Annotated in this window: 60 protein-coding genes and 1 pseudogene (2 of these 61 only partly in view); 26 read left to right on the top strand and 35 right to left on the bottom strand. The window is 63.6% G+C overall.

Features of this window, described 5'->3' with window-relative positions; genetic code table 11:
- Positions 1-966, bottom strand: partial view of a site-2 protease family protein gene (locus CJZ82_RS03690; RefSeq protein WP_094554457.1) — the 5' portion only. It extends 261 nt beyond the left edge of the window; the window shows 966 of its 1,227 coding nt (coding positions 1-966); the start codon lies at positions 964-966; the stop codon falls past the left edge of the window.
- An 82-nt stretch (positions 967-1,048) separates the two neighbouring features.
- On the opposite strand from CJZ82_RS03690, the gene CJZ82_RS03695 reads away from it, so the two are divergent.
- The gene (locus tag CJZ82_RS03695) at positions 1,049-1,723 is read left to right on the top strand and encodes a phosphoribosylanthranilate isomerase (RefSeq protein WP_369820012.1); all 675 of its coding nucleotides are present in this window, start codon (positions 1,049-1,051) and stop codon (positions 1,721-1,723) included.
- Here CJZ82_RS03695 and folE read toward each other — a convergent pair.
- The 6 genes from folE to CJZ82_RS03725 form a co-directional block, all read right to left on the bottom strand.
- Complete coding sequence (folE, locus tag CJZ82_RS03700) at positions 1,713-2,456, bottom strand: GTP cyclohydrolase I (RefSeq protein ID WP_094554459.1); 744 nt, start codon at positions 2,454-2,456, stop codon at positions 1,713-1,715. The genes CJZ82_RS03695 and folE overlap by 11 nt on opposite strands.
- A gap of 7 nt (positions 2,457-2,463) precedes the next feature.
- On the bottom strand, positions 2,464-3,174 hold the full coding sequence (locus tag CJZ82_RS03705; protein WP_094554460.1) for an SDR family oxidoreductase: 711 nt from the start codon (positions 3,172-3,174) through the stop codon (positions 2,464-2,466).
- Between the two features lie 24 nt (positions 3,175-3,198).
- On the bottom strand, positions 3,199-4,188 hold the full coding sequence (locus CJZ82_RS03710) for an acetyl-CoA carboxylase carboxyltransferase subunit alpha (RefSeq protein WP_094554461.1): 990 nt from the start codon (positions 4,186-4,188) through the stop codon (positions 3,199-3,201).
- Positions 4,189-4,266: 78 nt separating this feature from the next.
- Positions 4,267-5,313, bottom strand: coding sequence for a long-chain acyl-[acyl-carrier-protein] reductase (locus CJZ82_RS03715; protein WP_094554462.1), 1,047 nt, complete (start codon positions 5,311-5,313; stop codon positions 4,267-4,269).
- 111 nt (positions 5,314-5,424) lie between these two features.
- A complete protein-coding gene (locus CJZ82_RS03720) occupies positions 5,425-6,186 on the bottom strand; it encodes an aldehyde oxygenase (deformylating) (RefSeq protein WP_094554463.1) in 762 nt (253 codons plus the stop codon).
- 58 nt (positions 6,187-6,244) lie between these two features.
- Positions 6,245-7,039, bottom strand: coding sequence for a creatininase family protein (locus tag CJZ82_RS03725; protein ID WP_094554595.1), 795 nt, complete (start codon positions 7,037-7,039; stop codon positions 6,245-6,247).
- Positions 7,040-7,091: 52 nt separating this feature from the next.
- On the opposite strand from CJZ82_RS03725, the gene CJZ82_RS03730 reads away from it, so the two are divergent.
- Genes CJZ82_RS03730 through pgeF form a run of 3 tightly spaced genes read left to right on the top strand, consistent with a single transcriptional unit; the run spans position 7,092 to position 10,105 of the window.
- Positions 7,092-8,384, top strand: a complete 1,293-nt coding sequence (locus CJZ82_RS03730; protein ID WP_233130022.1) for a S1 RNA-binding domain-containing protein — start codon at positions 7,092-7,094, stop codon at positions 8,382-8,384.
- Positions 8,381-9,280: a Tab2 family RNA-binding protein gene (locus tag CJZ82_RS03735; protein WP_094554464.1), complete on the top strand. Its 900-nt coding sequence runs from the start codon at positions 8,381-8,383 to the stop codon at positions 9,278-9,280. Before CJZ82_RS03730 ends, CJZ82_RS03735 begins: the two co-directional genes overlap by 4 nt.
- Positions 9,281-9,292: 12 nt before the next feature.
- On the top strand, positions 9,293-10,105 hold the full coding sequence (gene pgeF / locus CJZ82_RS03740) for a peptidoglycan editing factor PgeF (protein ID WP_094554465.1): 813 nt from the start codon (positions 9,293-9,295) through the stop codon (positions 10,103-10,105).
- Between the two features lie 17 nt (positions 10,106-10,122).
- Here the strand turns inward: pgeF and CJZ82_RS03745 are convergent, their stop codons facing one another.
- The gene (locus tag CJZ82_RS03745) at positions 10,123-11,787 is read right to left on the bottom strand and encodes an NAD(P)/FAD-dependent oxidoreductase (RefSeq protein WP_094554597.1); all 1,665 of its coding nucleotides are present in this window, start codon (positions 11,785-11,787) and stop codon (positions 10,123-10,125) included.
- A 121-nt stretch (positions 11,788-11,908) separates the two neighbouring features.
- On the opposite strand from CJZ82_RS03745, the gene CJZ82_RS19305 reads away from it, so the two are divergent.
- Both CJZ82_RS19305 and CJZ82_RS03750 read left to right on the top strand, forming a co-directional pair.
- Positions 11,909-12,043, top strand: coding sequence for a hypothetical protein (locus tag CJZ82_RS19305; protein ID WP_255380774.1), 135 nt, complete (start codon positions 11,909-11,911; stop codon positions 12,041-12,043).
- A 36-nt stretch (positions 12,044-12,079) separates the two neighbouring features.
- A complete protein-coding gene (locus tag CJZ82_RS03750) occupies positions 12,080-12,865 on the top strand; it encodes an MBL fold metallo-hydrolase (RefSeq protein WP_094554466.1) in 786 nt (261 codons plus the stop codon).
- On the opposite strand, the gene CJZ82_RS03755 is transcribed toward CJZ82_RS03750, so the two are convergent.
- Entirely contained in the window at positions 12,817-13,656 is an 840-nt protein-coding gene (locus tag CJZ82_RS03755) for an Npun_R2479 family HD domain-containing metalloprotein (RefSeq protein ID WP_198949646.1), read from the bottom strand. The two genes, CJZ82_RS03750 and CJZ82_RS03755, sit on opposite strands and share 49 nt — an antisense overlap.
- A 201-nt stretch (positions 13,657-13,857) precedes the next feature.
- On the opposite strand from CJZ82_RS03755, the gene gorA reads away from it, so the two are divergent.
- The 3 genes from gorA to CJZ82_RS03765 all read left to right on the top strand — a co-directional run bounded on the left by gorA (position 13,858) and on the right by CJZ82_RS03765 (position 16,191).
- Positions 13,858-15,234, top strand: a complete 1,377-nt coding sequence (gene gorA, locus CJZ82_RS03760) for a glutathione-disulfide reductase (protein WP_304442153.1) — start codon at positions 13,858-13,860, stop codon at positions 15,232-15,234.
- A 116-nt stretch (positions 15,235-15,350) separates the two neighbouring features.
- Positions 15,351-15,623, top strand: a complete 273-nt coding sequence (locus CJZ82_RS18820; protein WP_233130023.1) for a PleD family two-component system response regulator — start codon at positions 15,351-15,353, stop codon at positions 15,621-15,623.
- On the top strand, positions 15,595-16,191 hold the full coding sequence (locus CJZ82_RS03765) for a response regulator transcription factor (RefSeq protein ID WP_233130024.1): 597 nt from the start codon (positions 15,595-15,597) through the stop codon (positions 16,189-16,191). Before CJZ82_RS18820 ends, CJZ82_RS03765 begins: the two co-directional genes overlap by 29 nt.
- Before the next feature lie 343 nt (positions 16,192-16,534).
- Here the strand turns inward: CJZ82_RS03765 and CJZ82_RS03775 are convergent, their stop codons facing one another.
- Complete coding sequence (locus CJZ82_RS03775) at positions 16,535-17,194, bottom strand: ferritin (RefSeq protein WP_233130025.1); 660 nt, start codon at positions 17,192-17,194, stop codon at positions 16,535-16,537.
- A 177-nt stretch (positions 17,195-17,371) separates the two neighbouring features.
- Between CJZ82_RS03775 and CJZ82_RS18235 the strand changes: the two genes are divergently transcribed.
- Positions 17,372-17,545 (top strand): hypothetical protein, encoded by a 174-nt coding sequence (locus CJZ82_RS18235; RefSeq protein ID WP_158218482.1) that lies wholly within the window; start codon positions 17,372-17,374, stop codon positions 17,543-17,545.
- Between the two features lie 132 nt (positions 17,546-17,677).
- Positions 17,678-18,982: an FAD/NAD(P)-binding oxidoreductase gene (locus tag CJZ82_RS03780; RefSeq protein ID WP_094554469.1), complete on the top strand. Its 1,305-nt coding sequence runs from the start codon at positions 17,678-17,680 to the stop codon at positions 18,980-18,982.
- A 1-nt stretch (position 18,983) separates the two neighbouring features.
- On the opposite strand, the gene CJZ82_RS03785 is transcribed toward CJZ82_RS03780, so the two are convergent.
- From CJZ82_RS03785 to CJZ82_RS03795, 3 genes are all read right to left on the bottom strand, one after another.
- Positions 18,984-19,811: a lysophospholipid acyltransferase family protein gene (locus CJZ82_RS03785; RefSeq protein WP_094554470.1), complete on the bottom strand. Its 828-nt coding sequence runs from the start codon at positions 19,809-19,811 to the stop codon at positions 18,984-18,986.
- Positions 19,812-19,949: 138 nt separating this feature from the next.
- Entirely contained in the window at positions 19,950-20,936 is a 987-nt protein-coding gene (cysK, locus tag CJZ82_RS03790; protein WP_094554600.1) for a cysteine synthase A, read from the bottom strand.
- Between the two features lie 48 nt (positions 20,937-20,984).
- Positions 20,985-22,082, bottom strand: coding sequence for a calcium/sodium antiporter (locus tag CJZ82_RS03795; protein WP_233130026.1), 1,098 nt, complete (start codon positions 22,080-22,082; stop codon positions 20,985-20,987).
- Positions 22,083-22,313: 231 nt separating this feature from the next.
- On the opposite strand from CJZ82_RS03795, the pseudogene CJZ82_RS03800 reads away from it, so the two are divergent.
- Positions 22,314-24,000: pseudogene (locus tag CJZ82_RS03800) on the top strand (SulP family inorganic anion transporter).
- A 33-nt stretch (positions 24,001-24,033) separates the two neighbouring features.
- Here the strand turns inward: CJZ82_RS03800 and CJZ82_RS03805 are convergent.
- The 8 genes from CJZ82_RS03805 to CJZ82_RS03835 all read right to left on the bottom strand — a co-directional run bounded on the left by CJZ82_RS03805 (position 24,034) and on the right by CJZ82_RS03835 (position 32,647).
- On the bottom strand, positions 24,034-24,561 hold the full coding sequence (locus tag CJZ82_RS03805; protein WP_094554471.1) for a Crp/Fnr family transcriptional regulator: 528 nt from the start codon (positions 24,559-24,561) through the stop codon (positions 24,034-24,036).
- Positions 24,562-24,936: 375 nt separating this feature from the next.
- Positions 24,937-25,080: a hypothetical protein gene (locus CJZ82_RS18590; RefSeq protein ID WP_198949647.1), complete on the bottom strand. Its 144-nt coding sequence runs from the start codon at positions 25,078-25,080 to the stop codon at positions 24,937-24,939.
- 105 nt (positions 25,081-25,185) lie between these two features.
- Complete coding sequence (locus tag CJZ82_RS03810) at positions 25,186-26,157, bottom strand: extracellular solute-binding protein (RefSeq protein ID WP_094554602.1); 972 nt, start codon at positions 26,155-26,157, stop codon at positions 25,186-25,188.
- Between the two features lie 227 nt (positions 26,158-26,384).
- Positions 26,385-27,560 (bottom strand): GTP-binding protein, encoded by a 1,176-nt coding sequence (locus CJZ82_RS03815; RefSeq protein WP_094554472.1) that lies wholly within the window; start codon positions 27,558-27,560, stop codon positions 26,385-26,387.
- 289 nt (positions 27,561-27,849) lie between these two features.
- Complete coding sequence (locus tag CJZ82_RS03820; protein WP_094554473.1) at positions 27,850-29,457, bottom strand: iron uptake porin; 1,608 nt, start codon at positions 29,455-29,457, stop codon at positions 27,850-27,852.
- Positions 29,458-29,596: 139 nt separating this feature from the next.
- Positions 29,597-30,394: a hypothetical protein gene (locus CJZ82_RS03825; RefSeq protein WP_198949648.1), complete on the bottom strand. Its 798-nt coding sequence runs from the start codon at positions 30,392-30,394 to the stop codon at positions 29,597-29,599.
- Positions 30,395-30,481: 87 nt separating this feature from the next.
- Positions 30,482-31,495 carry a multicopper oxidase domain-containing protein gene (locus tag CJZ82_RS03830; RefSeq protein WP_094554474.1) on the bottom strand — a complete coding sequence of 338 codons (1,014 nt, stop codon included), beginning with the start codon at positions 31,493-31,495 and terminating at the stop codon, positions 30,482-30,484.
- Positions 31,496-31,570: 75 nt separating this feature from the next.
- A complete protein-coding gene (locus CJZ82_RS03835) occupies positions 31,571-32,647 on the bottom strand; it encodes a metal ABC transporter substrate-binding protein (RefSeq protein ID WP_094554475.1) in 1,077 nt (358 codons plus the stop codon).
- 137 nt (positions 32,648-32,784) lie between these two features.
- Between CJZ82_RS03835 and CJZ82_RS03840 the strand changes: the two genes are divergently transcribed.
- Positions 32,785-33,480: a metal ABC transporter ATP-binding protein gene (locus CJZ82_RS03840; protein ID WP_094554476.1), complete on the top strand. Its 696-nt coding sequence runs from the start codon at positions 32,785-32,787 to the stop codon at positions 33,478-33,480.
- 12 nt (positions 33,481-33,492) lie between these two features.
- Here CJZ82_RS03840 and CJZ82_RS03845 read toward each other — a convergent pair whose 3' ends face one another.
- Positions 33,493-33,906, bottom strand: coding sequence for a transcriptional repressor (locus CJZ82_RS03845; RefSeq protein WP_094554477.1), 414 nt, complete (start codon positions 33,904-33,906; stop codon positions 33,493-33,495).
- A gap of 71 nt (positions 33,907-33,977) precedes the next feature.
- On the opposite strand from CJZ82_RS03845, the gene CJZ82_RS03850 reads away from it, so the two are divergent.
- Entirely contained in the window at positions 33,978-34,772 is a 795-nt protein-coding gene (locus CJZ82_RS03850) for a metal ABC transporter permease (protein WP_094554478.1), read from the top strand.
- A gap of 16 nt (positions 34,773-34,788) precedes the next feature.
- Here the strand turns inward: CJZ82_RS03850 and CJZ82_RS03855 are convergent, their stop codons facing one another.
- The 5 genes from CJZ82_RS03855 to CJZ82_RS03875 all read right to left on the bottom strand — a co-directional run bounded on the left by CJZ82_RS03855 (position 34,789) and on the right by CJZ82_RS03875 (position 40,172).
- The gene (locus CJZ82_RS03855) at positions 34,789-36,171 is read right to left on the bottom strand and encodes a hypothetical protein (protein WP_094554479.1); all 1,383 of its coding nucleotides are present in this window, start codon (positions 36,169-36,171) and stop codon (positions 34,789-34,791) included.
- Positions 36,168-36,881, bottom strand: a complete 714-nt coding sequence (locus tag CJZ82_RS03860) for a TIGR03943 family protein (protein ID WP_233130027.1) — start codon at positions 36,879-36,881, stop codon at positions 36,168-36,170. Before CJZ82_RS03860 ends, CJZ82_RS03855 begins: the two co-directional genes overlap by 4 nt.
- Complete coding sequence (locus CJZ82_RS03865) at positions 36,878-37,843, bottom strand: permease (RefSeq protein ID WP_094554604.1); 966 nt, start codon at positions 37,841-37,843, stop codon at positions 36,878-36,880. The genes CJZ82_RS03860 and CJZ82_RS03865 overlap by 4 nt, the downstream gene beginning before the upstream one ends.
- A gap of 200 nt (positions 37,844-38,043) precedes the next feature.
- Positions 38,044-38,757: a TrkA family potassium uptake protein gene (locus CJZ82_RS03870; protein WP_094554481.1), complete on the bottom strand. Its 714-nt coding sequence runs from the start codon at positions 38,755-38,757 to the stop codon at positions 38,044-38,046.
- An 11-nt stretch (positions 38,758-38,768) separates the two neighbouring features.
- On the bottom strand, positions 38,769-40,172 hold the full coding sequence (locus CJZ82_RS03875) for a TrkH family potassium uptake protein (protein ID WP_094554482.1): 1,404 nt from the start codon (positions 40,170-40,172) through the stop codon (positions 38,769-38,771).
- A 144-nt stretch (positions 40,173-40,316) separates the two neighbouring features.
- On the opposite strand from CJZ82_RS03875, the gene CJZ82_RS03880 reads away from it, so the two are divergent.
- Entirely contained in the window at positions 40,317-43,079 is a 2,763-nt protein-coding gene (locus CJZ82_RS03880) for a cation-transporting P-type ATPase (RefSeq protein WP_233130028.1), read from the top strand.
- Positions 43,066-43,764 (top strand): DedA family protein, encoded by a 699-nt coding sequence (locus CJZ82_RS03885; protein WP_369820013.1) that lies wholly within the window; start codon positions 43,066-43,068, stop codon positions 43,762-43,764. The genes CJZ82_RS03880 and CJZ82_RS03885 overlap by 14 nt, the downstream gene beginning before the upstream one ends.
- Before the next feature lie 122 nt (positions 43,765-43,886).
- Here the strand turns inward: CJZ82_RS03885 and CJZ82_RS03890 are convergent, their stop codons facing one another.
- On the bottom strand, positions 43,887-45,182 hold the full coding sequence (locus tag CJZ82_RS03890) for a hemolysin family protein (RefSeq protein WP_094554484.1): 1,296 nt from the start codon (positions 45,180-45,182) through the stop codon (positions 43,887-43,889).
- 107 nt (positions 45,183-45,289) lie between these two features.
- The gene (locus tag CJZ82_RS03895) at positions 45,290-45,757 is read right to left on the bottom strand and encodes a 6-carboxytetrahydropterin synthase (RefSeq protein WP_094554485.1); all 468 of its coding nucleotides are present in this window, start codon (positions 45,755-45,757) and stop codon (positions 45,290-45,292) included.
- A gap of 72 nt (positions 45,758-45,829) precedes the next feature.
- On the opposite strand from CJZ82_RS03895, the gene hisIE reads away from it, so the two are divergent.
- The gene (gene hisIE / locus CJZ82_RS03900) at positions 45,830-46,510 is read left to right on the top strand and encodes a bifunctional phosphoribosyl-AMP cyclohydrolase/phosphoribosyl-ATP diphosphatase HisIE (RefSeq protein ID WP_094554606.1); all 681 of its coding nucleotides are present in this window, start codon (positions 45,830-45,832) and stop codon (positions 46,508-46,510) included.
- A 26-nt stretch (positions 46,511-46,536) separates the two neighbouring features.
- Positions 46,537-46,893 carry a hypothetical protein gene (locus CJZ82_RS03905; protein ID WP_369820014.1) on the top strand — a complete coding sequence of 119 codons (357 nt, stop codon included), beginning with the start codon at positions 46,537-46,539 and terminating at the stop codon, positions 46,891-46,893.
- Here the strand turns inward: CJZ82_RS03905 and CJZ82_RS03910 are convergent.
- Positions 46,890-47,600 carry a matrixin family metalloprotease gene (locus tag CJZ82_RS03910; RefSeq protein WP_233130029.1) on the bottom strand — a complete coding sequence of 237 codons (711 nt, stop codon included), beginning with the start codon at positions 47,598-47,600 and terminating at the stop codon, positions 46,890-46,892. The genes CJZ82_RS03905 and CJZ82_RS03910 overlap by 4 nt on opposite strands.
- Before the next feature lie 60 nt (positions 47,601-47,660).
- Positions 47,661-48,167 carry a DUF2214 family protein gene (locus tag CJZ82_RS03915; protein ID WP_094554486.1) on the bottom strand — a complete coding sequence of 169 codons (507 nt, stop codon included), beginning with the start codon at positions 48,165-48,167 and terminating at the stop codon, positions 47,661-47,663.
- A 211-nt stretch (positions 48,168-48,378) separates the two neighbouring features.
- Here CJZ82_RS03915 and CJZ82_RS03920 point away from each other — a divergent pair, with 211 nt between their 5' ends.
- From CJZ82_RS03920 to CJZ82_RS03940, 5 genes are all read left to right on the top strand, one after another.
- Complete coding sequence (locus CJZ82_RS03920) at positions 48,379-49,302, top strand: sigma-70 family RNA polymerase sigma factor (RefSeq protein ID WP_094554487.1); 924 nt, start codon at positions 48,379-48,381, stop codon at positions 49,300-49,302.
- Positions 49,303-49,397: 95 nt separating this feature from the next.
- Positions 49,398-49,820 (top strand): YkvA family protein, encoded by a 423-nt coding sequence (locus CJZ82_RS03925; RefSeq protein ID WP_094554488.1) that lies wholly within the window; start codon positions 49,398-49,400, stop codon positions 49,818-49,820.
- Positions 49,820-50,182 (top strand): hypothetical protein, encoded by a 363-nt coding sequence (locus CJZ82_RS03930; RefSeq protein WP_198949649.1) that lies wholly within the window; start codon positions 49,820-49,822, stop codon positions 50,180-50,182. Before CJZ82_RS03925 ends, CJZ82_RS03930 begins: the two co-directional genes overlap by 1 nt.
- A gap of 39 nt (positions 50,183-50,221) precedes the next feature.
- Positions 50,222-50,512: a hypothetical protein gene (locus CJZ82_RS03935; protein WP_233130030.1), complete on the top strand. Its 291-nt coding sequence runs from the start codon at positions 50,222-50,224 to the stop codon at positions 50,510-50,512.
- Complete coding sequence (locus CJZ82_RS03940) at positions 50,512-51,003, top strand: phosphate-starvation-inducible PsiE family protein (RefSeq protein WP_094554489.1); 492 nt, start codon at positions 50,512-50,514, stop codon at positions 51,001-51,003. Before CJZ82_RS03935 ends, CJZ82_RS03940 begins: the two co-directional genes overlap by 1 nt.
- On the opposite strand, the gene CJZ82_RS03945 is transcribed toward CJZ82_RS03940, so the two are convergent.
- Positions 50,894-51,478 (bottom strand): Nif11 domain/cupin domain-containing protein, encoded by a 585-nt coding sequence (locus CJZ82_RS03945; RefSeq protein ID WP_094554490.1) that lies wholly within the window; start codon positions 51,476-51,478, stop codon positions 50,894-50,896. The two genes, CJZ82_RS03940 and CJZ82_RS03945, sit on opposite strands and share 110 nt — an antisense overlap.
- A 10-nt stretch (positions 51,479-51,488) precedes the next feature.
- Entirely contained in the window at positions 51,489-51,968 is a 480-nt protein-coding gene (locus tag CJZ82_RS03950) for a GNAT family N-acetyltransferase (protein ID WP_094554491.1), read from the bottom strand.
- A 166-nt stretch (positions 51,969-52,134) separates the two neighbouring features.
- Here CJZ82_RS03950 and CJZ82_RS03955 point away from each other — a divergent pair, with 166 nt between their 5' ends.
- Together CJZ82_RS03955 and CJZ82_RS03960 are read left to right on the top strand one after the other, a co-directional pair.
- Positions 52,135-52,368 (top strand): DUF3136 domain-containing protein, encoded by a 234-nt coding sequence (locus CJZ82_RS03955; RefSeq protein WP_094554492.1) that lies wholly within the window; start codon positions 52,135-52,137, stop codon positions 52,366-52,368.
- 25 nt (positions 52,369-52,393) lie between these two features.
- Positions 52,394-52,834 carry a c-type cytochrome gene (locus tag CJZ82_RS03960; RefSeq protein ID WP_094554493.1) on the top strand — a complete coding sequence of 147 codons (441 nt, stop codon included), beginning with the start codon at positions 52,394-52,396 and terminating at the stop codon, positions 52,832-52,834.
- On the opposite strand, the gene CJZ82_RS03965 is transcribed toward CJZ82_RS03960, so the two are convergent.
- On the bottom strand, positions 52,831-53,100 hold the full coding sequence (locus tag CJZ82_RS03965; RefSeq protein ID WP_094554494.1) for a YciI family protein: 270 nt from the start codon (positions 53,098-53,100) through the stop codon (positions 52,831-52,833). The genes CJZ82_RS03960 and CJZ82_RS03965 overlap by 4 nt on opposite strands.
- Before the next feature lie 97 nt (positions 53,101-53,197).
- Positions 53,198-53,626: a hypothetical protein gene (locus tag CJZ82_RS03970; RefSeq protein WP_143593533.1), complete on the bottom strand. Its 429-nt coding sequence runs from the start codon at positions 53,624-53,626 to the stop codon at positions 53,198-53,200.
- A 254-nt stretch (positions 53,627-53,880) separates the two neighbouring features.
- Here CJZ82_RS03970 and CJZ82_RS03975 point away from each other — a divergent pair, with 254 nt between their 5' ends.
- Positions 53,881-54,025 carry the 5' portion of a hypothetical protein gene (locus tag CJZ82_RS03975; RefSeq protein WP_094554496.1) on the top strand. Its footprint extends 41 nt past the window's final position, so the window shows 145 of its 186 coding nt (coding positions 1-145); the start codon lies at positions 53,881-53,883; the stop codon falls past the right edge of the window.

Below are 54,025 nucleotides of genomic sequence, written 5' to 3' on the forward strand. Positions count from 1 at the left end.
TGGCAGGGTGTCCAAGGGCTGAATGTGGTCCAGCACCCGCTCCTGATCCCAGCGCTGAACAGGCAGATTCTGCAGGGGGTCATCGCCGATCACCCCTTTCCAGCGCCCTCGCTCGCAGACCAGCACCCAGTCGGGACTGCCATCGCCATCATCCCGCCGCATCCGAGAGAGCTCGCGCAGGGGCGCATCGCCCTCCAGGACCCGAAACCGCCGGCGGGAGGCCTCGCTGACCTTGAGGTCCTTGAGGGCTTTCTGTAGGGCCAGCAACTGGATCTGGTTTCTGGATGCGCCCAGTCCGAACCAGCCGAGCATGATCAGCCAGAAGGCTCCAAGTCCGCCTCCTCGCAGCAGCAGCAACGTGCCCATGCCAACGGCCATCAGCGAGAGGAATCGGCCCATGGCGGCAGCCACCTGCACGCCGCGCCGTTGACTGCCAGTCCACTGCCACACCAGCGCCTTGACGATCAGTCCGCCGTCAAGCGGCAAGCCGGGGAGCAGGTTGAACAGGGCCAGCACCAGGTTGAGGGTGCCGAGCTGGCTGACCATTTCACCCAGCAACGGTGAGACATGGACCACGGCATGGCTGCCACCAAGTAAGAGCCCGGCCAGCAGCAGGCTTACCAGGGGACCGGCGGCAGCCACCTGCAGGGCCGCCATCGCTGTGCTGCATTCCTTCTCGACACTTGCCACCCCGCCAAGCAGGAACAGAGTGATGCTGCGCACTTTCACCCCATGGGCGATGGCCACCAGGGAGTGGCCCAGCTCATGCAGCAGCACCGAAACAAACAGCAGCAGCGCTGTTCCCAGCGCCAGCAGCCACAGGCTGGTGCTGGAGGCCTGTCCCGCCAGCTGAATGCCGTATTGCTGCTCAAAACCCAGGGTGGCGAGCAGCAGGATCACGAACCAACTGGGGTGGATGCGGAGCGGGATGCCACCGATCTTGAGGAGCTGCCAACCTTCACCCACCTGGTTCTGTCCTGCTGATGCCCAGGCCGATCCTGGGCGGTGTTGATCCGATCCTAGAAAGAGTGGCCCCGACCCTCCTGTGGTGTCTCCCCCCCTGTTGAAGATCTGCGGCTTGCGCCAACCGGCCCAGGCCCAGGCGGTGGCCGGGCTGGGTGTTGACGCCGTGGGGGTGATTGCGGTGCCCTCTTCCCCGCGCTGGCTGGCGCCCGATCAGCGTCTGGTGCTGTTCCAGGCGATGGCCGCCGGCCGCCCAGACTGCCGAGGTGTGCTGGTGTTGGCGGATCCCGGTGACGAGCTGATCGGGCAGATGGATCCTGCCCATGGCCACCAGGTGCTGCAACTGCATGGGCAGGAATCCCCCGCTCGCTGCCGGGAACTGGCCGCAAGAACAGGTTGCAAGATCTGGAAAGCCCTGCGAATACGCGGGCCAGAAGATCTTGATCGGGTCCAGGAGTATGGAGACGCGGTGGAAGCGGTGCTGTTGGACGCCTGGGTTCCGGACCAGCTGGGAGGCAGCGGCCGACAGATCCCCACGGCCTGGCTGGAGGGCTTTCGGCCAGGCCTGCCCTGGTGGTTGGCCGGTGGCGTTGGGCCAGCCAACGCTGCTGATCTGATAGCGAGCTTTCACCCCTGCGGCCTGGATGTATCCAGTGCTGTCGAGCGAGCACCCGGCGATAAAGATCTCGATCTGGTGCGCGCTTTGGTGCAGGTGGTGAAAGGCGGAGTAGCCCTGGGAAAATCGGAACTCAGGTGCTGAGCAACCCTTGCTGTTGCTTCACCAGTTCGAAGAACTCCTGCTTGAGGCTTGGGTCGTGACGGAAATCACCCCGAACCACTGAATTGATCATGCTGGTCTGAGGTTCTTTGACCCCGCGCCACTTCATGCAGTAATGCTGCGCTTTGACAAGAATCGCCAGACCCTGGGGCTTGCACAGACGTTCGATTTCATCCGCGAGGATCATCACAGCTTCCTCCTGGATGTGTGGACGGGAGAATACCCAATCCGCCACCCTGGTGAACTTGGAGAGGCCGATGACCCGATCACCGGGCTTGATCCCGATCCAGCAGTTACCCAGGATCGGCACCAAGTGGTGAGAGCAGGCCGAGCGGATACTGATCGGCCCAACGGTATAGATTTCGTCAAGATGTTTGACGTTTGGAAAGCTTGCGATCTTCGGCTGTTTGTGATAACGACCCTTGAAGACTTCATGGAGGTACATCCTGGCGACGCGCTCGGCAGTTTCCTCAGTGTTGTGATCGTTGTCGATGTCGATAACGAGGCTTCGCAGCATCTGCCTGACCTTGCCCGCCACCTCGATCTCGAGCTGATCGAGTTCGCCCTCGAGCAGATGATCAGCAATGTTGTCGTTGGCGAAGTAGGGCACGCCAGCCTGGTTCAGGCGCTCGCGAATGCGGGCACTGACAGGCCCTGGGGCCACGTCGGGGGTGATCGACTTGGAGCGAGTGGTGGAGGGGATGGTGGATGTCATGAAAGACTCAGAAAGCGCCAGAGGCGGGCATGAGGGTCAAGTCCTCCACCACCTGGGACGGAGGCTGCTGAGCAAGGAACAGCAAGGCTTCCGCGGCTTGATCAACATCAAGCATGGCACGGCGATCGAAGGTGCTGTGGACGGTTTTCGTCACCCAGAGAGGGGTGTCGACCGCGCCGAGAGTGAGGGTGGAGACGCGAATGCCATGGCTGCGTTCCTCGGCGGCGAGGCAGCGACTGAAAGATTCCAGCGCCGCTTTGGTAGTGCAATAGGCCCCCCATTCGGGAAACGTATTCCTGGCGGCATGGCTGCTCACGTTGATGATCAGGCTGGATTCTTGCTGACGTAATCCAGGCAGGACCGCCTGACAGACCTGAAAGACACTGGTGAGGTTGAGTTGAAGCAACCATTGCCATGCGCCCAGATCCATCGTGGCCAGTTCACCGGTGTAAGCGGCTCCGGCATTGTTGATCACCACCGTGGGCAGCAGTCCGCGGCCCAGCAGATCACTTAGATAGCCTGGGAGGTTCTGGGAATCGGTGAGATCCGCCGTCACCCATTCCACTCGTCGGCCGATGGCACGAAGCGGGGCTGCGACGCTTTCGAGATCACCGCCGGAGCGTGCCAGGAGCAGAAGATCCCAGCCTGCAGCCGCGAAGCGGCTGGCAGCAGCTGCTCCGATGCCCCTGGAGGCACCAGTGATCAAAACGGAAGCCAAGCTGGTCGTGTGTCGAATCGAACCTTAAGGGGTTGCGCCGGATTCCGTGGCCTCTGGATCCAGGATCCGGCCCATGCGCCGGAACTTGGCATAACGCTGCTCCAGCAGGTCGGCTTCGCTGAGCTGACCCAATTCTTGCAGGCCCTGAACCAGGGCAACACGCAGGGTCTCGGCAGCCTGGAGCGGTGCCCAGTGGTTACCGCCGGAGGGTTCACTCAACACTGTGTCGACAACCCCCAACTGCAGCAGATCGTCAGCGGTGATGCGCAGGGCGGCGGCGGCGGCCGGGGCCTGGGCCGCATCCCGCCAGAGGATCGAGGCGCAGGCTTCAGGACTGGCCACGGTGTAGACGCTGTGCTCAAACATCAGCAGGCGGTCGGCCACACCGATGCCAAGGGCGCCGCCGGAGCCACCTTCACCGATCACTGTGGCGATCACCGGAACCCGGAGGCGGAACATCTCGCGCAGATTCACAGCGATCGCCTCGCCCTGCCCCTGCTCTTCGGCGAGCACGCCGGCGTAGGCGCCAGGGGTGTCAATGAAGCAGAGGATCGGCAAGCAGAAGCGATCGGCATGCTCCATCAGGCGCAGAGCCTTGCGGTACCCACCCGGGGAGGCCATGCCGAAGTTTCTGGCCACATTCTCCTTGGTGTCGCGGCCCTTTTGGTGGCCGATCAGGACAACCCCCTGCTCACCGATGCGGCCGATGCCGCCCACCAGGGCCTGGTCATCGGAGCCTCGGCGATCTCCGTGGAGCTCAAACCATTCATCGGTGATCACCTGGATGTAATCCAGGGTGCTCGGCCTCTGGGGGTGGCGAGCCACCTGGATCTTCTGAGCGGGTGTGAGGGACTGAAAAATCTCCACCCGGCGACGGGCCGCCAGGGTTTCCAGCTGCAGCAGTTGCTGACTGACATCCACTTCCGAATCCCTGGCCAGCTGGCGGATCTGATCAATCTGATTCTCCAGTTCCACCAATGGTTTTTCGAAGTCGAGCAGTGGGCGGCGGGCCATGGCGTGGGAAGGGGGACGGCTCTGGGGGAATCAGTGCTGGCTCATGGGGAGTATCGCCAGCTGATGTGTGATGACCGTTCAGACAGCCGCGAGCTGTGGGAGCTGAGCCTGATTCAGGCCGAGCGAACGGAAGCCATGACGAAGAGAGGCGGCCCCGATCAGCTCCATGTTCGCCAGGGTGATGTTGTTGCGGCCCCAGCTGAAATTGGTGTGAATACCCTCGAACTCCAGCAGCATGGCTTCTGCGAAACAGGCAAATAGCTGACGCCTGGGATTTTCCATCTCTGCCATCTCCATCATCTGCCAGCCGATGTCCTGCCAGAACTCAACGATGCCCCCCTTGATGACGTGCACGTTGGCGCCAGCCACCTTGCTGTCGAGATTCTTGGGATAGCCGCCATCAATCATCAGGCAGGGTGACTTGAGGCTGGCCGGATCGATGCTCAGGCTCTGCGGCAGGCTGGCCACCCACACCACCACATCGGCTTCTGGCAGGGCCTCTTCAAGGCTGAGGATGCGGCCGCCGCCAAGTTCGGTCTGCAGATCAAGCAAAGGCTGGGGCTGGCGTGCCACCAGCAGCAGCTCACCGACACCCGTTTTCTGACTGAGCCAGCGGCAGACGGCACTGCCAATGTCGCCTGTAGCCCCTACCACGGCCACCTTGGCGAGGCTCAGGTCGATGCCTAGAGCTGGTGCGTTCGTTTCCACCTGTTGGGCAATAACCCAGGCGGTATGGGTGTTGCCGGTGGTGAAGCGCTCCCACTCCAGAGCGGTGCTTCGGATCTGCTGGTTCTTGAGCAGGTTGAAGTTCTCGAAGATGATCGAGGTGAATCCCCCCAGGGCAGTGATGTCAATCCCACTCTTCTGGGCCAGTTCCATCGCGCTGAGCACTTTGCGCCGGGCTGTCTTGAACCGGCTGAGCATCTCAGGCACGAACACCGAATCGATGTAGGCACCCTCAATGGTTTTGCCAGTGAGGCTGGTGACGCTGAAAGTCTCCACGAGCTGAGGTGGAGCAACACACCACAGGTCGAGGTCACCGTCGGCGTATTCGGGAAAACCCAGCTCCAGGGCCTTGCTCCGAGCTTGCTCAAGGCTGGTTGAGTGGCCGATCAGACCGAACATGCAGCTGTTGAGGGGGGCGGATGGATGCGGCTGTGGCCGACAACACATCCTGCCATGGCTGAAGTAGCTGGAAGAGCTCACCCAGTGGCTGGAAGAGCGCCTCGAGAGGCTTCAGCCCAGCAGCGCGGCGGTGGCCATGCGGGCGATCTCCCTTGTGGTGAAGCCGATGTCGGTTAGAGCTTCCTGGTAAGAGGTCATGAAGTCGGCCATCAGATCCTCCTGGTCCATCTGCAGCACCGCGGCGTCGCCGGCCACCTGCTCCAGCATCTTGCGCACCAGTGGCAGGTTGACCCTGTTGGCCTGCTCGAGTTCTTCGCGGGAGGACTCGAGGTTGGCTTTCAGCCATTCCTGACCGTAGTTGAGATGAGTGTATTCATCCTTGACCACACCTTCGGTGATCTTGCGGGCGAAGGGATCTGCAACGGGGATGTAGATGTGGTAGGCCGAGATGGCAAATGCTTCGATCAGGATGGCCTGGATCAGCAGACAGGTGACCACCTTGCCTTCGGCCAGTGCCGTCTGGAAATTGCCATGCAGGGGTGAGAAGAACTCCTTGGCGAAGTCCATGTCGGCAATGACCGACAGATTGTTTGCGCAGGCCGTGAACCCCTTCTTGTGCTTGAGCTCCATGCGGGCCAGCCGAGCAAGCTCTTCAGCCTGGTCGGGGATCAGGCTGCCGAGCGAAATGTAGTTGTCGTGGGCTTCCTGCTCACCTTCGATCACAATTGCGTTGATTCGGCTGTAAGCGTCCTTGTAGATGCTGCTGCTGAAATCAGGCAATCCGAGAGCCTGCTCAGCGCTGGCGCCGAGAGCCGTGGCGGCGGTGGCTGTGGCTGGAGCGGTTGCAGCGATGGTGCTCTCGAGGCTGGACATGGCGTCGCCGGCAAGGGGATCAGTGTCAGCGACTGTAACCAGGCCTGCCGGAATCGGTTCAGGGGTGCGGTGGCCAGTCACTGGTGAGCAGATCCTTGAGCAGCGTGACCCAGCCCTCAACAAGGGCTCTGTACAGCGCTTCGCCTAGGGCTCCGTCGGCGCCACGGGCATCTCCCACTACCCCGCTGGCGGAGAGATCGGCTGTCAGCCAAGCGGTGGGGACAGCGCCCTCAAGACTCCAGCCCGCTGGCGGGGCCGGATCGGGTTGACCCTCCCGGGGCCGTTCATGCCCCACCAGTTCCGGGGCCAGATGCAGCATCAGGCTCGTTTCGGCCAGTGCTGCATGCAATCCCTCGCTGCGTTCCGGCTCAGGCAGCAGTGCCGCCACCCCTGGCGGACCGCTCCAGAGGAAGCAAGGCATCACGGCCAGGCGGGGATGGGCAGCCCGCAGCTGCCGCGCCGCCACCTGCAACAGGGCGATCTGGCCGCCGTGGGCGTTGAAGAGCACCAGGCGCTGAAACCCGGCCCGGGCGAGGTCGCCCCCGACGGCCATCACCACCTGGAGCATCACCTCCGCTGGCAGGCTGAGAGTGCCTGGGAAGGCTCCGTGTTCGGGGGAAAAGCCCAGCTGGAACAGAGGCAGCCGCCAGATTGGCAGATCAGCGGGCAGCTGTTCGAGTACGGCCTGCAGCACCCGTTCGGCAAAGATCGCGTCGGTGCCCAGGGGCAGATGGGGGCCGTGTTGCTCCACGGCTCCGAACGGCCAGATCACCGTGCTGCCCGCTCGGGCGGCCGCCTCCCGGGCCGCCATCCAGCTGAGACCTTCCAGGGCGTGCTTGGCAGGTGCTCCCATCCTCTCCACGGGCCGATCCTTACAGTGTGGTGCTGTCAGATCACCCTGGGCCATGGCTGGATCGCAGCGTCCCGTTCCACCCGCAGGCCCCCGCTCCAAGCCGGTGCCTCCTTCCCAGGCGGAGCCGCCGTTGCGCAAGCCTCCCCAGCTCATGTACCTCAGCCGCAAGGATGAGGAGGAGGACAAGACATCGCCGGCGCCCAGCGCAGAACAGGCCGGATTGAATGCGCCGCAGGGTGCCTCGAGTGCGGCCCCACCCCGTCCGGCTTCAGCTCCCCAGGCAGGAGCAGAGCTGGCCAGCGATGACGACCGCTTCGAGATCGCGAGCCTTGAAGGCATGACCATGGCCGACCTGATGGGCGCGCCTGATGGTCCCTCCCGTCAGGCGCGCTCCAGCCGCTCTGCCGCTGGCGCCGGCTCAGGCACCACCACCTCCCGGCCGACCCGAACCGTCGATGATTTCGACTTCGATGAGGACGCCTTTCTCGCCGCCCTCGATGAGAACGAGCCTGTGGGTGCCACTGGTGATGTGGTCACCGGCACGGTGATCAGCGCTGAAAGCGATGGGGTTTATATCGACATCGGCGGCAAAGCGCCGGGCTTCATGCCCAAGGCCGAAGCCGGTCTCGGGGTGATCGGCAATCTCAAGGAACGCTTTCCAAAGGGTCAGCCCGTTGAGGTGCTGGTCACCCGCGAGCAGAACGCCGATGGCATGGTCACGATCAGCGCCCGGGCCCTGGCCCTGCGCCAGAGCTGGGAGAAGTTGAAGCAACTGGAGGCCGCCGGCAAGGTGGTGCAGGTGAAGGTGACCGGCTTCAACCGGGGCGGCGTCACCTGCGACCTGGAGGGCCTGAGGGGGTTCATTCCCCGCTCCCAGCTGCAGAACGGCGAGAACCACGAGCAGCTGGTCGGCACTTCTTTTGCCGTGGCCTTCCTGGAGGTGAATGCCGAGACCCGCAAGTTGGTGCTCTCCGAGAAGCGGGCCGCCAGTGCCTCATTGCTGGCTGATCTGGAGGTGGGTCAACTGGTGGATGGTCAGGTGGTGTCGGTCAAGCCTTATGGCTTCTTCGTGGATCTCGGTGGGGTCAGTGGTCTGCTGCACCAGTCGTCCATCACTGGCGTTCATCTGCGCGACATCCGGGAGGTCTTCAGCCAGGGGGAGCGGCTCAAGGCAATGGTCACCCAGATCGATTCCTCCCGTGGCCGGATCGCCCTCAACACTGCCCTGCTCGAGACCCAGCCAGGCGAGCTGCTCACGGCCAAGGACACTGTCATGGCGGAGGCTGAGGACCGGGCCAACCGGGCGCGCCTGTTGATGCGTCAACAGGAGCAGGAGGCGGGATGAGCCAGGCCGCTCCTGCAGTGCCCGACGTCCAGCTCACCCCCGACTGGGAAGTGGATTTCTTTTCCCGTCCGGTGCTTGATCCTGGCGGCAAGAAGCGATGGGATCTGCTGATCACGGCCACCCCCGCCAGTGAGGGCAACCAGCCCAGCTTTCGCTGGGCGAAGAACTGCCCGGCCAACACGGTCAACTCGGTGTGGCTCCAGGGGGCGCTCAACGAAGCGCTGGCGGCGGCAAGTGAGCAGGGAATGGGGACCCCGCGGCGGCTGCGCTGCTGGCGGGCCACGATGCGCACCATGGTGCAGCGGGCCGCCGAGTCGATTGGCCTTGAGGTGATTCCAAGCCGGCGCTGTTACGCCCTGGCCGAATGGCTGAGTGAACGGGAACGCGACGTTTATCCCGCTGAGGAGGGGTACATGGCAGGCCCCCTGGCACCGCCTCCCCTGCCGATGCGTTCGCCGCCCCTGCCCCTGCCGGAGGCGGCCAGGGGTGATTCATGGGACTGGGCTTCCCTGCCACTCGGTGCCCTGCGCGAAGCCTCAGAGTGGGAGATCGGCTTCGGAGGGTTGTTTCCCATACCCGCCGATCTTCCCGACGAACTGGTGGTCCCGGGCCTGCGCCTGTTCAGCCGCAGCCGCTCCCTGGCCATCGCCGGCTGGTTCGAAGGCCTTGAGCCTGCCCGTCTGGAGATGGAAGGAAACAATCTGGTGCTCGAAGCGGGCCTGGAAGACCGCTGGCGGCTGGCGGTCCTGGCTGAGAAGGAGGCGAACGAGGTGACTGAAGCTTTCACGGCGGCTCGCGAGGCCGCCGCTGGTCTGCAGTTCATCGCCGTGCAGAGCGATGTGGACTCCGGGCGCTTCGATGGCTTCTGGCTCCTGCGCGACATGCCCGACTTCTGATGCCCATCGCCCGTGGCTGAAGCCGTCGACCCCCCCTTCGATCGCCCCGACAGGGGCTTCAACACTCTGGAAGGCTGGACCTGGGTGGGCACCTATGGCGGCTACTTTCTCCAGTGCGACCTGCTGCAGGAGTTTGAGCACGGCTTTTTCACACGGCAGTGGAGTGGTCGCGGCCCCCAGGAGCTGGCGGCCGCCATCAGTGCCGGTGTTTCGGTTCACCGCACCCGCCAGATCCACAGTTCCCGGGTGCTGGCCGCCAGTGAAGCTGCAGCTGAACCCTGGCCGGAGGGCGATGGGCTGGTCAGCGATGCTGGCGGCCAGTCGCTCTGGGCCTGCGGCGCCGACTGCACCCCCGTGCTGATCGCCGATCGGGCCAGGGGCTCGGTGGCGGCCTGTCATGCCGGCTGGCGCGGGGTGGCCACCGGCATCCTGCCGACAGCGATCGACACCCTGGAGCGCTCGGGCAGCCAGCGCAGCGATCTGCTGGTGGCCCTGGGGCCTGCCGTGAGCGGCGAGGCCTACCAGGTGGAGTTGGATGTAGCCCTGCAGGTGGGCAGCGCCTGCTGCGCCCCTGGTGAGGATCCCGCCGAGGTCCTGGCGGAGGCCGGGGCCCTCAGGCCCGATCCTTCGCCTGGCTCCCCTGGTGATCGCTACCGCCTCGACATCCGCCTGGCTGCCAGGGCCCAGTTGCTCAAAGCAGGACTAGGTCCTGAGCAGCTGCAGCTCTGCCCCCTGTGCACGGTGGCGGAGCCGCAGCTGTTTCACTCCTGGCGCCGCGATCAGGTCAAAGCTGTGCAGTGGAGCGGCATCGTCGCCCAGGCCTGAACCTCGCCTGGATCGAGTCATAACTGGTTTGGGCCCGGCACCCCCAGCAGGCTGCAGGCCACCGCTTCTGCCACCCGAATGCCATCGATGCCGGCGGAGAGGATGCCACCGGCATAACCGGCGCCCTCCCCGGCTGGGTAGAGCCCGCGGGTGTTCAGGCTCTGCAGGTCAGGGCCCCTCGGGATCCGTACCGGCGAGGAGGTACGCGTTTCGACCCCGGTAAGCAGGGCTTCGGCCATGGCGTAGCCGGGAATGGTGCGCTCGAAGGCTGGGATCGCCTCCCGCAGAGCGACGACGGCGAACTCCGGCAGGCAGGCGCTCAGATCAGCGGGGGTGGTGCCGGGGGCGTAGGAGGGCTGGATCGATCCCGGCGGGCGGCTGACCCCATGGCCCGCCAGAAAATCGTCGAGCCGCTGGACGGGCGCCCGATAGCTGCTGCCGCCGAGGGCAAAAGCCTTGGCTTCCCAGTGACGCTGGAAGGCAACTCCGGCCAGGGGGTCGTCTGGTCCCTGGCCGTAGGGGAGCAGATCTTCCAGCTCCAGTCCGACCACGATGCCGCTGTTGGCATTGCGCTCGTTGCGGGAGTGTTGGCTCATGCCGTTGGTGACCAGGTGGCCGGGCTCAGAGGCGGCTGCCACCACCAGCCCGCCGGGGCACATGCAGAAGCTGTACACGCTCCTGCCATCGCCGAGATGATGGACAAGCTTGTATTCTGCTGCGCCGAGTCGCGGGTGGCCCGCGCAGGGCCCCCAGCGGGCCGCATCGATCAGCGCCTGGGGATGCTCGAGGCGCACTCCGATCGAGAAGGGTTTGGGCTCCATTCGCACCCCGCCTCTGTGGAGGCTGGCAAAGGTGTCGCGGGCGCTGTGGCCCACCGCCAGCACCACATGACGGGCCGCGTGACAGGAGCCATCGGCGAGCACAACTCCACAGACCCGTTGTCCCCCTGGGGCCGCTTCGGTCTCAAGGCACACCACCTCGCTCTGGAAGCGGATTTCGCCTCCAAGGGCCTCGATGCGGCTGCGCAGTCCCCGCACCACCGTGGCCAGCTTGAAGGTGCCGATGTGGGGGTGGTGCAGCGTCAGAATCTCGGGATTGGCCCCGCAGGCCACCAGCTCCAGCAGCACTTTTCGCCCGAGGTGACGGGGGTCCCGCACCTGGCTGTAGAGCTTGCCGTCAGAGAAGGTGCCGGCTCCACCCTCGCCGAATTGCACATTCGAATCAGGGTCGAAAGGCCGCTGGCCCCTCCAGAAGCCGAAGGTGTCGGCTGTGCGTTCCTTGATCGGCTTGCCCCGCTCCAGCAGCAGGGGCCGCAGCCCCATCTGGGCAAGCACGAGCGCGGCGAAATAGCCACAGGGCCCTGCCCCGATCACGATCGGACGCTCGGGCCGCTCTGAGGACCCTGGTTCCAGGCGAGCCGGGAACCGATAGGTGGTGTCGGGAGACGGGCGCAGATGGGGGTCCTTCCGCCAGCGCTGCAGCAGTGCCTTGGGATCGGCCACCTCCAGATCGAGGCTGTAGCTGAAGCGGATGGCGTCCTTGTTGCGGGCATCGACGCTGCGCCTGACCAGCTTCAGAGCCCGCAGGCTCTGGGCTGGAAGCCCAAGCCGCTTCAGCACTGCCTGGCGCAGATCGTCGTCGGTGTGATCAAGGGGGAGCTTGAGTTCGCTCAGCCGCAGCACGGTGCCTGCCTGGTCCCTGGGGAAATGTTGCTTGAGCATGTATTCCAGCAGCCCGCCACCACGGGCGCATCAGGGCTGTCAGGCTGGGGCCACGAATCCGTTGACATTGCGGCTGTTGTTTATGGGTCTCGCCCACTGCCCGCTCTGCGTTGCCCTGGCCGTCATCAGCCTGGTACGTGGCGGCGCCCTGGGGGTGCTGCTCTTTCGGCTGTGCTTCGTTGAAAGCCAGTCACGTTGGCGCCTCAGCGCTGCCTAAGTTCGAAGGTCAAACCAGCTTTCGAGCTCTGGCTCCATGGCATTCCAGGCCACCTACTTCGGCGTCAACGGCTGGCTGCTTGATTTCGACGGCTGCCGCATCCTGCTCGATCCCTGGTTGACGGGACCCCTGGAGTTTCCTCCCGGCCCGTGGTTCTTCCGGGCCGAGCTCAACCAGGCCTGGTCGGTTCCCGATGGACTGGATCTGCTGTTGCTGACCCAGGGGCTCCCCGACCATTGCCATCCAGCGACCCTGGCGCTGCTGGATCCCAGTCTGCAGGTGGTGGGCTCGGCCGGAGCTGCCGCCAAAGCCTCCCAACTGGGCTTCCAGGCGGTCAAGGCCCTCGTTCCTGGGGAAATGTTTCAGTACGGCGAGCTGACGATCACCGCAAGTTCCGGGGCCCCTGTGCCCCAGGTGGAGAACGGATACTGTCTGCAGCATCCCGCCGGCAGCCTCTATGTGGAACCCCATGGCTTTCTCTCGGCTGACCTCCCGTCCCAGCCGATTGATGCGGTGATCACCCCGGTGCTCGATCTGGGCCTGCCCCTGGTGGGAGCTTTCATCAAGGGGAAGCAGGTGCTGCCCCAGCTCCTGGAGCGCCTCCAGCCCAGGGTCGTCCTGGCCAGCACCAGTGGTGGTGACGTGAGTTACGAGGGCCTCCTGACCCGGATCCTCTGGCAGAAGGGGACCATGGAGGAAGCAGCTGGGGTCGTGGCGGCCGGCTCCCGCTTGATCGATCCAGTGCCTGGTGTGATCTACGACCTGCAGACCGCTCAGGGAAGGATCAGCAGTTCATGTTCCACCATGAAAATGTTGCCGTAGAGATTGGCGAGGATATCTTTGCCCGCCTGAGTAAGCTCTAGATATGGAATCGCATTCTTGATGTAGGGGAACACCTGGCCCCAGTAGAAGGTTGGATAGGCCTTGAGCAGCTGCCCGGGATTATCGCAGCCCAGCGCCTTGTTCACTCCCGTTTCCTCGAACTCCCAGAACAGGGCCGGAATCTTGTTTAGGTAACGGGGATCGCTGAGCTGGCCAATCAAATCAGAAGCCCGCACCAGGCCGGGCATGTGGGTGGTGCACTGGTGATCGGTGGAGGCGGGAACCGGAAAGCGGGTGAGCTCGATGTTGCTTTTGATCGTGTCGGCATCGATCAGCCCGTGGCCGCCGAATCGCTCGTCGATGAACAGCTTGCCGCGATCGATGTGGTACGGCGTGAGTGCTGCGCAGGTGGCACCTTCCTTGAGCCTCACCGATTCACCATTGACGCCTGTGGCGTAGTGGCCATCTTTGTCGTCACGACAGACACCCTTGATGTAACCAATGTCGTGGCAGAGATGTGAAATTGTGAAATGCAGCCAGTCTTCCGGCGTGACGCCTCCCTCTCTCAGATGCTTGCCATAAAGAATATGCTGGCCCACCAGGGTGACCAGGATCGTGTGCTCGACATCGTGGTAAAGAGCATCACCGGTGGCGATGTTTTCCAGAGCCATCGAAGCCGCCCAGGAAATGATCTCCTCGTACTCACGCTTGAGCGTGCCGTAGGAGGATCGATAGATGGCGACCAGACGTTGCTGTACGTCGGCAATCATCAACCGTGTGGCGTTGAACATCGCGGATGGTGACGGACTGCCCGCCTGATTCTTCGCTACAAGCTTGCCACCTTCTCAGCGGCTGTGAAGACTGCACGGCAACCGATCGACCATCCTGGCAGCAGTGCACCAGCTCTCACCGTGACCACCAGCGTAGATCCGCCGGCCAGCCCACAAGCCAGCCCAGAAGCCAGCTCCACCGCTGCTCACGACCGCTACGACCTGGTGGTGATCGGAGCCGGATCCGGGGGGCTGGCCGCCGCCAAACGCGCCGCCAGCCATGGGGCGAGAGTTGCCGTGATCGAGGGGGACCGGGTCGGGGGGACCTGCGTGATCCGTGGCTGTGTGCCCAAGAAGCTGCTGGTCTACGGATCTGCGTACCAGCACCTGTTGGCCGATGCGGCCAGCTATGGCTGGAGCGTGGGACCGACCCACTGCGATCCTTCCCAGCTGCTGGCGGCGGTGCGCGCGGAGGTGGATCGCCTCAATGGTTTGCACATCGGGTTTCTCGAGCGCGCCGGGGTGGAGCTGGTGACGGGCTGGGGGCGCTTTCTCGATGACCATCACCTTGAAGTTGTCGGCCGCGATGGCAGCTCGGATGGCAGCTCGGATCGCAACGCTGATGCAAGCCGGCGCATCCTGCGCGGTGAACGCCTGCTGATCGCCACAGGGGGGCGTCCGCACCGCCCATCGATTCCTGGGGCTGAGCTGGGCTGGGTGAGTGATGACATGTTTCTGCTCGAGGGTCTGCCCCAGCGGGTGCTGATCGTGGGCGGCGGCTTCATCGCCTGCGAATTCGCCTGCATCCTGCGCGGTCTTGGGGTGGAGGTGGATCAGTTCGTGCGCGGTGATCACCTGCTGCGGGGTTTCGACCGGGAACTGAGTGCCGCCGTGCACGAGGGCATGGAAGCCGACGGGATCACCATCCACTTCTCCCAGACCCTGACCGCCATCACCGGCAAGGCCGGTGAGCTGGTCGCAACCACCTGCCAGGGACGAGAGGAGCCCTGTGGCGGCGTGCTGCTGGCAACGGGCCGCCAACCCTTTCTGTCCGGCCTGAATCTGGCGGCGGCTGGAGTGGAGGTGGACGGCGGCCGTATCCCGGTGGATGCGACTCAACGCACCAACGTCCCTCACATCTTCGCTGTTGGGGATGTAACCGACCGCATCAACCTGACTCCGGTGGCGGTGGATGAAGGCCGTGCTTTTGCCGACAGCGTCTACGGCGGACGAGCCCGGCAGGTGGACCACGACCTGGTGGCCAGTGCCGTGTTCAGCCAACCGGAGCTGGCCACGGTGGGCTTGAGTGAGGAAGAGGCCTTGGCCCGCTACGGCTCCGAAGGGATCCGTCTCTATCGGGCCCGCTTTCGCTCCATGGCCCAGGCCCTGCCTCAGCGCGGCCCTCGCTGCCTGCTGAAGCTGGTGGTGGAAGTGGTTTCAGGCCGGGTGCTGGGCTGCCACATGGTTGGTGATCACGCGGCTGAGATCATCCAGATGGCGGCGATCGCGATCGGCATGGGGGCCACCAAGGCAGATTTCGATCGCACCATGGCCCTCCATCCCAGCGTGGCCGAGGAGTTCGTGACAATGCCCCAGTGAGCAAGGCTGGATGAGCGCGGCCTGGGGGGAAAGATCACGAAGCTGTCAGCGGATAGAGACAGCGGCAACATTGATCACCTTCTGTGGGTTAATGGAATTTCGAGTCATACGTTGCGATGGCCGATCTGGTTCTGCTCATCGACCATGAACGGACAGGGCGTGAATCCCTGGCCACTCAGTTGCTGGAAGCAGGCTTCCTGGTGGCGGAGGCCAAGGATGGTCATCGAGGCCAGGCCATGGCTCTTCAGGCCAATCCGCAGCTGATCGTGATGGATCTGTTGCTGCCGGGAATCGACGGTCTCACCATTCTGCAGCGCTTGCGGCGGGATCAACGCACCAGTCACCAGTCGGACCCCGATCATGGTGCTCACGGTCCTGAGCAGCATTGATGACAAGGTGCGGGGCTTCACCTCCGGTGCTGACGACTACCTGATCAAGCCCTACGCCCCTGAGGAACTGCTGGCCCGGGTCAAGGCACTGCTTCGAGGGCGAGCCACCACACCCCAACTGGTGCGGGCACCGGATCTGCTCAGTTACGGCCCACTCACCCTGGTGCCGGAACGCTACGAAGCCCTCTGGCTTGAAACGCCAGTACGCCTGACACGCACGGAATTCGAACTACTGCACTGCCTGCTGCAGCGCCATGGTCAGGTGGTGCCCTGGGCAGTGCTCCTGCGGGAGATCTGGGGCTACGGACCCGAGAACGACGTGGAATGCATCCGCACCCACATCCGCCATCTGCGCGGGAAGCTGGAACGCGACAGCCACAGGCCCACCCTGATCAAAACGATCTATGGGATTGGCTACTGCCTGGACCTGCCCCTGGATACGGCCACGGAGGCTTACGTCAGCAAAGGACGCCTGGGACTGGTGGAGCAATCCCCCGATCAGCTCGGTTTGACCAGCGCGCCAAGCTCCCGGGGCTGGGAACGAGGAACATGCCGTCTTGAGGCCTGAGTAACATTCATCACATCGATCGGTCGTTCCTGAACGTCCAGCCATGGCCAATGGCGCTTGGATGGATGCAGGATTTTTCTCCTCTCCCTGAATCCTGTGAACGACACCTGCCCCTGGATTGATCCCTGCCTCGAGCGTGTGGCCTGCCCGGTGATGAGCACGGCCAAATCGAGCGGAAAAGGCTGCAAAGCCAAGAAGTGCTCCAACTGGAAAGGCGGTCGCTGCCGCTGTGGCCGCGACTGAACTCCAGCCGTCCTGCTCCAGGGGATCTGATCCGCTGGAGCAAGACGATTTCTCAGGCAGAAGACTGCTGAAGCAGAAGTCAGCTCAATCAGAAGACGGCTCAGACTGCGGTAGGTCCAGCAGCGCCGGTGAGGGATTGGTCCAGGATCATCAGTGCGCCGAAGTCGGTGCCGCAGTGACGAACCTGGGCGAGCAGATGGGCCACTTCACTCTCGGCATCCACCTGAGTCTTGATCATGGGGTCAAGAAAGATGGAGCTGCGGTAGTCGCCGCAACGCTCAGCCAAGCTATAAAGCTGTTGCAAGGATGTCGTAACTTCTGCTTCCATCTCAAAGGCGGATATCAGTACGTCTTCGACATTTGTCCACGTCTGCCTCGGTTGGGGAAGGGCTGAGAGCTCAACCGGCTGGGATCGGGCCACCAGGTAATCAACGAACAGACCAGCATGGGCCCGTTCGCCATCGGATTCAACCCTGGCATAGGTGGCAAACCCATTCAGTTCTCTCTGGGTGAACCAAACGGCGATTGAGAAGTAGGTATAGCTGGCCATCAATTCCATCTGCAGATGGTTGCACAGTCCCTGGTGCAATTCGGCCTCCATCTCCTGGGCCACCGGCCGTCGCGGCAGCAAGGGAACTGCATTCAGGCCGGTGACGCTTGCCGGATTGCTGATCAACATGGTTCCACTTCGGTTGCCCCAGTCTACAAAGGCACCCTGGCTCGCTGCCAGCGCCTGCTCGCCTGCACCCCTGACCTGCACCCGAGCCTTTAACGTGGAAGTCTTCTCCAGCTAGATCTTTTCCTGTGCATGCCTGAGGACTCGCTCGCCCATGGCAGCATGCCAACAGATCTGGTCTCACTGACCCGCTTGTGCTGGTCCCTTGGGGTGAGGAGTCGGCAGGCCCTCCAGGCCTCAAGGAGTTGCTCCAACCCGCAGTTGCGCACCAGGTTGGAGCACGATTTATTGCATTTCCGTCTGCAGAGCAACACCATCGCTCACCATGCCGAGACGGTGGCGGCGTCGCTGGATTCGCTCCATTGGGAGGTTGCGCTGCTCCGTGAAGTGGTGCGCCGCAATCAGCGTCAATTCGGGCTTTCCACGACCGGCTGACCCCCTTCTCTCCCCTGCGCTTCGTTCCCGCAACGATTGAAGAGACGGTGTCGAAAGGCCATGAGAGCGCCCCCACAGCCGTTGTCGAGTGGTCCCGGCGGGCCCTAGACAGGAGAGGTGAGATCAGATGTCATGAGCCCATCCAGCCCGTCGCAGCAGCACCACCAGATCCTCATCGTCGGCGGCGGAGCGGCGGGCATCACGGTGGCCAGCCAGTTGCTTCTCGCCCGGAAAGGTCTTGACGTGGCCATTCTTGAGCCCAGCAGCGATCACTACTACCAGCCCGGCTGGACCCTCGTGGGCGGAGGGGTGATGACCCAGGAGCAGACCCGTCGTGATGAGGCCGGCCTGATCCCCGCTGGTTGCAGCTGGATCCGGGCAGCAGCCGCCAGCTTCGAGCCGGAGGCCAATCAGGTGACCACCACCGACGGGGCCACCATCAGCTACGACGCCCTGGTGGTGGCAACAGGGCTGGAGCTGCGCTGGGAGCGGATCAAGGGGCTGGAGGAGGCGCTGGGTCGCCAGGGTGTCACCAGCAACTACTCCCGGGAACACCTTCCCTACACCTGGGAGACCATCCGCCATTTTCCTGGCGGTACCGCGATCTTCACCTTTCCGGACACCCCGATCAAATGCGCCGGAGCGCCTCAGAAGATCATGTACATGGCCGATGACATCTTCAAGGCCACCAGTGGCGTTGGGGTCAACACCAAGGTGGTGTTCGCCACCGCCGGGCCCGGCATCTTCGGTGTTCCGGTCTATGCCCGGGTGCTGAAGAAGGTGGTGGAGGAACGGGGCATTCAGGTGCTTCTGCGCCACAACCTCAAGGAGATCAGGGCCGATGAGCAGGTAGCGGTCTTCGAGGTCAGCGACGCTGAGGGGTCAATCTCCAGAGAGGAGATTCCGTTCACGATGATCCACGCCGTGCCGCCGATGTCGGCCCCCGATGTCATTGCCCAGAGCCCGTTGGCCACCAGCGCCCCAGGTGGCTGGGTGGAGGTCGACAAGTTCAGCACCCAGCACGTCCGTTATCCCAATGTCTTCTCTCTGGGGGATGTGTCGTCGTTGCCCACCTCCAAGACCGCCGGGGCGGTGCGTGGTGAGGCACCGGTGCTCGTGGCCAATCTGCTGGCCCAGCTCGCCGGCAAGCCTCTTCAGGCCCGCTACGACGGTTACAGCGTCTGCCCGCTGATCACCGGCTACGACAAGGTCGTTATGGCCGAATTCGACTACGACCTGCAGCCCGTGAGCTCCTTCCTGATCGACCCCACCCGCGAGCGCTGGAGCATGTGGCTGATGAAAACCAAAGGTCTGCCCTGGATTTACTGGAACAGAATGCTCAAGGGGCAACCCCATGAGAGCCGCTTCCTCAAGCCCTTCAAACCGCTGATGCAGGCCCTTGGACTCTTCTACAAGGGCGAACCGTCCGCCAGCTGAGTCAGCTGGTGCGGGCCAGTTCATCGAGCTGGTCCTGCATCTCCAACACCACCCGCTGGTAGCAGGCCTGCACGTAGGTCCTGTCGCGGCTGGCGGCATGACCGCTGCGCTCGAAGCGGATCGGCCGGCAGACCCGGGTGTGGATCTTGGCAGGCAGGGGCAGGTTGGGCAGTGGCCCCACAGCCAGGCCCCAGGGCAGGCCGAGGTAGAGGGGAAACACCTCTGGGTCGATGCCGAATAGCCAGGGCACGCCTCGTTGATGCCAGCGCTGCATCGGTTCGTAGCAGTCCTCCAGGACGATCAGGGTGTCGTGGCTGCCCCAGGAGATCAGCGGCACGATCGGCACACCGTGCCAGAGGGCCAGCCGGATGAAGCCCGTCCGCTCCCTGAACTGGATGGTCTGGCGGAGGCGGTGCGGCCGGAAGGCATCCTGGCCGCCGCCGGGGAACACCAGCAGGCTGTCGCCTCGCTCCAGCACGGCCATGGCCCCACGCGGGAAGTAGGGAATCGCCCCGGTACGGGCAGCCAGTTGCGCCGCCTGGGGAAACACCTGCCACACCTTGGGATGGGCCAGACCGTAGACCCTTCGCTCCAGACCGATGCGCCGGAACCAGTCGAACATCAGCATCGGCAGGTCAGGGCTGGCCAGCCCGCCGTTGTGGGATCCCACCAGCAGCAATGGTCCTTCGCCAGGTATGTGCTCCCAGCCGCTGGTGCTCACCCGGAAGTAGTGGAGGTAGAGCCATTCCCAGAGCGGCATCAGGCGCTGGATCACCTCTGGATCGCGCTCGGCCCCAGGTTCATGGCCCGGCGTTGGGCCTTCAGTCATGGGATTGGTCCTTCAGTTGTGGGATTGGGTGAGGCCACCGCGTGAGTTGTTCCCCATGACAGCGTCCATTGATCGTTCTCCGCGCCTGCGCAGCCTGGTGGCCGAGATCCTGGTGCTGACGTGATGCTGATGCGGCGGTTACCGCTCCACCGGAGCCAGTCCGGCGGCATCAAACACTCCTTCGAACAGCACCGAACTCAGGTAGCGCTCCCCGGAGTCAGGCAGCACCACCACGATGGTCTTGCCGGCGAAATCCTCTTCAGCGGCCAGGCGCAGGGCCGCCACCGTGGCGGCTCCGCAGGAGATGCCCGCCAGGATCCCTTCTTCGCGCATCAACCGCCTGGCCATGGCCACGGCCTCCTGGTCGCTGACAGCCTCGACTCGATCCACGAGGTCAAGATCAAGATTGTCGGGCACGAAGCCGGCGCCGATCCCCTGAATCTTGTGGGGCCCGGGCTGGGCTGGTTCGCCGGCCTTCGCCTGCGCGATCACCGGGCTGTTCACGGGCTCCACCGCCACAGAGAGCAGCGACTGCCCACGTGTGGTCTTGAAGTAACGGCTGACCCCGGTGATGGTGCCGCCCGTACCGACCCCCGCCACCAGCACATCCACCTTGCCGTCGGTGTCGTTCCAGATTTCCGGTCCGGTGGTGTCGTGGTGGACCTGGGGATTGGCAGGGTTGGAAAACTGCTGAAGGAGTACGTATCGATCGGGATCGGAAGACGCGATCTCATGGGCCCGTCCCACCGCGCCGGTCATGCCGAGCTTGCCCTCGGTGAGCTCGAGCCTGGCGCCGTAGGCGGTGAGGAGCTTGCGGCGCTCCAGGCTCATTGATTCCGGCATCGTCAAAGTGAGCGGAATCCCCCGGGAGGCGGCCACGAAGGCCAGAGCGATGCCCGTGTTGCCGCTGGTGGGCTCGATCAGCTCCTTGCCAGCACCGAGTCGTCCATCCTTTTCTGCCTGCCAGATCATCGCGGCACCGATTCGGCATTTGACCGAATAGGCGGGATTTCGTCCCTCGATCTTGGCGAGCACCGTGGCCCGGCTGTCACCGACAACCCGGTTCAGCTTCACCAGAGGGGTGCGGCCGATGCTCAAGCTGCTGTCAGCGAAAATCGACGCCATCAAGGACACCATAACTCTAGGAACCCTCGCACCCTCGGGCCGCCAAGATCAATTGCCAGGCTCAGCTTGCACGCTCAATTGGCGCGAATGTTGCCAGACATGGAAGGCCAGCAGCAGCACCAGCGCCGGAACCACGAACCAGATGGTGAAGCTGCGCAGAGGTGAGGCCAGGGCCGGGATGGTGAGCGGGAGGATCTGCTCAACCAGATAAAGACCGTAAAGGCCGACCAGAAGGATTCCTTCCTTCCGGGAAATCACCCCGCCGGTCCAGAAGATGGGCAGCAGCGCCAAGGTGGTGGCCACCATGATCGGAAGATCCCGCTGGACCATCACAGGATCCACGCTCAGACCTCTCGATCCTGAGAGAAAGGCGCACCCCCCCAGGATCACCAGCTGGTTCAGCAGGTTGCTGCCCACCACATTGCCGATAGCGAGATCGGACTTGCCCTTGAGGGCCGCCATGATCGATGTGACCAGTTCCGGCATCGACGTGCCTGCCGCCACGATCGTGAGACCGATCAGGGTTTCACTGACTCCAAGGCTGAGCGCAATGGCCGTGGCACCTTTCACCAGGATCTGGGAACCCCACACCAGCAGGCCGAGCCCGGCAGCCAGCTTCACCGACGCCGGCAGATAGCCGCCCTCCGCTTCCGAGGAATCGATGTCACCGTCACCGCCGCTGGGCCCTTCTTCCCGGGCCGTGCGCGTTTCCCAGATGGTGTTGATCACAACTCCTGTAAGCAGGGCCAGGCCCGCCTGCCAGGTGACCCTGCCTGCGGAGGCCATGCCCCAGACCGCCATCGACACTGCCAGCAGCACCGGCACGTCGCGGCGGATCAGGCGGCTGTGCACCCTCAGCGGCAAGATCACGGCACTGATGCCGAGCACCACCAGCACATTGAAGATGTTGCTGCCCACCACGTTGCCGACCGCAATGTCGTCAGCGCCCTGCAGCGTGGAGAGAAGGCTCACGAACAGTTCCGGGGCGCTTGTGCCCATCGCCACCACGGTGAGGCCGATCACCAGCTGAGGCACCCCCAGAAGCAGGGCCAGGGCCACCGAGCCCTGGACGAACAGTTCTCCACCACCGAAGAGCAGGAGGATGCCCACCAGGATCTCGATCACACTCAGCAAACTGGTCTCCACGGGGACCCCGATTATGCCTTGTGATAGCAGGGAAGGAACAGCAACCTTGGCCTCCAGCTCGAGACCGCCCTGCACTCATCAGCTCAAGGTCTCTGGTTGTATACGTTGTCACCAGGCTGACAGATTGTCACATCCTGGGCCGATCATCCCAATCGCCGAGATCTGGGACATTCCTCTCTCTTAACGTCCGATTCAATCATCAGTAAGGACAGTGTGGCCATAGCCCGCCCGATGAGCTGGTTGAACCAGATCAATTCACAACACATCAAAGGGGATGTGTTCGGCGGTCTCACGGCAGCTGTGGTGTCCTTGCCAATGGCCCTTGCCTTCGGTGTCGCCTCCGGTGCCGGTGCAGTGTCGGGACTCTGGGGCGCAGTGCTTGTTGGTCTGTTCGCCGCACTCTTCGGCGGTACTCCCACCCTGATCTCGGAGCCCACCGGTCCGATGACGGTGGTGATGACAGCGGTGATCGCCAGTCTGACGGCGAAGGCGGCCAGTCCTGAACAGGGACTGGCCATGGCCTTCACGGTGGTGATGATGGCCGGGGCGCTCCAGATTCTGTTCGGTTTCCTGAAGCTGGGCCGCTACATCACGCTGATGCCCTACACGGTGATTTCGGGCTTCATGTCCGGCATCGGTTTCATCCTGATCATTCTTCAGCTCGGTCCTTTCCTCGGTCAGGCCATTCCCAAGGGGGGCGTGATGGGTACGCTCACGGCCCTGCCCCAGCTCATCCCAGCCACGCATCTGCCGGAGCTGATCCTGGCGTTGGTCACTGTCGCGATCATCTGGTTCACGCCAGCCCAGGTGAAGCGGTTCGTCCCACCCCAGCTGTTGGCGCTCGTGGTCGGAACGCTGCTGTCGCTCTCACTGCTCCGTGGCGACGTCAGCCCGGAGGTGGAAGGGATCCGCCGCATCGGCGACATCCCCAGCGGATTCCCCCAACTGGTGTTGCCCCACTTCGAGCCAGGCCTGTTGCAGTTGATGGTGGTCGATGCATTTGTGCTGGGTCTGCTGGGCTGCATCGATGCCTTGCTCACCGCTGTGGTTGCCGACAGCATCACCCGCACGGAACATAATTCCGACAAGGAGCTGATCGGCCAGGGACTGGGCAATATCGTGTCTGGCCTGTTCGGTGGCATTGCTGGTGCCGGCGCCACGATGGGCACCGTGGTGAACATTCAGACGGGAGCGAGATCCGCTCTCTCCGGCATCACCCGTGCCCTGGTTCTGATGGTGGTGATTCTGGGGGCCTCAGGTCTGGCCGCTTCGATCCCGATGGCTGTACTGGCCGGCATTGCCTTCAAGGTGGGGTTTGACATCATCGATTGGAGCTTTCTGCGCCGGGCCCACCACGTCTCGATGAAGGGGGCATTGATCATGTACGGCGTGATCCTGCTCACCGTGCTGGTGGATCTGATCGCCGCAGTCGGTGTGGGCATCTTCGTGGCCAATATCCTCACGATCGAGAAGATGAGCACCCTTGAGACCAAATCAGTGAAGGCGATCAGCACCGCCGACGACGACCTCAACCTGCCTGATAACGAGAAGGACCTGCTGGATCAGGGAGGCGGCAAGGTGCTGCTGTTCCAATTGATCGGTCCAATGATCTTTGGTCTGGCCAAGACAATCTCCCGTGAGTGAGCACAATGCCATCCAGGAATGTGATTCGATTGTGTTTGATCTCAGTGAGGTTTCGCATATGGGAGTCACAGCTTCTCTGGCCCTTGAGAATGCCGTCAAGGAAGCCCTGGAGAAACAGCGCAATGTTTACGTGGTGGGTGCTGAAGGCAGCACGCTGCAGCGCCTCAGGAGCCTGAAGGTGTATGGACTGCTGCCTCCCGATCATGTGGAGCTGAGCCGGGCGGAAGCCCTGACCGATGCTGTCAACTCCCTGCCCAAGATGGGCAGGGCCTGAAGCCCATCCTCAACTCACAATGAAGTTGGAAGATCAGGACTGCAGCACGAAGCCCCAGGTGGTGGCCTTTACGCCAGGAAGATGGGGAAGTAGAAGATCGCCGTGGGCCATCAAGTTGATCTGACCAAGTGTCTTGTACTTATTCAGGCTCTTGGTAACGGTTACCCGGGTCAGCCCAGTCAGTTCAGCGAGAATCTGGTGGGTCAGATTCATGTCCTCCAGTGAGAGACTATGCCCTAAACTATTAACTCGACCAAACTGCGCAGCCAGCCAGCGCAACATGGTCAGCAGGCGATCATCGGCCTTGCGGATCCGGCTGATGCGCATGATTTCCATCGAGCGGCTGATCTGCCGGGTGAGAGATTCAAGGACTTCGGCATCCGTGGCCGTACGTCCCTCAAGTGAGACAGCGGAGATCGTGCTGATTTCGTTGCGGCACTCAAAGGTTGCCTGGCTACCGAGGATGAGATCGCCGGGCCCCCATATCATCAAAGTGACCAGTTCAGCATCTTCATTCCAGGTGACCTGCCGGACATAGCCATCGCTGATCAACCAGGTCATTCCAGTCGGTATCACCGAGTTAGGCTTGAGTTGAAGGAATGGACAATGTCCAGGGTTGGGTGGTGGCATCACTGGACATCAGCACTATCGAGGGACTCATCCAAGGAACACAAAGACGGCCTGGTTGAAAGAGAACCGGCCTGGAACAGCTGCTCGTCTGGTTGGTGGTTCGTGGTTGGGCAAACCTAGAACCGCCACATTCCCTTGGGGAGGCGGGTTCAGACAGGATCGACAATTCCCGGGATCAGCCGCGTTAATCAGTCGAGGTTCGGCTCCAACCTCAGACACAAAAAAACCACCGGTGGCACTGGACACCGGTGGCTGAGTGGGGAACAGATGATTGGGCCGCTGGACTTGGCCGTTTGATCTAGGCGCTCAGCGACCTCGAGAGACCCGAACCGGGACCAGCACAGGTTGCATCATGCCGCCTCCGCCGTTGTCGTCGTCGGAATTGGTGGTGAGCCAAAAGGCCAGGCCGAACAACGCGAGAACGCTGGAGGCAAGCAGCAGTTCGGCCATCGATCGGGCTCAGAGTGCCCGTAACCTAGCCAGAATTCATGTCCATGCTGTGACCGATGCTGCGGTTGGGTCGGTCCAGCCCGATGCCCGCACGCAGATGACGTGTCACTTCCAGCCGTTTCGCTCCATCAGGGCCACGGCCCCTCGGCTCTTGAGACCCAGTTGCTCTGCAGAGATGTTGTCAGGGCGGAAGCTGCCCATCCGCTTGAGGGTGGCGTTGTCGCCATAACCCTTGAGTGGGTATTCGTGATTGGCTTCGGCGTAGCTGCGTCCACCGCTGGTGGACGCGAGAAACTCCAGCAGTTTCAGGGCAGCCGCAGGATTCTTGGAGGCGGTGGTCACGCCACCTCCACTGATGTTCACGTGGGCTGGATTGGGAAAGACCACCCTGACGCGCTGGGCAAGGGCCTTGTCGGCCTCGCCACTTTCGCCTGAAAGCATCCGAGCCACGTAGTAGGTGTTCACCACTCCCACGCCGCACTGACCGTTGGCCACTGCCCGCACCAGGGGAGTATCGGAGCTGAAGAAGGGCTGGGTGACATTGCTGGTCATCCCTTTGATCCAGGCTCGGGTGGAGGCTTCACCACGCTGGATGATCTGGTCGGCCACCAATGACTGGTTGTAGGGACTCTGACGGTCGCGCAAGCAGAGTTGTCCTTTCAAGGCAGGTTTGGCCAGATCGGCATAGGTGCGGATTGTTGCCGGGTTGACCCGCTTTGGGTTCACCACCACGATCCTCACCCGGCGGGTCAGTGCATACCAGCGGCCCTTGGAATCTCGCAGGTTGGTGGGCACATCCCGGTTGAGAGCGGCCGATCTGGTGGGCCTGAACAGGCCAAGATCAGTGGCTCGGTCCAGCCGCGCGGCATCCACAAGCACCAGCACGTCGGCCTGGCTTTTGCTGCCTTCGGTGCGAAGACGTTCAATCAGGGCATCATCTTTGCCCTCCAGAAGCCTCACCTTGATTCCTGTTTTTGCCGTGAACTGCTGGTAGAGTTGCTTATCAGTGTTGTAGTGGCGGCCCGAGTACACACCAATTTCGGTACCTTTGGACGCCTGGGCCAATTCTCCGCCCATTTCCTTGGCAGCTACCTGGGGAATGGAGTCAGCGGCCGTGATGGAGGCGGTGAGAACGAGCAGACCGGTGACAACCTGCTGGATTGGACAGAGACAGAGGAGCTTTGCCAAGATTGACGGCGGAATTGAACGCCTAGACGACGCCTCAACCGTAGAAATGACCCGATCAAAGGCCTCGATTCAATGGCACAAGGCTTGGTGATAATTGGGACCTGATCGGTTGTGATTTAGGCAAATCCGCGGCCAGGGTCCTTGGCCACGCAGGCCTGAAGCTGGCGGCGCAGGCGCTGGTGATCGAGATTCTTACCGATCAGGACCAGCTGGTTCTTGCGCTCACCATTCCAGTCAGAGTCGTCGATCGAGAAGCGTTTGCCGGCCAGGTGGAACACATGGCGGCGCTCGCTTTCGTTGAACCAGAGGATGCCCTTGGCCCTGAACACCTCCATGGGGAGCTGATTGTCTAGGAAGTTCTGGAATTTGCGCAGGGCGAAGGGTCCGTCGCTGGAAAATGAGAGCGAGGTGAACCCCTCAATGGCGAGATGGTCTGCCGGATGCTCGGAGGAACCCGCTTCGTGCTCATGGCCGTGATCATGGACATTATTGTGACCATGAGCATGGCCATGGTCGTGGTTGCAGTGACCATGATCGTGGTCACAGTCACCATGGTCATGATGATCGGTTGCCTCGGTCCCAGCTGCTGCAGAGGCGGCCACGTCGCCACTGGCCACCACCCGGTCTGATTCGAACAGTCCCACACTCAGCAGTAGTGGCAGGGCCACGTCTCCCTTGACTGAGCGCAGGATGCGGGCATCTGGTTTGAGATTGCGCAGCAGGGCTTCCAGCTGCTGCAGCTTCGTCTCCGGTACCAGATCACACTTGTTGAGCATCAGGATGTCGCCGTAGATCACCTGGGCACGACCCACTTCGCTCTCAAAGCTGCTCGCTTCGAAATTCTCGGCATCGATCAAAGTGATGATCGAATCGAGACGGGTGCTGTCACGCAGCTCGCTGCCCAGGAAGGTCATCGCCACTGGCAGAGGGTCGGCCAGGCCGGTGGTTTCAACCACCAGATAATCCACGGGCTCAGGGCGCTCGAGAATCCTCTCCACTGCTTCCAGCAGCTCTCCGTTGATCGAGCAGCAAATGCAGCCGTTGCTGAGCTCCACCATGTCTTCACCGGTGGCGATGATCAGGTCGTTGTCGATGCCGATCTCACCGAACTCATTGACCAGAACGGCAGTCTTGAGGCCGCTCTGGTTGCTGAGGATGTGGTTGAGCAGGGTGGTTTTGCCGGCACCGAGGAAGCCCGTCAGGATCGTCACCGGCAAACTGGTGGGGCTTGGATCCTGGATCCCCTCCTTGGCGGGAGTGGGCGCGGGCCGAGCAGGGGCAGTGCGGGTCATCACGGGCAAGCGGGGGCGACAGTCGCCTGGTGTTGGCAGTCTGGCGCCAAGGCCGTCGCAGGGGCAGAAGAGTGGGCACCAGGCCTGGGAGGACTTGCCTCAGCGCAGTTCGGGGGGCCGTTGTCGGCTTGGTTCCGAAAACCGCTGCCCCCGCTGTTACCGCCACCCCCACCCCCGGAAACCCGGTCTGCGTCAGTGCCCTGCCGGGTGAACCAGGGCAGCTGTCCCAGCCGCTGAGAACACCATCACCCTGCAGCGTTGCTCGTCAGACGTGGCCCAGAGGTTGGGCTCAGAACGAGAAGCTGGTCTTGACCAAGCCGCCCAGTTGTCGGAAGGAGCTGTCGCTGGGGGTGTCCTGGCCGAGGGGACGGCTCAGATAGAACAACGCCGGGGTGATCGAGATGTTGTCGGTGACCTGGAACTTGTACCACCACTCCCAGACGAAATTGCCGTCATCGGGGCTGTCACCTCCGCTCAGTGCCGTGGCGAATACCGGCTGACCCACCGCCATACCCAAGGTGTTTCCTTTGATCAGCACATCGGCCCACTCCAGACCCACCATCCACGACTGACTGACACTCAGTGCCCCGCTTCCGGGATCTGAGTCATAGGAGGTGGTGCCATATCCCCAACCGGCGCTGATCGAGGGGATCCAGCCCGACTGTTCAGGTTGCCAGTAGCCGCTGAGCCCGAATCCATTGGTGCGGCTGGAGGAGGGAACTTCGAATGCAGCTGTGGCGAATGGTGTGGCCCCTGGGATTGCCACGCCGTTCTGAATGTAGTTGTAGATAGCCGCCACGGCCCAGCGATCGCCGGCGTAGGCCAGCTGGGCGGTGCCGGTGCTCTGACTGTTGCCGTTGCCGAGTCCGCCACGGCTTGAGTCACCCAGAAATCCGGTGGCGGCCACATAGGCGGCGCTGAGACTCCAGCCGTTGCTTTGCCACCACAGGCCCGCGCCGGGTCCGGCGTTCTTGCTGTAGTTGAGCGTACTGCCGTTAAGGAAAAAGAGATTCAGGATTGGTTCAGTGACATAGGCGCTCGGCCAGACTGCCAGCATGTCTTCCTGGCCGAGCCGTCCGCCGATGGTGGCTGTGAAATTAGTACCGATCGGGAACTGATAATAGAGTTTGTCTATGCCGAGGGAGTCGGGGCCCGATGCTTCCTCGAAGGCAATCTCCAGTGTGGAGAGATTGCCGGTTGGCCCCGCACCGCCGAAGGCACTGGTGCCGAAGTTACCGGCCCGCAGAACTGTCCGCAGCAGATCTTTGCCAGTGAAGCTTGTGTCGAGGACCAGCTGCAGGTCGTAGTTGAAGCTGGTGGCGCCCACGTCCCGGTTGGCCGCATCCCGCAGATTGCTGGCACTGCCGCTGAAGGCATTGGTACCCACCACGAACGTGGCCAGTCCACTGAGCTTGGTGGTGGTGGAGAACTGGTTGGCCTCCAGCTCACCGACCTTGGCTTCGAGGTTGTCGACGCGGCCGCGCAGGATGGCGAGTTCCTTTTCGAACTCCATGAGCAGGCGGCGCAGCTCGTCGGTCGCCTCGGTGATCCGATCGAGGCAGGAATTGAGCCCAATGGCGGCTTCCCAGCGGCTCAGCGGCTTCTTGCCTCGGAAGGTGCCGTCGGAATAACCAGCGACGCAGCCGTAGCGCTCGATCAGGTTCGAGAGCGCCTGGTAGGCCCACTCGGTGGGCTGCAGGTCGGAGAACTGGGTGATGCTGCTGATCTGGTCCTGGCTGTTCTGATCGGAACCGCTGGCATACCGCATGACGCCTTCGAGATTGAGCTCCGCGGCGGAGGCCGCTGCCGGATTCAGCAGCAGCAGGGTCCAGAACGTAGCGGCTGCGGGGACGGCGACCCACTTGCACGGACTCGTAGACAGGTGGGGGCTGGACATGATGCTTGGCGGGGAAGACTGGTTAGCGGTCATGAATCATAATGATAACCATTCGCACTTGTCATGACTTCCAGGTGCTGGCTTCCCTGAAGGGCCATTCTCATCAGTGCTGGCCAGGAGCAGAGCCTGAGATTGCCGGTCAGATCGACTGGATCAGGGCCTGAACCTGGGCAGGTGTCTTGAGCGGATGAGCCGGTGGGATCGGAGCGGGCCATACCGGCAGTAAGGCCTCCAGGGCGTTCTTGACCTTGGCGTTCAGTTCGGGATCCCTGGTCTGCAGTTCCGACGCGATCTGCTGGTAGAGCTGTTTGGCATAGCGAACAAAACCGCGAGAATCCTGGTATTCAACGGTTTCGGTGAAGCGTCCATTGGTGATCGCAGCCGCATATTCACTACCGGCTGTGTCGAGAAGCTCGCGAATCACGGCGACGACAAATACAGGGTCATGGCGTTTCAGCTCCGGAATCGCCTCGAATGCTCTGTCGATACCCTGTTGAGCATCGACAAAGGCCACCCTGGTCTGGGGAGAAGTCGGTGCCGACTGAATCAGATCCACAAGTGTGTTGAGCTGCTGCTTGAAAGGAGGCACATTTTTCTCGATCAACGCAGGCTCGAGATCTCCATAGAGCTCTTCCACTGGATGGCCGATGTGCTGCTCGGCTGCCGGATAGTCCTTGAGTTCCATGAGTTCATCGGCTGCCAGCAGATGACCCTTCATCAACCCGAGCACAGCGGCATAACTGACGGGATCCTCGTGACTGCTTCGACCACCTTCCCCTCCTTCGCCGCCCTCCCCAAGCCCGTGGTGGGCTCTGTCGTCCTTGGCTGCTCCATCGCCTCCGCCGCCTGAAGGGAAGGGGGAGTTCCCGCAGGCCACGGTCAGGGAAGCCGTTGTGGCCACCGCAAGAAAGAGCGAAATGGCGCGGCGATTGATCATCAAAGCATGTTCGTCTGAGCTCAAGTGCATGGTGATGGCAAGCCGATGCTTCAGCTGATCAGAAGCGACATGCCCCGGTGATCAAAGTTACCGGCTCCCTGGCAGAACACGGAAGTGGCCCATACAACCACGCTCGGCGATCTGGTCCTGATGGGGATGAAACATGTACAGGCCCGGATCGCGGTAACTGAACTCCAGGATGTGGCGCTCGGCCATGCCCATCGTGATCACATCGGTGATCTCATCCGGGCGGGTGGAAAGGCCGCTGCGGAACACCTCGAAAAGGTTGGCGTGCAGGTGGAAGGTCAAAGGACCGTCCCACTCCACCATGTTGAGAAGATAGAGGCGAATCCGTTGTCCTTGAGCAATGGTGATGGGTTGATCCCTATACACATTCGGAAGGCCATTGAAGGCGTAGAGATCGTTGCGACCTGCTCCCTTTAGGTCGTACCCCCCCATCACCAGAACCATCTCGTCGGCCGCCCGGCGTGGCACTGGGGGATCCACGATCAACAGGCCGTAGAGCCCCTTGCTCACATGGCGCGTCACCGGTGCCACATGGCAGTGGTACGGGAAGAGACCGAAGGGTTCCGCGTCGAATTCATAGATCGTGCTGCCCCCGTGGCGCACCGGCCGGATGCCATCCATGGCCGCTGGGTGGACGCCGTGAAAATGAAGGCTGTGGGAGGTGCTGTCGTCATTGCGGAAGCGGATGCGCAGCCGGTCTCCGGCCTGGGCGCGCAGGGTGGGGCCTGGCACCCGTCCGTTAACGGCCCAGGCTTTGAAGGTCACGGCCCGGTTGAGCTGTAACAGGGTGGTATTGGCCGTGAGATCGAATTCCCGCACCCGGCGGCCGTTCTCCCAGCGAACAGTGCCGGAGTCAAACTCCCGCAACCCTGCCAGCCCCCCTCCTCCCTCAGAGGGATCGTCGCCGGGGCGATCAGGCAGCTCAGGGTGCTCCTCGTTTTCCATCCACCCCGAGGCACCCCTTCGTTGCACCAGCAGCCCCCCCAGACCCAGACCAAAGGCAGCGGCTACAAGCGGCACCACCTGACGCCGCCTCCACAGGCGCGGCTGGGCTGGATCTGGTGGTCGTGCCATGGCGTAGAGCGTGCTCCGTCATCCTCAGCCCGGCGTATCCCCAGGGTGATGTGACAAATGGCACCCCGCTGGGTCTCAGCTGATCCGCGACCAGGCCTGCACCAGGGCTTCACCGCCTTTGCGGTCACAGCTACCCCCCCAGCCCTCCACGATCGTGCAGGTGTTGCGCACCAGGGTGGCCATCAGGCTGAGCGGGGTATCAGGCCCCATCGCCAGACCATCGGCGGCCAGTGGCACCGGGGCGATCGGCACCCCGCTGAGCTCGCTGATGCGCTGCAACGCCTTGGCAGGGGGGATCTGCTCTGCGAACAACCGAGGCGTGGAATCGGCATTCAGAGCCTCGATCACCTTGCGGAAGCCTTCCGGCCGCAGGGCATCGCTGGTGCTGGTGGCATCCACCAGGGGCAGCTCCTTCAAGCCGTAGGCCTGAGCCAGGCTGGCAAAGGCTCGGTGGCTGCTGGCCAGAGCGGGCCAGGGCCTGGGGATTGCATCGAACTGCGCCCGGTTCCAGGCATCGAGGCTTTCGAGCTGCTCGGCCATGGCCTTTGAACGCCGCTGAATGTCCCCGGAGGCAGTGGGTTCGAGGCGGCCGAGCTGGTCGGCGATCACTGCCGCCATGGCCGCTGCCTGGCGTGGGTTGTGCCACACATGGGGGTCGTAGTCGCCGTGGTCGTGACCAGCGCCATGGTGGTCTTCAGCGCTGTGGTCATGGTGGTCTGTGGATTCGCTGCCGCTGACTGGCGTGAGCCTGAGGGGCTGGGTGACGGCCTGCTCGGAAACCGCTACAGCCCCCGGCAGACCCGAGAGGGCTGGGGTGAGGTCGAAGCCACTGATCAAAAGCAGACTTGCGTCGGTGATCTGGGCCTTCTGATCGGGTCTGAGCCGGAAGTCGTGGGGATCATCTGCCGGTTGCAGCAGACAGCTCACGGCCAGTTCGCCGCCGGCCAGCCGCTGGGTGAGATCGCAGAGCACCCCATCGGCGGCCACCACCCGGGGCTGGCCTGTGGGCGGGGTCTTGCTGGCTGAGGTTGATGTGTCCGGGCCCCGGCTGCAAGCCAGCAGGGAGAGTCCAAGGCCGGCACAGACCAGGAACAACGCCGGGTTGAGCGGGTGGCGCTGATCGGCGAGCCGGGAACCAGGGAACGGGGCCAAGTCTCATCGATGTCAATATTCGACGATAACAGTTCTCATTTCTGATGAGATCAGCGTTTGCCTGGCGCCGGCCTGACGGCTCCTGCGCGCCCCGGTCCTCGGTAGGTTGCGCCAACCCATCCCCAGTGCCAGTGCCGATGGCCCTCGAGGTCCGCCATCTCAGCGTGCGCCGCGGCGAAGGGCTGGCCCTGGAGGACATCAGTTTTCGTTTGGAGCCCGGCACTCTCACGGCTCTGGTGGGACCCAACGGCGCTGGCAAGAGCACCCTGCTGCAGGCGATCGAGGGCCAGATCCCCCTGCTCTCCGGTGAACTGCTGCTTGACGGCGAACCGCTCACCCCCCGCCTGGCTCGGCGCCAGCTGGCCCTGATGCCCCAGCGTGGTGAGATTGCCTGGCAGTTCCCGATCAGCGTGCGTGAACTGGTGGGTCTTGGCCGGCTGGTGGCCGCCCGGCCCGGCTGCTGTGCCGTGGAGGCCGCCCTGCAGCGGGTGGGGATCGATGGCCTGGCCTCACGCCGCCTCGATCAGCTCTCCGGCGGCCAGCAGCAACGCGCCCTGCTGGCCCGCCTGCTCGTGCAGCCCGCCTCGGTGTTGCTGCTGGACGAACCCTGCGCTGCAATAGATCCCCCCTCACGCACCCAGCTGCTGCAGGTGATGGGCCAATTGAGGGATGCCGGCTTCATCCTGCTGGTGAGCAGTCACGACTGGGGCCATGATCTCGACGCCTATGACCGCGTGCTGGTGATCGACCGCCGGCTTCTGGCCGATGGCCCCCCGGCCTCGGTGCGCCATTCCCTTGGTGATTTGCGCCTGGGCAACCATCGCTGCGGCTGAATGGTCGCTTCTTCAGGTGTCCTCAGGGGCGGATTGGCGACAACGGGAGCAGCGACCGAAATACTCCAGGGTGTGGAACAGCAGCTCAAAGCCATGGGCTGCCTCTGGTTGCGGCTGGACGCCATGCATCGGACAGTGATCAAGCGGCAGCGTCAGGCCGCAGGAGACGCAGGTGAGGTGGTGGGTGTCCCGCTCCCTGGGGGCATAGAGGGCCTCACCGCTGGGGAGGTGGCGGCAGCGGGCCAGGCCCAGGCGCTGGAGCTGGCGCAGGTGCCGATAGACCGTGGCGAGCCCGATCGGCTGGCCGTTGAGGCGCAGGCGCTGATGCAGGTCCTGGCCGGAGAGCTCTTCGGAGCTCTCTCGCAACATCGCCAGCACACTCACCTGCTTGGCGTTCAGCTGCTGAGCGGCTGCCTCGGAATCCATCGGTGTCTGCTCGGGCCCCTGGTCGGGATCCTATGCAGACCGCTCCATTCCCTTTGCCCCGCAGCCGCCCGATGAGCCCGACCTGGTGGATGCTTCCCCTGGCCCTGGCCCTGCTCAGTGGCCTGCTCTGCCCCCTGGCTGGCACCCTGCTGCTGGTGCAGGGGCGCCTGTTCCAGGCCAATCTGATCTCCCATGCGGTGCTGCCCGGCCTGGCGGTGGCCATGGCGCTGGGCATCGACCCTGGGCTGGGTGGTGTGGTGAGCGGGGTGGCCGGCGCCCTGCTGGCAGAGCGGTTCAGCCGGCCCGGCAGCTCCGGAGGTCGTGGCGATGAGGCGGTGCTGAACACGGTGCTGGCCGGATTCCTGGGACTCGGGGTCCTGCTGATCCCCTTGCTACGTATCCGGGTGAACCTTGAAGCCGTGCTCTTCGGAGATCTGCTCGCGGCCGGACTGCCGGATCTGCTGCGCACCGGCCTGTCGCTGCTGGCGGTTCTGGCATTGCTCAGCTTTCGCTACCGCCAGCTGGTGTTTCTCGGTGTGGATCCCCTGGGGGCGGCCAGTGCCGGGCTGGCGGTGGGTCGCCTGCGCCTGCTGCTGACCCTTGTGACCGCTCTGACTGTGGTCAGTGCCATGACGGCCGTGGGGGTGGTGCTGGTGATCGCCCTGATGGGGGCGCCGGCACTGCTGGCCCTGCAGGGGGCGGTCAGCCTGCGCCAGGCCCTGATGCGGGCGGCGTTGATCGGCGCTCTGCTGGCTGGCTGCGGCTTTCTGCTCTCGATCCAGCCAGCGATCAACCTGCCGCCTGGGCCCCTGATCGGGGTGCTGAGCCTGCTGCTGCTTCCCCTGGTGCTGAAACTGCGGCGCTGAGCAACTGCATGGCCACTCAGCCTGGCGGCAACCAGCTCACCTGCCGCACCGGACCCTTGAGCATGGTCAGCTCAAGGCTGGTGGCATCGATCAGGGCAGCCTGGGGTTCAGCTCTGGAGCTGCCCAGCGCAGGTGCTGGGAGTTGCAGTGGGCGCAGGGCCAGCAACAGGCGATCGGTGGTGGGGTCGTAGCTCAGCCCCGTGCCTGGCTCCAGTTCCCAGCCCACCAGCCGCTGCCGCCGTTGGCCCCCATCGCGGTTGAGGGCCAGCACGGTCAGCACGGGCCGCTCGATTCCATCCAGCAGCAGGGCCCAGACCCGATCGCCACCCCTTGAGCAGGCGCTGGCCAGCAGTGCCTCCTGGCCCAGCCAGAGGGTTTTCGGGGCCTGGGCCGGCTCCACCAGCTCCAGGGAGCGGCGGAAGTCGGGCCAGTGGCGGGTGAGCAGGGCCCGGCCCGCCATGGGGCAGAAGCTGCTGAGGTCGCGGCTGCCAGGCAGGAGCTGGCGGCGGGCCGGTCGCGGCGGCAGGGTTCTCAGGGCCAGACCATCGGCCTCGGGCACGATCATGGCTCCTCCCTGGGGCACCAGGGCGATCGGTCCACGGAGGTCGAGCTCCAGAGTCCGGCGGCTGCCGCCGCGCTCCCACAGCACCACCTCCTCCTGGGGGGGCTCAGGCCCCAGGGCCTGGGCTGCGGCCTGCACCAGCAGATCGCCACTCGCATTGCTGCTCAGGCTGGCGAACACATAGGTGTCGGTACTGAATGGCTGCAACCGACCCGCACGGGCAGAGCCCAGATCGCTGGAGCGCCTGGCCAGGTGGTTTCGCTTCAGCTCGAGTTTCCAGACCTGGTGTTCCCCCTGCTGGTTCCGGCTGACCAGGCCAAGACCCGAACCATCTCCAAGGGCCACGGACTGAGTGATTGCCGGCCACACAGGCGTCAGCGGTGTCCAGGCCCCAGTGGCTGTGAGCAGACGCACCTGCTCGCCCCCATCCACCGGAACCACGGCCAGAAGGTCGGGGCGGGGATCCCAGAACCAACGCTGGGTAGGAAGGGACAGGCCTCGCTTGTCACGCCCGGCCAGCCGAAGCTCCAGAGGTTGTTCGATGCGAGCCCCGACGGCCGGCAACAGGAGCAGGGGGTTGCCCTCCCCCTGGATCGTGAAGGGCAGCGGCGGCTGCAGCTTGCTGTTTGTGTTGACGCTTGCAGCCTGCATCGGCCGGCTGAAGCGCAGGCTCAACGCCGCCGGCCCGGAGCTGGCGCTGGCCTGGCGCAGTTCCAGAAGGCGCGGCGGACGGTGCCAGAGAAGCTGCTGCTGCAACACCGCCACGGCGGCGGCGGCGATCAACAGCAACCTCAGGCGCTTCTGCCGACGCCACCAGCGCAAGGGGGTCGCACTCATGGCTCAAGCGGCTGGCGGGGCCGGGGGATCGGCACCACACGGCTGGCTTTGACCGCACTGCGCTGGCGGCCGCCGATGGTTTCGGTCACCATCACCCCCTCCAGCCGCAGCCACTGGTCAGTACGGGGCCGGGGCTGATCGGGGGGCCAGCGCACCGGCAGCCCCACGGGGACGGCATCCACCAGGCAGCAGCGCACCAGCAGGCGCGCCAGGTGCGGCTCCTCACCTTCGATGGGAAGGACGAAACCGCTGATGCGTACGGGATCACCTGCGTAGAGACGCGGATCCGGTTCGCTGCGCAGCAACCGGACCCAGTCGGTGAGGCTGCGCTGGGCCGGCGGGAGCACGAAGCTCAGGCCCGGTTCCTCCAGCAGGTTGGCCTGGCGATTGGCGGCCAGATAGGCAAAGGAGGGTCGGGGGGGCAGGGCCAACACGGCCAGGGCCGCGCCGATGCTCAGTAGGGAGGTCCAGCGCCCGCTCGTGCGGCTGCCATCCCGCCAGCGGCCGCTCAGCTCCACGGCGGCCAACACCAGCAGCAGGAGTCCACTGGCCCAGACGAGCGGATGGAACACGGCCCGAAGCAGCAGATCGAGCCTTTCGCTCAGGTAGCTCTGCAGCAGCGCAATGCCCCAGAGGCCCAGGGCAAGGGCCTTCAGGGGGCCCGGGGCCAGGCGCCGGAGCGTCTGGGAGCGCTGGGGCCTGGAGCTCAAAGCAGGATCAGGTTGACCCATTGACCGATCAACAACACCACCAGGGACGCCGCCCCCGCCGTGAGCAGGATGGCGCGGGGCCGCAACAGGATGCTGAACAGCCCTACCAGCTTGAGATCCATCACCGGCCCCAGCAGCAGGAAAGCCAGCACGGCCCCTGGGGTGACCTGGGCGGCAAAACCCAGGGCCAGAAAGGCATCCACGCTGGAGCACACCGACACCACCAGGCTGAGCAGCATCAGGCTCAGAATCGAGAGGGTGGGAGCACCGCCCACCGCGATCAGCCACTGGCGGGGCACCAGGGTCTGAACCAGGGCGGCGATGGCACAACCCATCACCAACAGCAGGGCCAGCTCCAGAAACTCGGTGCCGCCGTGGGAGAGCACCTGGCCGAGGGGGGGGCGGCGGCCCGACCTCACCACGGCTGATGCGGCGGCGCTGACCGGCGCACCGATCAGGCCACTGCGCCGCTCCAGCAGGGTCAGCTCCCCCAGGGGCTGACTCAGACGCCGCTCCTCCAGCAGGGCCGGCTGCAACAGCTGGCTGTCGGGCAGGAGCCGCAGCAGCGTTGCCAGAGCCACGGCGATCAGCACAGCCCCCAGGGGCCGTGCCGCCAGCAGCCAGGGCTGATCAGGAAAGGCGGCCCAGGTGCTGGCCAAGACGATCGGATTGAGCACCGGAGCCGCGAACAGAAACCCCAGGGCGGTGGCGATCGGCGCACCTTTCACCAGCAGATGACGGGCCATGGGCACGTTGCCGCACTCGCAGGCGGGCAGAGCAAACCCCAGGGCCGCCCCGCTCAGGGGGCCCAGCAGCGGGTGGGCAGGCAGGTCACGCACCCACTGCCCTCCCGGGCTGATCCAGCGGGCCAGGCTGGAGAGAGCCACTCCGATCAGTAAAAAGGGCATCGCTTCCACCAGCAACGCCTGGAACAGAGCCCAGGTGGTGGCCAACCGCTCCATACCCATCACGCGCAGATCAAGGATTCTGTGATCAAGGAGCGAGCGCCACTGCTCCAGCAGCAGGTCATCAGCATTCACCAAGAAAGTTCGAACTGCCCACCCTGGAACGAGCAGGTGAAACTAAGGCTGCGGCTTACTCGCAACCTAAGAATCTAGGGCCCCACTCGAGAATGCAGAGATAAATTGCATCATGGCCCTGCTCAGCGGGACGGTAGTGCCTTGAGGTCTTCTCCAGATCCCATCACAACAAGCAATTCACCTTCTTTCATGATATGAGAGGCTGGGGGGTTCACGGTCAGCTGATTCTCCGGGCCGACAGCCAGGACCGTGACGTTGTGATTCTTGCGCAGATTCAGTTCACGCAGAGACTGATCCACGAAGGATTTTGGCACACGAATCTCCTCGATGCAGTTGCGATCATCGAGTCGCAGACGTTCCAGCATGTTCGGGCGAACCAGTTCAAGTCCAAGTCGGTGCCCCTGCATCTTTGAGGGATAGACCACCCGATCGGCTCCAACTCGCTGGAGCATTTTCATGTGCAGATCACTGGTGGCACGGGAAATCACCTGTTTCACTTTCGTCCCATCGCTGTGCTTTACGACCAGGGTGGCCGTGATGCTGGCCTCGATGGGTTCGCTGATCGCCACCACGACAGTGTCGACTTCCAGAGCCCCTGCTTCACGAAGAGCTTCCTCATCCGTGCAGTCCACAACTCTGGCCTCGATCGAGGGATCAATCAGACGCACGGCATCAATTGCACGCTGGCTGGCATCAATTGCCAGAACTGATGCACCGTTCTGAATCAGTTCGGCGCAGACTGCCGACCCGAAGCGGCCGACTCCGATCACCGCGAAGCTTCCGCATGACGAAGGTTCCTCAAGAGCCCATTGCCACCAACCGTTGCTTGTTGCCATCAATTCAGACCTCAGATGAAGACTTCTTCGCGGGGATAGCCGACCCTGGACTGGGGTCTGCTGCCATAGAGGGCTGAGAGCAACAGCATGATGCCCAGCCGTCCAACAAACATCCCAACCATCAGCACCAACTGCCCCCAGCGATTGAGGTTAGCGGTGACGCCAACATCAAGCCCGACGGTGCCGAAGGCCGACATGCAGGTGAACAGCTTCTCAAGGAAGCTGTAGGCCTGGGCAGTGGGTTCTCCACCCGCGGTTGGTCCAAGACCGAGCAGCAGGGTCATCAGGATCACGAACAGGCCTGATGCCAGGGCCACTCCCACGGCCTTGAGCACGATGTCCCCGGGAATCTGGTGTCTGCGGATGATCACTTCCTTGCGTCCTTCGAGGGTGGAGCGGGTGGCACCCATCAGTACCGCGAAGGTGGTGGTTTTGATGCCGCCGCCGGTGCCGCCGGGGCTGGCACCGATGAACATCAGAACGATCATCAGCAGCAGGCCCGCATCGGAGAGCGTCTCGATCGAGAGCGGCACCGTGTTGAAGCCTGCCGTGCGGGTGGTGATCGACTGAAAAATGGTGACCTGCAGTTTTTCCCAGAGCGTGAGGGTATTGATGACCCCATCGGGCGCGAACTGTTCGGTGAACAGCAGCCCCAGGGCCCCCACCACGATCAGCAGCAGGGTGCTGCGCAGCACCAGCCGCGTATGCAGGCTCAGGCGGCGGATCCGTTGGAGCCGGAAACGTTTTTCCCAAAGGTCATTGGTAACGCGCCAGCCGATGCCCCCGGTGACGATCAGGCTACCGATCACCGCATTGACGACGGGATTGGCCTTGTAACCAACCAGGTTGTCGCTCCAGAGTCCAAAGCCAGCGTTGTTGTAGGCGCTGATGCAGTGAAACATCGCGGCCCAAAGCCTCTCGCCGTGGTTGCTGATGTCGGTGAATCCGAACGCATACAGGATGACGGTCCCAGCAGCCATGACACAGCCGGCAGTGATCAGGATCCGATTGAAGGTCGGACCGATGCCCCCCACACCGAATTCATCAAGCGCCCGGCCCTTGTCGAGGCGCAGACGCAGACCGGATCGACCTTGAACGAAACCCTGAAGAAAGGTGGTGATCGCCATCAGGCCGAGTCCGCCGGTGATGATCAGCCCGGCCAGGGTCACTTGCCCAAAGAAGGTGAGGTCCTTGCCAACGTCAATGATCGAGAGGCCCGTCACCGTGATCGCCGAGGTCACCGTGAACAGGGCTTGCCAAAGGCCGACATCATCGCTGGAGCAGAGGGGCGAAGCCAGCAGCACGGTTCCAACAGCAATCACCAGCGCACCGGTGATCAAAGTGAACTGGGGCACCGTGAGTCGGTGGCGCCACAGCAGCAGACGGGTCAACAGTTGATCAGGAGATCTGGACATCAGCGCTCCACGGCCGTTGTCTGCCAACCGATTGCCCAATTCGAACAGTGAGTGGGGAGATTAGTGGAGAAGGTGGTTTCGGCAAATGCGCCGCCGGAATCTGACGGCTGAGCGTAGCCTTTCAATTTCAGAAGCTTTTCCGTTTTGATCAGCCCTGTCGCCCCTGCCTGGCACAGCCTCGATCCACAGGCCTGCCTGCGTGAGCTTGATGCCAGCGCCGAGGGGCTGAGCACGGCACAGAGCGCCGAACGACTGGCCAGAGTTGGCCTCAACCGGCTGGAGCTGGCACCGGGCCGCAGCAACCTGCGCATCCTCTGGGATCAGCTCAGCAACGTGATGCTGATCATGCTGCTGGCCGTGGCGGCTGTGTCGGCCGCCATCGCCTTCCAGGCGCAGAAGTTCCCCAAGGATGCGATCGCCATCGTGCTGATCGTTGGCCTCAACGCCCTGCTGGGCTACATCCAGGAAAGCCGTGCCCAGAGTGCCCTGCTGGCCCTGCGCGAGATGGCCCAGCCACTGGTCACGGCGCGGCGTGACGGCCACTGGGATCGGATTTCGAGCGAACAACTCGTGCCGGGCGATCTGATCCGCCTGGAGGCGGGCGATCGGATCCCCGCGGACGCCCGCTTGGTGGACGTCGCCGAGCTGGGACTGCGCGAGGCAGCTCTCACTGGCGAAGCAGAAGCCGTCTTCAAGAAGGCCGATCTGGTTCTGGAGGCCACCACCCCGGTGCTGGAGCGTCAGAACTGTGTCTTCCAGGGCACCGAGGTGGTGCGGGGGCGGGGCACGGCGGTGGTGACCGCCACTGGCATGGGCACCGAGCTGGGCCAGATCGCCGAGCTGATCAACACCGCCGGGGGCGAAACCACGCCGCTGCAGGAACGGCTCGATGGCCTCGCCAACGTGCTGGTGGTCTCGGCACTTGCGCTGGTGGGGCTTGTGGTGCTGGGGGGTTGGCTGCTGGGTCAGCCGTTGCTGGGCCTGCTGGAGGTGGCGCTCAGCATGGCCGTGGCGATCGTGCCGGAGGGCTTGCCCGCGGTGATCACCGTGACCCTGGCGATCGGCACCCAGCGGATGGTGCAGCGCGCTGCTCTGATCCGCCGCCTGCCGGCGGTGGAGGCCCTCGGCTCCGTCACGGTGATCTGCACCGACAAGACCGGCACTCTCACCTTGAACCGTCAGGTGGTGGAGGAGCTGCGCTGCGGCAGTCAATCGATCGCCGTCAGCGGCCAGGGCTACGACCCCCATGGCAGCTTCACCGCCATCGAGATCCCAGCCCCCGAAGGTGCCCCAGCGGGCATCACCCCTGGAGCCAGGGATCTGCTGCTCTCGGCCGGTGTGCTCTGCAGCGATGCCGAGCTCAAGAAGGAAGAAGACGGCAGCTGGGATGTGCTGGGCGATCCCACTGAAGGAGCTCTGGTGGTGGCCGCCGGCAAGGCCAAGCTGGATGGCTTCGCCCTGCGCAGCCGCTACGAGCGCACGGCTGAGATTCCCTTCAGCTCAGAGCGCCAGCTGATGGCGGTATGGGTACAAGACAGAGACGGCACGCTCCAGGCACCTCTCGGAGATGTGGCGACAGGCTCCAGCATGCTGGCGATCAGCAAAGGTGCTCCTGAGGTGATCATCGGCAGCTGCGACCGCTGGATCTCCGGCTCCGGTGTGGCCGCTCTGTCTGATCCGCAGAAGCAGTGGTGGGTCGACCAGGCGCGTGATCTGGCCGCTTCCGGACTGCGGGTGCTGGCCTTCGCCTGCGCCCCACACCATCACAGCCCCGAGCTTGAGCTCGACAATCTGGTGCTGCTGGGCTTGATGGCCCAGCTCGATCCGGCCCGCCCGGAAGTGGCCCAGGCCGTGGCCCGCTGCAGGGAGGCCGGCATCCGGCCGGTGATGATCACCGGCGACCATCCCCTTACCGCCCGCGCGATCGGCCAGGGCATCGGCCTCGTCGACGGAGACGCCGAGGTGGTGCTGGGACGGGAGCTCGAACAGTTCAACGACACCCAGCTGCAGCAGACCGTCAGCCGCTGCAGCGTCTATGCCCGGGTGCCGCCCGAGCAGAAGCTTCGGATCGTCAAGGCTCTGCAGGCCAATGGCCAGGTGGTGGCGATGACCGGTGATGGCGTCAACGACGCCCCGGCGCTGAAGCAGGCCCACATCGGCGTTGCGATGGGCATCACCGGCACGGAGGTGAGCAAGGAAGCCTCCGACATGGTGCTGCTCGATGACAACTTCGCCACGATCGTCAATGCCGTTGAGGAAGGGCGGCTTGTTTACGCGAACATTCGCCGCTTCGTGAAGTACATCCTCGGCAGCAACGTCGGTGAGCTAATCACGATCGCCTCGGCCCCCCTTCTCGGCCTGGTGGGCTCACCTCTCTCCCCCCTCCAGATCCTCTGGATGAACCTGGTGACCGACGGTGTTCCTGCTCTGGCGCTGGCCCTGGAGCCTGGGGAGGAGGGTCTGATGCAGCGGCCTCCGGCTGAACCGGGCGAGTCGATCTTCGCGCGCGGGATCGGTAGTTACATCCTGCGCATCGGTGTGGTCTTTGCTGCGATCACGATCGTGCTGATGGTTTATGCCTTCAGGTCTGGGGCCCCTTGGCAGACGATGGTGTTCACGACGCTCTGCCTGGCCCAGATGGGCCATGCCCTGGCCGCTCGCAGCGATCTGCCCCTGGTGCAGGTGAACCCGTTCTCCAACCCCTGGCTGATCGGAGCCGTTGTGCTCACCTCCGCCCTGCAGATGGCCCTGCTCTACGTGCCTGTTCTTTCCAACTTCTTCGAGACGACACCACTGAGCCTTCAGGATCTGGGGATCTGCGTGGGGTTCAGCGTCCTGTTCTTCCTCTACCTGGAGTCGGAGAAGGTCTGGCGGCTTTGGCGCCGCCGCGCCCATGCCGATGCCTGAGCTGCTTGTCGGCACCCTGGTCCCGGCGGAAAGGTTGCAGCAGTGGGCCGAAGCCATTCTCACCCTGATCGGTGACACGGTCGAGACAAACCCGCTGCAGGGCTATGTGCTGATCGGCCTGGCGCTGCTTCTCGAGAACGTGATCCCACCGATTCCGTCGGAACTGGTGATGCCCCTGAGCGGCTTTCTGGTTCAGCAGGGCAAGCTCCAGTTCGCTCCCGTGGTGGCTTCAGCCTTGATCGGCACCGTGCTCGGCGCCTGGTTCTGGTACGGGATCGGTCGTCTTGTGAATGAGCAAAGGCTGGAGCATCTGATCGGTCGCCATGGCCGTTTCGTCGGCCTAAAGGCTGCTGATCTGGCTCTCAGCCGGCGCTGGTTTGCCCGCCATGGCGCGGCGGTGGTGTTCTGGGGCCGGCTGGTTCCAGGCATCAGGCCCTTCGTTTCGATACCGGCCGGCATTGAACTGATGCCGCAGCGGTCGTTTCTGCTCTGGACCAGTGCCGGAAGCCTGCTCTGGATCCTGGCACTCGTTAATGCTGGCCTCCTGCTTGGGGACAACTACCGCCAGATCCTGGTCTGGATTGCGCCCTTGACCACCCTCATGCTCCGCCTGCTGCTCGTGCTCTTCGCAGTGGCAACGATCTGGCTCGGGGTCCGTGCCCTCCAGCAAAGGACTAAGTCCTGAAGGCTTCAATCAACGCTGCCAATAAAATGGAAGCTTGATGGCCTGTCTTCAGCTATCGACGACTTATCACTGGCTAGGTGGATAGTTGCAGACTTCGTTGTGATGTCACATGCCTAGCTTGATCACTTCACAACAGGAGGCATGACAAGGATCTTGTCGACGCGCTTGCCATCCATGTCCATCACTTCGAAGCGATATCCTTCCCAGTTGAAGTGGTCGGATGCCTTGGGGATGCGCTCCAGTGCATGAATCACGAATCCAGCCATGGTGTGGTATTGCCGCTGTTCATCTGAGCCGAGCAGCTTGCTGCCGATCCGATCATCAAATTCATTGATGTCGAGGCTGCCGTCCACCAGCCAACTGCCATCCTCGCGGATCACGAATGTAGGCTCCTCCTCGTCTTCCAGCGCTGGAAGGTCGCCGACGATGCCCTCCATCAGATCGTTGAGCGTCACGAGACCCTCCACCCCACCAAACTCATCGGTGACCAGGGCGATGTGGATGCCGGTGCGTTTGAACTGCTCCAATACCGTGAGGGACCGGATCGATTCCGCCACATAGAGCGGAGGCTGGCAAAGCGCTTCCAGATCAATAGGGTCGCTGCTCAGTTGGGCGGTGAGCAGGCTGCGCACTCTCACGATACCGATGCAGTCATCGAGGCTGCCTCGGCCAACCGGAAAACGGGAGTGGTTTGAATCCTTAACCTCCGTGAGATTCTCATCCAGGGACGACTCCAGATCCAGCCAACTGATCTCAGTTCGGGGCGTCATCATTGTCTTGATCGTGCGATCTCCCAGCCGCAACACCCGTTGCACCATGTCGTGCTCACTTTCCTCGAAGACACCGGAATCGGCTCCCTGGCGGATCAGGGCCTTAATTTCCTCCTCGGTGATGTCAGGTTCAGCGGAGGGATCCACGTTCACGAGTCTCAGCAGAGCATCGGTGGAGATGCCGAGCAGGTGAACCGCCGGAGCACTGATTCGAGAGAGCGAGCGCATGGCGGGGGCGATGCGGCAGGCGATCCGCTCCGGATTGGCCAGGGCAATGCGCTTGGGCACCAACTCGCCAATCACCAGGGAGAGGTAGGTGATCAGGGCCACCACCAAAGTGACACTCAATCCTTCGCTGTAGGGCTGCAGCGGCTTGATGCCATCAAAGACAGGTCTGAGATGCTGCGCCACGGTGGCCCCGGCAACGGCACCGCTGAGGATGCCGATCAGGGTGATGCCAATCTGCACCGTCGAGAGAAAGTCGTTAGGCGATTCCGCCAGGCGAAGGGCCGCTCGAGCAGGTCGATTCCCTTTCTCGGCCAACTGCTGCAGCCGCAGCTTCCGGGCAGAAACAACGGCGATTTCAGAGCCTGAGAAGATCCCGTTGGCGATGATCAACAACAGGATGAATAAGATCTCGAACGCCAAGCAGAGATGAAGACCCAGTCAGAGCCTCCAATCTAGTGCTCTGATCAGGTTGTCTACTCGTTGTTGTGGTGGAACCCCAGTTGGCCCATCTGGCCGCTCCACACCCGTCACGGCCGCTCCAGTTCGAACCACTCGGGGGAGGCCTCGTAGCAGGCGGCGTTGCGCTCGTTCTCGCGCGCCTCCACTTTCCAGCAGCAGCTGCGGCCCTCGCCCTGGGCGAGGAGGAGCTCGTTAGCCCAGCCCCAGACCAGCTCGGCGCTGCTCTCCATCCCCACGTTGGCCATCACGCGCAGGTCTAAAGCTCCTTGATCGTGCAGCAAGCGCCACTGCTCCAGCAGCGGGTCATCGGCATTCACCAGGAAGGTGTGGTCGAACTGCCCGGCCAGCCGGGCCTCCAACTCCTTGAGGCCCGAGAAATCCACCACGAAGCCGTTGGCATCGAGCTGGCGGGCGCGGAACCAGCAGGTGAAGCTGCGGCTGTAGCCGTGCACGAAGCGGCAGTGGCCCCGGTGCCGCCACTGGCGGTGGCAGCAGGGGTAACCGCTGAATTGTTTCGAGCAGGTGAACAGGGCCATGGCCGGGATGGGAGAGGATCGCATCAGCCGGACTCCCCTTCCTTGGAGGCATCATTTCAGCCCCCCAGACCGATCGCTGCCGATTCCGCCCCCTGGCTGGATCAGCTGCGCTTCGATGGGGCCGGCCTGATCCCCGCCATCGCCCAGGACTGGCTCGATGGGGCGGTGCTGATGCTGGCCTGGATGAACCGGGAGTCGATCCAGCAGACCCTGGCCACGGGAGAAGTGCACTACTGGAGCCGCTCCCGGGCCGAGCTGTGGCATAAGGGCGCCACCAGCGGCCATCTGCAGCGCCTGAAGGGGCTCCGCTACGACTGCGACAGCGATGTACTGCTGCTGACGGTGGAGCAGGTGGGGAATGTGGCCTGCCACACGGGTACGCGCAGTTGCTTCTTCACCGCGGCTTCCGGCCAGGGGAGAACCGATCCAAGTCCTGCTGATCCACCGGCCGACGCCTGCAGCGAACTGGCGCGCCAGATCCAGGACCGCCGCGATCAGCCGGTGGAGGGGAGCTACACCAATCGCCTGCTGGAAGGGGGTGACAACTTGATCCTCAAGAAGATCGGGGAGGAGAGCGTCGAGTTCGTGATGGCCTGCAAGGACAACGAGGCCGATGGCATCGCGGGGGAAGCGGCCGATCTGATCTTTCATCTACAGGTTGCCCTGGCACACCACGGGGTCGACTGGCGCCGGGTGCTGGAGGTGCTCGCCGCCCGACGCGGCGCTCCGCGCCGGAGCCAAGGGCACGAATAGGGTCACAGAACCCGAGCCAGTACCCCTTGCCTGCTTCGCCCGAGGACCCCTCCGTCACCTGTGGAGGCCGCCCACCGCTGATCGCCACAGGTGTAGCCCCCCTGGGGATCATCTCGATCGGCATCGTTCCCATGGGCGTGGTGGCCATTGGCGTGGTGCCGATGGGAGTGATCAGCGTCGGAGCGGTCTCGATGGGTCTCGTGTCGGCAGCGGTGGTGAACATGGGGGTGCTCACCGCAGGAGTGACCACCATGGGTGTGTGGTGGGCCGGCCTTGCGGGCCATGGGCTGGTGCAGCTGAACAAGCCGGCGTCGCCGCCAATCTCCTTGCCGGTTGACCCTGCCAGGGATCCTGTCCAGCAACATCACCAGCACTCGCCCTAAGGCGGTTGCCCGAAGCGGCTGGGCTGCTGGTACAGCCAGCGCACGGTGGCGCGGTCGCGCGCAGTGAGGCTGAGCACTGGCCGGGCACCGGGCACTGCCGCCATGGCATCGGCAGGCTGATCGCTGTGGCCCCAGAGCCCGATGGCGTGGCCGAGCTCATGCAGGGCGGTGGCTTGCAGGGCTTCAAGGCGCTGATCGGGGCTCAGCAGCACGACCACGCGGGGCTCCAGCCGCCAGGCAGCCTGGCGCTGCACCTCTACCACCTCCAGCATGGCCCGGCCATGGCTGGCACGGCGGCGGCCCTGGGCATCCAGGAGCGGCGGACGGCGCCGCTGGATCAGGATGTGAGCCTGGTCGGGGTTGCTCACCATCACCAGGGACAGCTCGGAGCCCCAGCTGGTCAGGGCGCCAGTGACTGCCTGCTGCCAGCGTTCCTCGAAACGGGAGCCGGGGCTGGACTCCCCCAGAGGCTCAACCCACACGCACCAGCGATCAAGCCGAGGCCAGCCCCAGGGCGTGGCCTCCAGCAGGTGGCGGTAGTCGAGGCCGCTGGGAGCTGGAGCTGAGGCCGCCGCAGGCTTCGCTGGGGAAGACGGTCTGACGGGAGGACGGCTGGCGCTGGCCACCGGGCAGATCTGCTGACTCTCGGGCCCCGCAGCGGAAGGGGCTGCTCCAGCAAACGGAACTGCCAGGAGGATCCCGATCACCCTCAGAACAAGCCTTTGTGGATTACGCCTGAAGGAAAAGATGGCTGGCACGCAGCAGCCTCAGCCCGGCAAGCCGACGCCGCGGGCCATCAGGGTGGCAAGCAGAGGAATGGTGGCGAAGCCCACCAGCTCGATGTTGAGAATCCAGCCCAGGCGGCTGGCCAGGGCCTGGCTGACCTTCGGCAGCTCCCCCTTGCGCAGAGGCAGGGCCCAGAGGATGTAGGTGACCGTGGGGTAGAGCGAAAGGGCCCCGACCGAGAGATATACCCCAACCTTCCACCAGAACAGGGGATTTTCGGTGTAGAAGCTGCTGCCCTGGCCGTAATGCAGCACCCGCAGAATGCCGCTCAGCAGTACCAGCAGGGCAGCGATCCCATAGACGATGTCGGTGATCACCATCGTGATGGCCACCGAACGATCCGGATCCGGTCGGATCAGGCGGCGCTCCAGGACCAGGGCCCCGAAGCAGACCATGAAACTGAGGTAATGGACATAGGCCACGGCCGCACTGGGCAGCACACCGGTGGGCAGGACCAGAGCGGCGGGCAGATGAACCAGTGCTGACATGGCCAGGGCTGTGCTCGGTTGACGCCATGACGGTAGCGAGACAGGGGAAGCACTGAGCCACCAGCCGAGCTGATGATTTCAACGGAATGTCCCGGAGCCAGAATCTGAATGAATTCCGAATACCGAAGCAAGTTGGAAGTCGGAAGCCTTTGTGATGATTTTGAACGAATTGAGTTTTTGCTCTAAATTAAATAAAGTTACGAGCAAGGTCATGGCCAGTTCGTTGAGCGCCTTCCTCGGAGAGATCGGCCGCCATCAACTGCTTACCCCGTCCGAGGAGCTCACGCTCGGGCGCAAGGTACAGGCGATGATCGCACTCAACGAGCGTTGTGCTGAAGCCAGCGGCGGCGGCAAAGCCTTTGATTACAGCGATGTGGAGCGTCGCACCATCCGCTCGGGTGAGCGGGCCAAGGATCTGATGATCACTGCGAATCTGCGCCTGGTGGTGAACCTGGCCAAGCGCTATCAGGGCAAAGGCCTGGATCTGCTCGACCTGATCCAGGAAGGAAGTCTGGGGCTGGTTCGGGCCGTCGAGAAATACGACCCCACCCGTGGACATCGTTTCAGCACCTACGCCTACTGGTGGATCCGCCAGGGGCTGAACCGTGCGCTCTCCACCCAGAGCCGCACGATCCGCATTCCGGTGAATGTCAACGAAAAGCTCACCAAATTGCGCGCCGCCAAGGCACGGCTGCTGCAGGCCAATGGCCTCTCTGCTTCGCCAAGGGAGCTGGCCACCAGCATGAATCTTTCTCTCACGGAGGTGGAAGACCTGTTGGGCTGCGAATTGCGCAGTGTCACGGTCAGCCTGCAGGGAGTGGTCAAATCAAAGTCGGATCCCACCGAGCTCGTGGATGTGCTGGCCAGCGATGAAATGCCACCTATGGAGCGGGCCGAGCTGGCCGAGCGCAGCGCGTCGGTGTGGCGATTGCTCGACCGTTCGAATCTCACCCCACGCGAACGCTCAGTGGTGATTCTGCGCTTCGGACTTGATGGCAGCCATGAATGGCGCACCCTGGCCGAGGTGGCCCGCCAGTTGGGCTGCAGCCGGGAGTATTGCCGCCAGGTGGTGCAGCGTGCCTTGCGCAAACTGCGTAAGGCAGGCGTCCAGAGCGGCCTCGTGGAAGTGGGCTAGGGCCGGATCACCGTCCGAAATCGTCCTGAAACCGTCCTTGTCTGGTCAGAAGCAACAGATGATGATGACTGCGTCAATTGCTCCCAGAGCGAGCCATGGCTCCACTCGACGCCAGCGCCTCAGATCTCTCCGGTGGATCCTCTTTCCAGGGGGACTCAGGCGGGGCTGACCAGACCACCGTTGAAGCGGAAGTGCTTGAGAGCACTGTCGTCGATGAAGGGCTTCTGCAGCGGCTGTTGCGCAAAGCTGGCCGTGCCATCGCCTTGCCCGCTTTGGAATGTCTGGAACTGCTGCTCGATGGCAGTACCCCGAACCAGGTGCGGCTGACGATGCTGGCGGCCCTCACCTATCTGCTGCTGCCCTTCGATCTCATCCCCGATTTCATCCCCGCGGCAGGCTTCAGCGATGATCTGGTGGCGCTCACGGCACTCCTGGGCATGACAGGGCGCCATCTCACCCCAGACATTCGCACCAGGGCACGGCGCAAGCTGGATCGCTGGTTTCCCCCCGGCCGTTGATGCCAGACCACAGCAGCTCACCAGCCAGCACGGCATCGGCCAGTGATGCATACCTGAGCGGCGACCAGTTGGAAGATCTCCAGGCCTTCCTCAAAGACTGGCTTCGTCATCAGGGACGCACCCAGGCCGATCTCCGCCGGGCTCTGCGGGCTGAGTCGATCCGGATGCCAGTTCTGCTGGAGAACCTCCAGCAGCTCCACGCCCAAGGCGGACTCAGTGCCTTGGCGGATCGCCTCTGTGGCATCGAGGAGCTCTGGCAGCAGGAGGAGGGAGAACCTGGCCGTGGGATTGCGGACGGTGATGACCCTCTCGGTCAGTTGGATCTCCTGCTTGAGGAGATCCGACAGGACAGGCGGATCTAGCGCCTGGAAGGCAGAGTGTCTGCAGCCACACTGCTCTCCATGGCACCCATCCCAGCCAAGACTCTGGCGAGCCCAGGGCCACTGCCACCCTTTGCTGCCCCACTGGCTACGGCGGTTGTGACCCTGTTCTCGCTCGCACCCTCGGATCTGCGGGCTCAGAGTCTGCGGTACAACCTCGGCCCCGGCAGCAACGTGGGCGAACCGACCCGGGTGGAGTCCACCGATTGCGTCACCGATCCCAAGGATGGATCGGTCACCTGTAAAACCAAGCTCAAAAACCCTTCAGGGGACAGCCCAGCCCGACCCCAGTTCGAGCCCTTTAACAATTGATGGCCAGATTCTCCGGCTTGTTCGATGACAAGGCGTTCCTGGCGCTTGTCGATCGTCTTGAGCGTCAACTTGCCAAGGTGCTCTCAGTTCTGCTCTGCGTGGTGCTGATTGCTGCCACCACCCAGCTGATCATTGAGGTGTGGCGCGAGTTTTTCAACCCCGATACCGGCTGGCTTGGCGACGATCTGATCCGGATCCTCGGTGATGTGCTCACCGTGCTGATCGCCCTGGAAGTGCTGCAGAACGTCACGGCCTACCTGCGCCACCATGTGGTCCAGATCGAGCTGGTGCTGCTCACCGCCCTCACCGCTGTGGCGCGGAAGGTGATTGTGCTCCCCCCCGGCTCGGAGGACAAACCCCTTCTGCTGCTGGGCTTGGGGATCACGGTGGTGAGCCTGTCAGCGGGCTATTGGCTGGTGCGCTCCTCCACCCTGATGGAGGAGGCGACCAGAAGAAGGCGAGCCAAATTGTTCCGGGATCCGGATCAGTAGCCACCACCCGGTGACGGCGCCGGGGCGTGATCAGGAGGCTGTCACCCACGGCCAGATCCCGCGCTTCGGCCTCATCCTCGAAACGGAGCCTGGCGCTGCCGCGAAGCAGAAGCACCCATTCGACCTCCTGCTGGTCGTACCACTGGCCTGGAGCTGTGCAGTGGGCACAGGAGTGAATCCGCTCCAGGCGCAGGTCGGGGCTTTCCAGCAGCAGATCCAGCCGCTCCTGCCCCGCCGGCGGACAGGGGCTCTGGAGCAGGTTGTCCGCTCCGGCTCCCCCCTCCGGAGCGGGGTCCGGTTCTCCCCAGCGCTTACCGATCTCAAAGCCCTGCTCTCTGGCCAGGGCCACCACTTCGTGATGGCTGGAGCAGGCTGCAAGAGCATCCCGCAGCCTGGGCCGGGCTTCGCTCAAGGCCACGAAGGCGTTGAGCTGGCGCACTTTCTCGAGAAAGGCCTGCAGCTGCTCCTCGGCCATGACGGATTGCTCAGTCCTGGAGAAGGTCCTTGACCATACGGAAGCGGCGAAAGGGCACCGAGGCGATCGTGAGCTCCTCGATCCAGTCGACGCTCCAGCCTTCCCGCTCGAACAGGGGGCGCGAGAGGAAGCTGGCTTCGGTGCGCAGCCGCTGGCTGCCGTAGCCACGGGAGAGGGCCTCCAGGGCTCGCAGCAAGCCGGTGGCATGGCCCTGGCGACTGGCCCGTCCGCGGCAGTAAAGCAGGGAAATGCGATCGACGGGCTCCAGCACCGCGAAGGCCTCGATCACCTCACCTGCGCGAGAGCAGCTGGCCAGGCCCACACCCTTCGCCAGGATCTCTTCGAACGGTGAGCTCTCCTGCACCACATCCGCCCAGGCTCTGACCTGCTCAGGGGTGTAGAGCTGCGGGGCCTGGCTGAGCACCGCGTCTAGATACACCTCACGCACCGCTTCGAGGTCCTGGGGGACGAGGGGTCGCAGGCTGTGCATCGGCTCGCCCCTGGTTGGTTGCTCGGACGGTATCGGGGCGCCCCACCCTTTGAGACAACTTTGTTGCGGCCCCTTGGGTGTGGCTCAGTGTCGTCCAACCTGCTGCATAGCGTGGATCCAGGTTCAGCGTTTGGTCGTGCACTCACGGCGAGCGCCAGAGATCCCCATGGCCGACTCACGTCCACTCAGCATCGGTGAACTGGAGGCGGGCTTTTCGGCCTACTGCCAGGCCCTCAGGCGGCTTGTGGCCGACGGACGCAGCATCGAGCGCATCGAGCGCACTCTCTGCTGGCACAACCTCAGTGCCCTGCACAGCTCACTGCCCCAGCGCTACCGCGCACCGGAGGATCTCTACCGTCGCTACCTGCGGGCCCTCGCGGCTGAAAGCACGCCAGAGTGACCGTCTTGGCAAGGAGCGAGAGCGGGTGTCTGTGATCCAACCCTCATCGCCCAGCCATTCGACCTGGCGCCGCTGGCTGGGAATTCTGGCGCTGCTCGTTTTGCTGCTGCTGGTCTGGTGGCCCCGGCCGGTGTGGGGTGACTCCCTTGCCACTCCTGTCGTGCTCTCAGGCGAAAGCCTGTTCGCGAACCATTGCGCCGGATGCCACATCAACGGTGGCAACATCCTGCGCCGTGGCAAGACCCTGAAGCTCAAGGCCCTGGAGCGCAACGGCATCACAGGCCCGGAAGCCATCGCCGCGATCGCCTCTGCTGGCCTGGGTCAGATGTCGGGGTATGGGGAGGTGCTGGGTCCAGGGGGGTCTGAGGCGGTGGCTGACTGGGTGTGGCAACAGGCGCAGCGGAGCTGGAGCTCAGCCACCACGCCAGCCCCGAGGATCCCGCCCGAAGTCCCTGGAGCCTCCTAAAACGCCTGAATCCAGGGGTAGATCTCCACGCTGGTCCAGATCCCCTGGCGCCAGTAGATATCCCCCTTCACCAGGGCTTCCACTTGCTCCTGACTTTCGGCTTCATAGATGCCGAACACCCGGGTGGTGCAGGCGGTGGGCCCGAGGGTGATCAGCACCCCCTCCTGCTTCTGCAGCCGCAGTCCGGCCAGATGTTCCTCCCGACAGGGTCCTCGCCGCTCAAGCACATCGGAGCTGTAGGTGCCCCAGAGGACGAATCTGGCCATCGGTTGCTCCTGTAGGGGTTTATCTGGTGAGGTGGCTTAGGAATGCCCTGCTGGAGAGCTGATCCAGAACAGACACTGTGGGTCAGCTCTGGGCCTCTCAGCTCTTCACGCCTCGTCCCAGGAGCAGGTCACGGGCGCCGTTGACCAGCTGCATGGTGTCGTGCTCGCCGCCGCGGTCGGGGTGGTGCTCGGCAGCGGCAAGCTTCCAGGCGCGGGTCACATCGGCGGCGGTGATCCGGCCGCAACGGGGGAGGTGCAGGCGCTGGCGAGCCACGATGGCATCGAGGTCGGGATGCTTGCCCAAGGGGCCCCAGTCGGCCTTGCTCAGGCTGGGGTTCCGTTTCTTGCCGCCCTTGCCCTGGCCTTTGGCCTTGCCGGTGCTGGCTCCTGCTCCCTTGTTTGCTCCGAACCCCTGGCGAACGCGGCTGCTCGAGCGGTTGTCCTCGGCCTCGAATGGGCTCGGCTCCTGCTCAGTGGGCCGGGTGCGGGCCAGGGGTGAGACAGGCTCGCGCAGGGTCTGGGGCATCACCGTCACCAATCGTGGCTCCAGCCTGCTCCATCACCAACCGCTGGCCAAGTGGCGCTGGCTGACAACAGGAACCCGAGTGTTCATCTCCACAAAGAGACGACTGAAAGATGACTGACTGTCAAGCTTGTGAAATACACCGTTACGTTAGGCAAGGTTCCGGCTTTACCCATGGCCGCCGTCACACTTCCGATTGACAGCCTGCTGCCTCGCGGCGCTGGGGCCCAGACAGTCCAGAGAATGCTTCGCTTCCCATGACCCTTCACCAAGGCCAGATGGTCAGGCTCACCAACAGCCCCGATCACACCTATCAGGTGCTCAACATCGACGCCGACGCCAGCACCTGCTGGGTGCGCCGCTGGCCGCTGCTGCGCCATGGATCACGTCCCTTTGCCCTGC

Source organism: Synechococcus sp. 1G10, from assembly GCF_002252625.1.
GTDB lineage: Bacteria > Cyanobacteriota > Cyanobacteriia > PCC-6307 > Cyanobiaceae > Regnicoccus_A.

Bases quoted from the DNA above. Each gene is read 5' to 3' on its own strand.
- folE (WP_094554459.1), bottom strand. From the start codon at position 2,456: ATGACATCCACCATCCCCTCCACCACTCGCTCCAAGTCGATCACCCCC.
- CJZ82_RS03710 (WP_094554461.1), bottom strand. From the start codon at position 4,188: ATGGCCCGCCGCCCACTGCTCGACTTCGAAAAACCATTGGTGGAACTG.
- CJZ82_RS03715 (WP_094554462.1), bottom strand. From the start codon at position 5,313: ATGTTCGGTCTGATCGGCCACTCAACCAGCCTTGAGCAAGCTCGGAGC.
- CJZ82_RS03720 (WP_094554463.1), bottom strand. From the start codon at position 6,186: ATGTCCAGCCTCGAGAGCACCATCGCTGCAACCGCTCCAGCCACAGCC.
- CJZ82_RS03725 (WP_094554595.1), bottom strand. From the start codon at position 7,039: ATGGGAGCACCTGCCAAGCACGCCCTGGAAGGTCTCAGCTGGATGGCG.
- CJZ82_RS03730 (WP_233130022.1), top strand. From the start codon at position 7,092: ATGGCTGGATCGCAGCGTCCCGTTCCACCCGCAGGCCCCCGCTCCAAG.
- CJZ82_RS03735 (WP_094554464.1), top strand. From the start codon at position 8,381: ATGAGCCAGGCCGCTCCTGCAGTGCCCGACGTCCAGCTCACCCCCGAC.
- CJZ82_RS19305 (WP_255380774.1), top strand. From the start codon at position 11,909: ATGGGTCTCGCCCACTGCCCGCTCTGCGTTGCCCTGGCCGTCATCAGC.
- CJZ82_RS03750 (WP_094554466.1), top strand. From the start codon at position 12,080: ATGGCATTCCAGGCCACCTACTTCGGCGTCAACGGCTGGCTGCTTGAT.
- CJZ82_RS03755 (WP_198949646.1), bottom strand. From the start codon at position 13,656: ATGTTCAACGCCACACGGTTGATGATTGCCGACGTACAGCAACGTCTG.
- CJZ82_RS18820 (WP_233130023.1), top strand. From the start codon at position 15,351: ATGGCCGATCTGGTTCTGCTCATCGACCATGAACGGACAGGGCGTGAA.
- CJZ82_RS03765 (WP_233130024.1), top strand. From the start codon at position 15,595: ATGGTGCTCACGGTCCTGAGCAGCATTGATGACAAGGTGCGGGGCTTC.
- CJZ82_RS03780 (WP_094554469.1), top strand. From the start codon at position 17,678: ATGAGCCCATCCAGCCCGTCGCAGCAGCACCACCAGATCCTCATCGTC.
- CJZ82_RS03785 (WP_094554470.1), bottom strand. From the start codon at position 19,811: ATGACTGAAGGCCCAACGCCGGGCCATGAACCTGGGGCCGAGCGCGAT.
- cysK (WP_094554600.1), bottom strand. From the start codon at position 20,936: ATGGCGTCGATTTTCGCTGACAGCAGCTTGAGCATCGGCCGCACCCCT.
- CJZ82_RS03805 (WP_094554471.1), bottom strand. From the start codon at position 24,561: ATGACCTGGTTGATCAGCGATGGCTATGTCCGGCAGGTCACCTGGAAT.
- CJZ82_RS18590 (WP_198949647.1), bottom strand. From the start codon at position 25,080: ATGGCCGAACTGCTGCTTGCCTCCAGCGTTCTCGCGTTGTTCGGCCTG.
- CJZ82_RS03810 (WP_094554602.1), bottom strand. From the start codon at position 26,157: ATGGGCGGAGAATTGGCCCAGGCGTCCAAAGGTACCGAAATTGGTGTG.
- CJZ82_RS03815 (WP_094554472.1), bottom strand. From the start codon at position 27,560: ATGACCCGCACTGCCCCTGCTCGGCCCGCGCCCACTCCCGCCAAGGAG.
- CJZ82_RS03820 (WP_094554473.1), bottom strand. From the start codon at position 29,457: ATGTCCAGCCCCCACCTGTCTACGAGTCCGTGCAAGTGGGTCGCCGTC.
- CJZ82_RS03825 (WP_198949648.1), bottom strand. From the start codon at position 30,394: ATGATCAATCGCCGCGCCATTTCGCTCTTTCTTGCGGTGGCCACAACG.
- CJZ82_RS03830 (WP_094554474.1), bottom strand. From the start codon at position 31,495: ATGGCACGACCACCAGATCCAGCCCAGCCGCGCCTGTGGAGGCGGCGT.
- CJZ82_RS03840 (WP_094554476.1), top strand. From the start codon at position 32,785: ATGGCCCTCGAGGTCCGCCATCTCAGCGTGCGCCGCGGCGAAGGGCTG.
- CJZ82_RS03845 (WP_094554477.1), bottom strand. From the start codon at position 33,906: ATGGATTCCGAGGCAGCCGCTCAGCAGCTGAACGCCAAGCAGGTGAGT.
- CJZ82_RS03850 (WP_094554478.1), top strand. From the start codon at position 33,978: ATGAGCCCGACCTGGTGGATGCTTCCCCTGGCCCTGGCCCTGCTCAGT.
- CJZ82_RS03855 (WP_094554479.1), bottom strand. From the start codon at position 36,171: ATGAGTGCGACCCCCTTGCGCTGGTGGCGTCGGCAGAAGCGCCTGAGG.
- CJZ82_RS03865 (WP_094554604.1), bottom strand. From the start codon at position 37,843: ATGGAGCGGTTGGCCACCACCTGGGCTCTGTTCCAGGCGTTGCTGGTG.
- CJZ82_RS03870 (WP_094554481.1), bottom strand. From the start codon at position 38,757: ATGGCAACAAGCAACGGTTGGTGGCAATGGGCTCTTGAGGAACCTTCG.
- CJZ82_RS03875 (WP_094554482.1), bottom strand. From the start codon at position 40,172: ATGTCCAGATCTCCTGATCAACTGTTGACCCGTCTGCTGCTGTGGCGC.
- CJZ82_RS03885 (WP_369820013.1), top strand. From the start codon at position 43,066: ATGCCGATGCCTGAGCTGCTTGTCGGCACCCTGGTCCCGGCGGAAAGG.
- CJZ82_RS03895 (WP_094554485.1), bottom strand. From the start codon at position 45,757: ATGGCCCTGTTCACCTGCTCGAAACAATTCAGCGGTTACCCCTGCTGC.
- CJZ82_RS03915 (WP_094554486.1), bottom strand. From the start codon at position 48,167: ATGTCAGCACTGGTTCATCTGCCCGCCGCTCTGGTCCTGCCCACCGGT.
- CJZ82_RS03920 (WP_094554487.1), top strand. From the start codon at position 48,379: ATGGCCAGTTCGTTGAGCGCCTTCCTCGGAGAGATCGGCCGCCATCAA.
- CJZ82_RS03925 (WP_094554488.1), top strand. From the start codon at position 49,398: ATGGCTCCACTCGACGCCAGCGCCTCAGATCTCTCCGGTGGATCCTCT.
- CJZ82_RS03930 (WP_198949649.1), top strand. From the start codon at position 49,820: ATGCCAGACCACAGCAGCTCACCAGCCAGCACGGCATCGGCCAGTGAT.
- CJZ82_RS03935 (WP_233130030.1), top strand. From the start codon at position 50,222: ATGGCACCCATCCCAGCCAAGACTCTGGCGAGCCCAGGGCCACTGCCA.
- CJZ82_RS03940 (WP_094554489.1), top strand. From the start codon at position 50,512: ATGGCCAGATTCTCCGGCTTGTTCGATGACAAGGCGTTCCTGGCGCTT.
- CJZ82_RS03945 (WP_094554490.1), bottom strand. From the start codon at position 51,478: ATGGCCGAGGAGCAGCTGCAGGCCTTTCTCGAGAAAGTGCGCCAGCTC.
- CJZ82_RS03950 (WP_094554491.1), bottom strand. From the start codon at position 51,968: ATGCACAGCCTGCGACCCCTCGTCCCCCAGGACCTCGAAGCGGTGCGT.
- CJZ82_RS03955 (WP_094554492.1), top strand. From the start codon at position 52,135: ATGGCCGACTCACGTCCACTCAGCATCGGTGAACTGGAGGCGGGCTTT.
- CJZ82_RS03965 (WP_094554494.1), bottom strand. From the start codon at position 53,100: ATGGCCAGATTCGTCCTCTGGGGCACCTACAGCTCCGATGTGCTTGAG.
- CJZ82_RS03970 (WP_143593533.1), bottom strand. From the start codon at position 53,626: ATGCCCCAGACCCTGCGCGAGCCTGTCTCACCCCTGGCCCGCACCCGG.